We start from the raw sequence: 57,671 nt of genomic DNA, 5'->3' as shown, positions 1-57,671 counted from the left end.
CTCCAATACCTCCTGCTCGCGTGTGGAGAGTTCTATTTTTGTTTCTTCTTTAGTGAGAAGCTCCTGTTTTTCAGGGTAGCGAAGTAACTTAAGTGTTTTAACCGCAATAGAAGGGCTCATGGCTGCGCCTCCCGATAATGTCTCTATTATGGCATTGTATAATTTATCTTCTTCAATCTCTTTTAACAAATAACCATCTGCACCAGCCCTAATGGCATTAAAAATATTTTCGTCATTATCAAATACAGTAAGCATCAATACTTTGATATGAGGATACTTTTTTTTTATAATATTCACTGTTTCTATGCCATCAAGTACCGGCATTTCAATATCCATTAGCACCAAATCCAGATTGTGATCTTTTTCAAGGTTTGCCAGAAATTCACTGCCATTATGCACAGTATATTTTACATTGATTTTATCAAATGAGGCTAACTTTTCATTTATTGCTCTTGCCAGGAATACATTGTCATCCACTATTGCTATTTTTATTTTCATATTTGTTTTTGAAGTTCATTGTATTCAAAATCCAACATCAATTTTACTTCTGTGCCTACAGCTTCAGTACTTGTAACTGTTAAAGTTAATCCCGCTTTTTCAGCTCTGTTTCGCATAATATAAAGTCCATTACCGGTGGACTGCTTTTTTGTATCAAATCCTTTACCCAAATCTCTAATGATTACTGTCAGCTGCCCGGCAAGATCATTTATTTCAACCTCAACCTGAGCTGTATCTGCATGCTTTACAGCATTGTTTACAGCCTCCTGGATGATGCGGTAAAGATTCATCCCTACAAAAGCATTGAGTACTCCATTACTGCCTGTACCTGTTACACTTACTTTAATTTTATCATCAGTAGCGTCATGGATGGTAGCGGCAAGCTGGTGAACTCTTTCTTTTATATCCTGCACACTAATTTCATCCTTGTTCATTGCCCAAATTGTATCCCGTAGCTCCGAAATAGTTACTAAGGTAAATTGTTTCATTTGGGTAAGCTTTTCCACCAGAAAAACCTCTCCTTTTTCTATTCCCTTTCGGGTAGTATCAGTAATGGAAGTGATATAAGTAAGCTGCGAACCAATATTATCATGCAAATCACGAGCGATCCGAATCCTCTGTTCTTTGAGATTTTCCTGTGCTTTTGCCTCGGACAAAGCTATTTTTAAAACACTCTCCTTTTCCATTCTAGCTGTTTTTAACTTCTGAGTTCTGTAGAAAAATGCTCCACCGAGCAGTAGAATCATGGTAAAACTTGCCCCAATAGTTAAATAGTTATTCCGTTTTTTTAATTCCAGTTCACTATTAGCCAGGGCATTTTTCTGGCGAAGAATTTCGTTTTCCTTCTGCTCTGTTTCGTACTGTTCTTTCAGTTTCAAAACCTCTTTTGCCTTTTCAGTCATGAAGAGACTATCCTGGGCTAAAGTGCTCTTTTGCAGGTAGATTAAAGCCTCCTTAAAATTGTACTGATTTTCATAAATTCTGGAAAGTGTCAGAGCCGTTTTTTGTTGAAAAGTAAGCAGATCATCCTCAACCGCCCCTTGGTAGGCTTCTTGACCCAAATTAGCGGCCTCAGCATAACTTTTTTTTCTATTTAAGACATCCGCCAAGTGCATTTTCAGAAATATCACCTCGTACCTATCACCTCTTTTTTGTTGAAGTAATAAAGCATTCTTCAGTGATGCTTCTGCCTCATTTAACTGACCAAGACCTTTTTGTGCAATTCCTAAATTGGTATAACTGTAGGCAATGACAAGTTTTTGCCCAACAGACTGCCATAGTTTTAGGGATTCCTTTGCATGCAGCATGGCCTTCTCATATTCTTCCTGATCGTTGTTGAGCAAGGCCAGGTTGTTTTCGATTGCCGCCTGAAAGAATACATCTCCTAAAGAACGATACATTTCCAGCGCTTCCATATTCACTTTTTTTGAAAGCTCATATTCCTTAATGGCTCTGTACTGACTTGCTATATTTAAACGAACAGAAGCCATTCTTTGTGAATCATTTGCGATTTCGTAGCGTCTGAGTGCCTTTAATGAATAGTAAATAGCGGTATCGATAACACCCATACGCTCAAAGGCATTTGCCATGTTGTGGTACACAAAACTCAGCGTTGGTGAACCATTGGCAGAATCTACCAAATGCATAGCAAGCTTATAAGAGTCAATTGCATCTTCGTAATCACCCGCTTCTGTTTTAAGAATGCCCAGAGACATTGAAATCCTACCCTGGAGATCCTTATCCCCAGTAGCTACAGCTTCTTCATAGGCTGTTTGAACATAATACCACGCGCTATCAGTGTTAATTGTGCGGTACTTAAAGCCAATATCACCTAAAAACTCAACCCGTTCTTTGCCACTCTTAAGTGCCAGAGAATCTTTCAGAGCATCAATATCTGATTGGGTTGTATGCTGCGAAAACAGGCAGAAACTAGGAAAAAGCAGAATTATAACCGCTATTAAAAAGGGAATTTGTTTAGTTAAAGGCATCTTTAAAAGTAGGCAATTATTTGAATTTAACTAGTCATGGAATTTCAAACTATTCAAAATAATTGAGGCATAACCTTTTTTCCAATTTCCTCGATATGAGTTGATAGTTTGATTGTCATAAACATTATCAAATGAAATTGAATTACTGCAAGTTTTTATAGAGCTTGCTGCCCCTTACTTTTTGATGAGCCAAGAAGCAATGGACAGCAAAACTAGTAAGCACCAGTGCTCTACACCGGGTACTCCATACCGGGTACTCCATACCGGGTACTATTATTTCCGAGAAATAGTAATCTCTATATCAGTCTTTTATGGCAAAATAATACATGGTTAATTTTTTTTACTACCTAAAACCACAACACTCCTTAGTTTAAGTAGTTTTACTGAATACTAGTTTGCCTTTTTAACCATGGCCTCCATTGTGGCTTTTAAAAAAGCCTGAGCTCCTAATACAGCACCTTTAGCATAAACTTCTGGATTACACTTTACAATTGCACCATTTATTTCTTCCTGATCTTCAACGCGCCATACACGGAACACGCCCATTTCAGTTCCAAGTTTATCGACATCAGCACCTTGTGAAGCATCAAATTTTTGCTTCTCCAATACATCAGAAACTTCAATTCCACGGTTCACTACCATGCTACCAATATTGAAGCGATTTACACTTTCATGGCTAATCTTAAAATTGGTTTCGGCTTTTACCTGTGCATATCCGGCATGCCTGTTCAAAGCTCTTGAAGTTTCGCTCAATGCATTTTCGAATGACGATACCACAATTACTACTTTATTGAAAATAAAGTCATTTTTTTTCATACTAAGCTTTTGTTCTGTACTTCCCTCATAGTCAGCTAGTTGAGAGAAAGGATTGTTTTTGCTTTTATCCACCTGTTTCTTTGCCACGACAAATTTTTGAGTGGATGGCCTGGTTAGGATCATTCCGAATTCTTTGCCTTGTTCTGGTCCGGTCCCTGACTTCAGTTCCCATTGCTTCTCACGGTTTTTCTTATAAAGGTCATGGTTCCATAACTCTTCGATTGGGGCAATTTCAAAACCCTCTGCCTTTAAATCGGCTACATATTGGGAGTAAAGCTGATTGGTTAGGGCTTGCAGTTTATCTGGGTCGAGACCATCGAGTACTAATGTAAGGGCAGCTTTAGCATCACCTTTAATGCCGCCTCGCCACATTTTACCACCCTTTTTCTCGTCTTCCAGATTTAGTGCAGTTTGAAATTGTACTTGAAAGTCCGCAATAAGAACTCGTTTTGGACTTTTCTTAAAATTTAGATTAGCAGGCCCAAGCATTTTTACTTTAAATTCTTCTACCGTTTGGGAGAAGAGACTTAAGCTGGTAAACATTGAAACAAGCATAATTAAACATATTTTCCTTTTCCTCATATTGAATACAGTTTTACATTTTTTAAATTTAGATTTCAAAATTAGACTCGTGTTCTAAGCCAATCAATACGGCAATTGACGTAAACTGCTTCGAATAAGCTGGAAATTAGTGCATTATAGAATTAGAAAATCATGGATCTTCAATAGAAGGTACAGGCTAAAATTTTCAAGATTTAATCGATTTTTGATCAGATAGTTTTCCTTGAAACAGTTCAAAAGAATTGCGGTGACATATGATAAAATAAGTTTTACACCACCTTATTTCAGCATAATAAAATGTCCAGCATTAAGTATACATGGTAATTAAGATCTACGCAATCCAATAAACATTCCTGTATTCATTAACAAATCTATCTCAAACTCATCTTCTTGGTATAAAAAATCGGTATCTGGAAGTCCAAATACCGATTTTTTGTGTTTTGGTGAGATTAAATTTTGAATCACCAGTTTTTAACTACCTGGTTTATTTTATTATCAATTTTCCGGTTTTTCCTTCTATATCTATAAAATAAATACCAGGTTTAAAATCCTTGAGATCTATTTTGGTTTTACCATTTATTAAACTCCCTTGTTGGAGCAATTTCCCATGGATATCCTTGATTCCAAAATAGGAAGCATTTCCGGGAATATCAATTTGAATAAATGAGGATGCCGGATTTGGATAAATCACCCCTTCTGGAAGTATATTTTCATTTATTCCAGTAACGGACCCTGCTTCCATAAGTACTAACAATTCCTGAGATTTTGATGATAATCCCTTTTCTTCTTCCATGGCCTCTATTATGAGGGAAACAGTTTCAATATAGGCAGATAAATTTACTGAAATGGCTTCCATATTAGAGGAAATGGAGAAAAGAGTATCGTACTTGTTATTACTTGAAGATTCCCGAGCCAGGATATTATACCCTGTTTCATTTTTAGAATTATCTTTCCAGGTAACTGTAATTTCATTACCTGAATTTATTCTATAATCTAAATCCGTGGCTGGTAACAAGCGGTTTAAGTATTGAACCGAACTTTCATAAAAATCTACATTACCTCCAATATGTGCCTTTAGAACCACACCAAAGTTTTCTTCTAAATCAAAACCATGTTCGTCTACATTTACAATTACTTCACTGGTATTGGTAACTGTTTTTCTGATTGGTACTAAAGTGCTATCTCTGTAAATTTCCACACTGCAGGAATCAGAAAAATCGGAAAAATCTTCCCAGGTAACCTTTATTTGCTCGTGGTCAATAAAACTGACCTCGGTAATTACAGGAGTTTTAAATAAATACAAAGAAAGCGTATCGGAAATAAGAGCGGTTGAGCTATCAAAATAATTCACTAGCCTGACAGAAATATGTTCCAATGCGGAATCAATTGAAAAGTCGTAGCTGGTGAAATGTCCCGATAGTGTATCTATTTTTTGAAATTCACCCAGGTTTTCAGCAACTTCTACTACAAAATCATAATCCTCATTTATCATATAGAAACTTGCCCTTAATGTACTTTCAGAAACTTTCTTAAAATTGGTGAGAATAGGCGCTCCTGGCGTCAAAACTTCAACATTATTACTACCAGAAGATATGCGATGTTCATTAAATAGCACGACCCTATAAGTATGTTCTGAATTTTGTTCCAGACCATAAAAAGTATACCTATTGATTTGCGCATTAATGGTATCAATAGCGATAAATTCTGAATTTACTTTTTCCTGAATAATAATGCTTTCCGCGTCAGGATGAACATACGACCAGCTTATTGTCGCGCTATCCAAGCAAACAGTATCAACCTTCAGATCAGTAATATCAGTTAAGAAAAGTGGATCGTATTGATAAACACTATACGTTCTGTAACTATCTTTTTCCTGAGCAATAATGTACTTGACAGAGTCAGAATATAGGCCAAACATTTTTTCCTGATTGATATTAGGAATGCCTGGAAGTGTAGTCCATCTGTTTTCATCTGGTAAATATTTCCAAAAACCACCATTTGTATTGAAATAGGGCTTTATTCCCCCTCCATAGAAACCTATTTGCCCATTTGTTCCATGAGCGGAATAATAAAGTCTGTTTCCGGGATATGCAGCCTTTTCCACCCAGGTATCGGATGAAGGGTGATAAGCGTACCAGTCATGTGGATATTCAAAATAATGCCATATACTCCGGATGGTTTCTCCACTATAACGATTCCCAAGGCCAACATATACGGTATCTCCTAAAGGAAATGCCACTAAGTCGGCACGATTTCCACCTATGAAATCTGCTTTCTGAGTCCAGCTATCATTGATGGGATCATATTCCCAAACATCGCTTGTTTGTATATTACCAGTAGTATTAATTGTAGTATCACCACCAATTAGATATCCCTTACCATTAGATTCAAAACCAATTGCTTCATCTCTTGTTTTTCCGGGGAAATCATTTTTCTGACTCCAGGTGTCATTTGAGGCATCATACATATAAACAGTGCTAACATATTCGCCATCAAATCCTCCAGATACAAAGTAAATTTGATGACCGATTACAATTGTATTGGTATTTTCAATATCATAGGGTATTGGAGTGAGCTGAGTTTCCTCTAAAGTGGAAAGGTTATATTTTTTTACATACCGGCTGTCAGGATCACCATCCAAGATATTAAAGAAATAAAAATCCCCATCATAAAATAGTCTTGGTTCATAATTTGAAATATAATCCATACTTCCTAATTTCACCCAACCTCCCCAATTTGCTGGCGCTACTCCAGGAGTTTCCAAAGTATATAATGACTGTAAAGTATCCTGAATAAAACTTGACATCCTAAAATAATAAGTTTGGTCATTTTCCAGGCTTCCTACTTCAAATTCAGTTGTATTTGGCGAAAGCGTGTCTAATACTTCAAACAAAGTAGTGTCATTTAAAGCCATTTCAATAATAAACCCATCCTCTCTTGGAGAGTCATCCCTCCATTTAAGTTTTGCTCTTCCCCCTGGAAGTGTTTCCGCAACCAGATATTTAGGTTCTTCCAGAAATTTAGGCGTGGCAGGATAAAAGTACTTATAAGAAGAATTTCCTACCTGATTAAAAGCCCTAACATTTACCGTATATTTTGTCCCTGCTTCTATTTCATAATTGGTATAAGAGGTACTATCAGCCGGAATAGTATCCCTTATGGTTTCCCCTTCGCCACTGTCTTTCCAAAAATTAATGATATATCCATCTTCATTATCTGCATTGTCTTTCCAGTAAATAGTGAGGTAATTATAATCGGTTTCATAACTAGGACCCTCTTCCACAGTGCCAGGGGTTTCAGGAAGTTTTGGAGGATTTAAAAAATAAGCCCATACTTCCTTTTTTTTCTTATCGGAAAAGGAGTCGAAATCAAAATAATTTCCTCCAATAATACAAGCATATTGTTCAAAATTAAAAACAGACACACTTGTACGATTATCTTCATTTGTATTCAGGGATTCTCCTTGCGTCCAATTATTAGAAGAAGCATCATATTTCCATACATCAACTCCTGAGCTTCCTCCAAATACAAAAGCAGTGTCACCTAATATAAAAGTAGAAGAATTAATACTCATTAAATGATTTTCAGCAAAAGACTTTTCTTCCCAGGAGTCATTTAAAGGATCATACGCATAAAGATTATTAGTGCGAAAAGTTCCACCATCAACATACTGGCCTCCACCTAAATAGACTTTATCGGCTATTGAGAAAGCAATTGCTGATTGTCTTTTATCCGCGGTCAAATCAGTTTTTTGTAACCATGATTTATTAATGGGGTCAAACTCCCACCAGTCTTTTAATTGGCCATCGGCATCCCGGCCAGTTCCAATGTAGCCTTTGTCATTTGCCACAGCACTTACGGCAAGCCCTCTTTCTATTCCAGGAAAATCATCCAGTTGTACCCATGAATCATTCATCGGATTGTACTGGTAAACATCTTTAAAGTAAACCGGAGAACCAGTCGTATCCCCAATACCTGTGGTGACATAGATAGTATCGCTAATGGCAAATGCCAGTGCATTTTTTCGGGCATATCCCGGAAAATCGGCTTTCTGAGTCCAGGTCTGACTAACCGGATCAAATTCCCACCAGTCTGCTAACAAATCAGTATCCGATGTTCCTGTTCCATAGTAACCTTTCCCGTTAGCTACAACCGAAACAGCACCTGAGCGAGCGGTTCCAGGAAAGTCATCCTTCTTCAGCCAATTAGATTGGCTAAAAGCAGCATTATAAACTATAGAGAAAAATAGAAGTAATAGTAAGTTTTTTGACATTTAAAATTGGGTTTGCAGTTGTAATATTCCTTTATGTTTTTAACTTATTCGGTGATCTTCATATTTTGAATTTTTGAATAATTGGAAATTCCTTATTGATACTATTAAGTTAGATTTTCAGAATGTTTACAATGTTATATTTTGATTTAAATGGGAAAGGCCTAACATTGGTGGAAGGTGCAGGGAATAATGAAAGGAATACAAATTTTCTTAAAGTAACAATTCCCGTAAATTTTAAATTTTTGCCATATGAATTATTACAAAGAAGGAGCACAAGGTTTTGTCTAGACTGGACATGCTGAGCTTATTACAAATTTTGCTTAACTATTGATTCCCTCTAAGCCCTAAGAAGGAATTCCAATAATTTTATTTTACTCATAGATAAGATTAAAGGAAGTAAACTAGATACAACAATAGAACAAAATGAAAATATGATTGGGTTAAGTATTTTTTAAAATTGTTAACTCATCCAAAAATAATATTTCTTGCTAAATTTAAATAAATTCTATTTTCCCTTGTTGAATAGATATTAATATGATTAATTTGTGCAATTATGGCATCCTAAGGGATCACTATTCTTAAAATGGCAACAAAAAATAAAATTCTTTATTTTACAAAAAGGTATAGTTGGGCTTTTCTCCCATTATTGCTCTTTTTATATGTTGGCCAATCACAGTCATTTTCTAGTTTTTCCTCATTAGAACAATTTCAGGTAGTTGATCATGTTACTAAAATTGGTTCTTTTTCTGGTCATCATAAAAGTGATCCACACCAAGGGGATTTGCCTATAAATGAAAAAGAAAAGGAAGAAGATGAAGAATTAAAAGAAAGCAGCAAGGAGAAAAACAACCAAACTGCTTTTTTTTATGCCAAAGCTCAAAATAGGGGCTTAAGGGAGATTAAAGATGTTTCCAGGCGATATATTCTTCATGCCAATAATAAAAAGGCATTTATTCCTCTATTCATATTACACCATTCCTGGAAGTACGACCTGCTTACTTAACCACCATTTTTCTAACCCAATAAAGTTAATTTAAATGGTAATTTTAGTATTTGCCAATTTTTATAAGGGTTAGTGTATACCTCAAGATTTACCTTAGGTATTTTATAAAATTCATTATTTATTCCAAAAGATCATACACCTGGATGTTGGGATTTTTGGGTGGTTAAATTTTAACCATAAGAAATTTCCAGTGGTTTGGGGTCTGATAAATTAACAAAAACAGGTTAATTATGAAAAATGTTTTCGTTATGATAATAACGTGTACAATTGTTTTTCAAAACAGTTGTACACCTTCAAAAGGAAAAGAACACAAAGAGAACAAGACAAAGTTTTTAGTTAGCAGTACCGTAAAAATGGATACCACCATTACCGAAGAATATGTATGCCAGATTAATTCAATACGGCATATTGAGTTAAGAGCTCAGGAAAAAGGTTATCTTGAACATATTTATGTAGATGAAGGGAAATTTGTGAGAAAGGGACAATTATTATTTAAAATTATGCCAAGAATTTATGAAGCCGAATTACAAAAGGCCAGGGCTGAAGCAGATTTTGCTAATATAGAATATCAGAATACGAAGTCATTGGCAGACCGTAAAATTGTAGCTACAAATGAATTGGCTATGGCAAAGGCTCGATTGGATAAAGCAAATGCGGAAATGGCTCTGGCTCAGGTTCATTTAGATTTTACCGAAATTAGAGCCCCATTTGATGGTATAATTGATCGGTTTCATGTGCGGGAAGGTAGTCTGGTAGAGGAGGGTGAGTTGCTTACCCATCTTTCCGATAATAGTAAAATGTGGGTTTATTACAATGTACCTGAAGCTGAATATCTTGATTTTCAGAGCAATCTGGAAAAGGATAGTTTAATGGAAGTAAAACTACTGATGGCCAATAATAAAATGTTTGGCTATTCGGGGGTGGTGGAAACCATTGAAGCTGACTTTAATAATGAAACTGGAAATATTCCATTCAGAGCAACCTTTCCCAATCCTGAAGGATTGCTAAGGCATGGAGAAACCGGTAATATTCGAATGGCTGTACCGCTTCAGAATGCCCTGATAATTCCTCAGAAGGCTACTTTCGAAATCTTAGATAAAAAGTATGTTTTTGTAGTGGATAAGGACAATAGAATAAAGACCAGAGAAATTACCATAATTGCGGAAATGGAAGATTTGTATGCAATTGGTTATGGTTTGGAAGAAAAGGAAAAGATCCTTCTTGAAGGATTGCGAAAAGTAAAGGAGAACGAAGAAATTACTTTTGATTATAAAAAACCAGAGGCAGTAATTGCCAGTCTGAAGCTTTATGCAGAATAATCCTAATTTTTAAGAAAAATCTACAAGGCTTCTGTGGAGAAAAGTATGTGCTCATGAACCCCTAGTTGTTTCATTTGCGCCCTGGACTTTTTTTGCCTAATCTGTCCATAGTTGCCTAAAAAATTATAACCCTATGTTTAATAAATTTATTCACAGGCCAGTCCTGGCGATAGTGATATCACTTGTCATTATCTTTTTGGGTATATTGGCCATGACCAGCTTACCTATTTCTCAATTTCCCTCAATTGCTCCGCCAAGAGTCAATATATTTATAGCTTATCCTGGAGCAAGTGCTGACGTATTGGTAAAATCAGTATTAATTCCATTGGAAAAAGCAATTAATGGAACACCGGGCATGAAATACATCACTTCAGATGCAACAAGTGCGGGAGAAGCAACAATTCAGGTAGTATTTAATTTGGGGATTAAACCCAGCCAGGCAGTGGTTAATGTTAAAAATAGAATCGAGCAGGTTACCAACCGGCTTCCTCCTTTGGTACAGCGGGAAGGAATTATTGTCAGTCCTTCCCAACCTAATATGCTGATGTATGTTAACCTTTATAGTAAAGATAAAAATGCAGATCAGAAATTTCTTTACAATTATGCAAGTGTTAACATCCTGAATGAACTTAAAAGACTGGATGGTGTAGGAAGTGCCAAAATATTGGGAAGTAGGCAATATGCTATGCGAATTTGGCTCAAACCGGACAGAATGCGTGCCTACAATGTTTCTACTGAAGAAATAATGGAGGCTTTGGAAGAGCAAAGCATTATTGGTTCACCAGGGAGATTAGGACGAAGTTCAGGAAAGTCATCTCAATCCCTTGAATATGTGCTGACATATGAAGGAAGGTACAGTAAACCCAATCAATACGAAAATATAATTATCAGAGCTAATTCGGAAGGGGAAATTCTAAGGTTAAAAGATATGGCCGAAGTGGAACTGGGCAGCGAGTTTTATGATATTTATTCCAATATGGATAATTTGCCTTCAGCCGCCATTACCTTAAAACAGACTTACGGAAGTAATGCAAGTGAAGTGATTAAGGAGGTAAAAGCCAAGATGGAAGAGATTAAGGCTGAATCGTTCCCTCCGGGAATGGATTATGAAATTAGTTATGATGTTTCCAACTTTCTGGATGCATCCATTGATAAAGTTATCCATACACTTGTAGAAGCTTTCTTATTAGTGGCTCTGGTGGTATTTATTTTTCTTGGAGACTGGCGCTCTACTCTTATTCCTACTTTGGCTGTTCCTGTGTCGCTTATCGGAGCGTTTATTTTCATGCAATTTTTTGGGTTGACAATTAACTTGATTACCCTTTTTGCCCTTGTTTTAGCCATAGGGGTAGTGGTGGATGATGCTATTGTAGTAGTTGAAGCAGTGCATGCCAAAATGGAAGATGAACCTCATCTCTCCCCTTATAATGCGGTCCAGAAAGTTTTAGGAGAGATCAGTGGAGCAGTTATCGCAATTACTTTGTTAATGACAGCAGTATTTGTTCCTGTAGCCTTTATGACAGGGCCTGTAGGGATTTTCTACAAACAATTTTCCATTACCATGGCTTCTTCCATTATTTTATCTGGAATAGTGGCACTTACACTTACGCCAGTGCTATGTGCCATGATTTTAAGAAACACACATGGAAAACCAAAAAAATCCACCATACTAACCAGATTGATTGATCGATTCAATAAGGTCTTTGATAGCCTTACTGGCAAATATGCAGGTTTATTAAGACTGATTGTAAATCGAAGGGTAGTGACATTTGGAATGTTACTTGCCTTTTGTGCGGGAATTTGGTTCACAGGAAATGAATTGCCTTCCGGTTTTATACCTGCAGAAGACCAGGGAATGGTTTATGCGATTGTTCAAACCCCTCCGGGTTCCACGCTTGAACGCACAAATGACATTACAAGGGAATTGCAGGAAATTGCCGAGCATATTGAAGGTATACAATCAGTTTCAGCTTTAGCCGGTTACGAAGTTCTGACCGAAGGGCGAGGCTCAAATGCCGGTACTTGTTTAATTAACCTGAAAAACTGGTCGGAAAGGAAACACACTGTAGACGAGATTATTGAGGAACTGGAAGAAAAGGCCCATGAAATTCCCGGAGCAACCATCGAATTTTTTCAGCCTCCGGCCGTACCGGGTTACGGAGCCGCAGGTGGTTTTGCTTTGCGTTTGCTGGATAAAACAAATTCAGGAGATTATAAGGAATTTGAGAAAGTTAATGATGATTTCATGGAAGCTTTAAAAGAGCGAAAAGAACTGACAGGGCTCTTCACCTTTTTTGCCGCAAATTACCCACAATATGAGTTGGTGATTGATAATAAGGCGGCCATGCAAAAAGGAGTTTCTATTGGAAAAGCTATGGATAATTTATCCATATTGATAGGAAGCACTTATGAACAGGGGTTTATCAGGTTTGGAAGTTTTTATAAGGTGTTTGTGCAGGCCGCTCCGGAATACAGGAGGCTTCCAGCAGATCTGATGAAGTTATACGTGAAAAACGACCATGATGAAATGGTTCCTTATTCTTCATTTATGAAAATTAAAAAGGCACAGGGACTCAATGAAATTACCCGATACAATTTGTACACTTCTGCGGCAATAAACGGTTCTCCTGCTCCCGGATATAGTAGTGGGGAAGCGATAAAAGCCATCCAGAAAGTAGCAGAAGAAACACTGCCCAGAGGATATGATATCGACTGGGCAGGACTTGCCAAAGATGAGGTTGCCCGGGGAAATGAGGCACTTTACATTTTCCTTATTGTTTTGGGTTTTGTCTATTTTGTGCTTGCGGCTCAGTATGAAAGCTTTATTTTACCGCTTTCCGTAGTTTTTTCTCTACCAGCAGGAGTTTTTGGTGCTTTTCTATTACTCCAGTTTATGGGATTGGCCAATGATATTTATGCACAGGTAGGTTTGGTAATGCTGGTAGGTTTATTAGGAAAAAATGCCGTCCTTATCGTTGAATTTGCAGTACAAAGAAACCAGCAGGGAGCTACAATTCTAGAAGCGGCCATAGAAGGAGCGAAAGTACGTTTTCGTCCTATTCTTATGACTTCTTTTGCTTTTATTGCCGGACTAATTCCTCTGGTGATGGCTTCAGGACCAGGAGCTATTGGAAACCGTACCATTGGTGCTTCAGCTCTTGGAGGAATGCTTTTCGGGACTATTTTCGGAGTGATTATCGTCCCTGGATTGTATTACATTTTTGGAAAATTAGCTGAGGGCCACCACCTGATTAGAGATGAATATGAAAGTCCGTTAACCGAAAAATTTGAATAACATGAATAAAAATAAAATTTATAAATATGTAGGGTTGGTTTGTATAGCAGTTAGCTTTTGGGCTTGTACACCCAAATTAGCCCATAAAAGTGTAAACAACCCCATTCCTGTCAGTTACAATCATTCACAGGATACCACAAATTCAATGAGTATTAAGTGGAAAGAGTATTTCTCAGATCCTAACCTGATTGCTTTGATTGATACCGCTTTAATGAACAACCAGGAACTGAATATCACTTTAATGGAAATTGATATTGCCAGAAATGAAGTCAGAGAAAGGAAAGGAGAGTATTTACCCTTTGTAGACATGAGAGGAGGACTTGGCCTGGATAAGCCAGGAAGATATACCAGCAAAGGAGCAAATGATGCTACTACTGAAATAAAACCAGGAAAGGAAATGCCAGAACCATTGCCTGATTATATGATTGGGGCATATGCCACCTGGGAGGTGGACATCTGGCATAAATTGCGCAATGCGAAAAAAGCTGCTTATACTAGGTATTTATCTACAGTTGAAGGGAGAAATTTTATGATCACCCACCTGATTGCTGAAATAGCGAATGCTTATTATAAGTTGTTGGCGCTTGATAATCAATTGGAAATTGTAAACCAGAATATAGAGATTCAACGCAATGCATTGGAAATTGTAAAATTGCAAAAAGAAGCTACCAGAGTTACTGAACTTGCAGTTCGTAGGTTTGAGGCCCAAATGCTCAATACCCAAAGCCTGCTATATGATATTCAGCAGGAAATCATTGAAACTGAAAATGAGCTAAACTTTTTAGTAGGCAGGTTTCCACAGCCTATTCCAAGAGATGCTCAAATATTTATCAATTTGGTTCCCGATAGTATTCAGGCTGGTATTCCCAGTCAATTATTGGAAAATCGTCCGGATATCAAACAGGCTGAAATGGAAATGGCCGCTGCCAAACTGGATGTAGAAGTTGCAAAAGCCAGGTTTTATCCTTCAATGGGTATAGCTGCTGGTATTGGGTTTCAGGCTTTCAATCCTTCTTACCTGGTAAAAACACCAGAATCGTTGCTGTATTCCCTAGCAGGGGATATTGTGGCTCCTTTAATCAACAGAAATGCTATTAAAGCAGCTTATTTTAGCGCAAACAGCAAACAAATTCAGGCGGTTTTTCATTACCAGCAAACAGTATTAAAAGCATACCTTGAAGTAGCGAACCAACTTGCCAGAATTAGCAATCTGGAAGGAAGTTTCAATCTGAAAACAAGGCAGGTAGCTGCACTTACCGAATCTATAGAAATATCAACTGATTTGTTCAACTCAGCGAGAGCCGATTATATGGAAGTGCTGCTTACCCAGCGGGATGCTCTGGAATCCCGGTTTGAATTAATTGAAACAAAAATGGAACAAATGCAGGCCAGAGTCAATATCTACCAGGCTCTGGGTGGTGGTTGGAATTAGAGAAAATATGGATTAAATCAATGAACCTGAAATAGAATTATTGGACTATTGTTAATGGAAATGTTGAACTAATTCTGTCTGAGGTTTTAATTTTAATCCATGTTTTTTAGTTAATTTTCCTGACGGCATAATGATGATCAAAAACATGACTTGTTGTTGGGGAAATTAACCTTTACTACAACCCAAATAGTATGCTTCCTTCGAAAAGAATAGCTAATCGCTTTGAAAGCTGTCCCAGGTTTTCCAAAGGCAGAAATTCATAATTATAGTTTCCAATCCCTTAAAATAAGTTACATTTAGAAAATGGAAGTACCTATAATCTATATTGGATTTGCTCAGGCAATTTTTACTGTACTCATCATTTTCTTAAAAAAACCTCTAAAAATTGCAGATATAATTTTAGCCGTTTGGGTAATGGCTATTGTGTTAATGTTTTGCCTAAATATAATCCAGAAGGTTTATCAGATAAAGGAAGAAACATGGGTTTTTTCACTGAGTATATTTATGATTTTTCCCCCATCTCTTTATTTATATTCTAAATATGTAACCATTGAATTTAACCGGTTTAAACGGTTAGACTTTTTACATTTTGCACCTTTATTCATGACTATTATCCTTATTTTACTTTTCAGGAATCCTGAATCGACTGATTTTCTATCCGGTATTTATTACTATAATCAAATTTTTTGGCTTAGAGATTCCATTGGGATAGTGTTTAATATGATGTTGTGGGTATATGGGGTATTGGCTTTGAAAAATGTAATTCGTTTTAAAAAGCAAATCAAGAATAATTATTCCTTTGAATCTAGTCGGATCAGTCTAACATGGTTATTTGTAATCCTTATCTCTTTCATGGTCCTGATTAATCTGATTATAGTCGTAAGTACTTTAAAAAATACAGGAATCATCCACAATGATATTGATGCCATTAGGGATATCGCCTTACTGGTTTACGTTTATATTGTAAGTATATGGGGGTATCATCAAAGACCTTTAATTAGCAATTCTAAAGCACCTGATGATTCAGGTAAATATCAAAAGTCAGGTTTAAAAAGTGAACAGGCAAATGAGCATTTACAAAAGTTGATTCTATTTATGGAAAAAACTGAGGCTTGGAAAGACAATGAATTAACTGTTGCTAAATTATCGAAACAAACCCAAATCCCTAAACATCATATAACCCAGGTATTAAATGAAATCCTTCAAAAAAACTTTTTCACTTTTGTAAATGAATATAGAATTGAGTATGCTAAAACCCTGATCAAATCACCAAAACATCAATCATGGTCATTTGTGGCAATAGCTTATGAATGTGGATTTAATTCTAAAACAGCTTTCAATAATTTTTTTAAAAAATATACCGAAATGACCCCCAGCGAATTTAGAAAAAGGTAGAAATATTTTTCAAGAAAATACAAACTCTAACCAAAGGATGTTAAACCCATTCAGTTTTATAAATAAAAGAAAACTCAACTTTCCATTATATAACATTGTACATTTTATCATTCCCAGATAATAGCACGTACATTTTTTGTGGCCCAATAAATCGGAACACTTTGTATTTGTCAATCCACTACCTTTAAAGTTAAAGGAAATTACAATTCCCGGATTTAGAATTCAGGCATGTTAAAATTTTTTATTAAACCTTATTACTTTACAAAATACCATGATAAAAAAAATCATAAATGTCATCATACTGGTTGTGCTTACAGCTCATTTATACGCTCAGGATTTTAAATTGGCTGAAGCAAAAGATATTGCACTTTTTCCACAACAAAATGAAATTCGAAACCGGCTTAACCTTTCAGGAATCTGGAAGTTTAAAAAAGATTCAATGGGCGTTGGGGAACAGGAAGAATGGTTTAATGGATTAACAGATTACTGTTCCATCGCTGTTCCCGGTAGCTGGAACGATCAGTTTACAGATAGTCATAATTACCTTGATTTGGCATGGTATGAAACTGAAACGTATATCCCGAAGGGATGGAAAGGTGAGCGCATTTTCATCAGAGTAGGCTCTGCCAATTACTTTGCTAAGATTTGGATTAATGGAAAGCCTTTAGGGCAGCATGAAGGGGGGCATATTCCCTTTGCTTTTGAAATTACTCAGCTTTTAAAATGGGAAAGTACCAATCGAATTACCATTCAAGTCGAAAATATTTTAGAACCTGATCGTGTTGCTCCGGGCAATGTAGAAGGTAGTCCATTTAGTAGTTACCCCAAAGCCAGCTTCGATTTTTTTCCATTTGCAGGCTTGAACCGTGCTGTTTGGTTATATACTACACCATCAAGCACTTCGATTAGAGATATAACCATAAATACTGATTTTAATTCAACGACAGGAAGTATTGAAGTGCTTGTGGAAAAAATTGGGAAAATCAATAATGGAACTATTCTGATTTCAGGAGAAGGTAAAAAAATTGAAATTCCATTCTCTTTTTCTGGAAATGAAGGAACAGCAGTGATTGAGATTCCAGATGTAAGGTTGTGGTCACCAGATGATCCATTTTTATATGATGTATTGATCACACTGGGCTCTAAAAATAAGCCTATAGATTTTTATCAATTAAAAACCGGAGTCAGGACAATTGCAGTAAATGAAAAGGAAATATTGCTCAACGGAGCGCCTATTTACCTTAAAGGATTTGGTAAACATGAGGATTTCCCCATTTTTGGAAGAGGCACCACTCCACCGGTAATGATTAAAGATTTTGAATTAATGAAATGGACAGGTGCAAATTCGTTCCGGACCTCACATTATCCTTATGATGAAGAATTCTATAATATGGCAGACAGAGAAGGTTTTCTGATTATTGATGAGACCCCTGCAGTAGGTTTATTTTTTTATGACGATTCCACCAGTGTATCAAAAAGGAGGGCTATCTGTAAACAATATCTTGATGAATTGATATCAAGAGATAAAAATCATCCAAGCGTGATCATGTGGTGTGTGGCTAATGAACCATTTCCAGAAAGTTTGGGAAGAGGTGGTTTTACCGGAATGCCTAAAGCTTTTGAAAGTGATGCTGTGGGTAAAGCATTTTTAGGTAATTTAATCAAACAGGTGAAAGAAAAAGATCCTACAAGATTAGCGGTTTTTGTAGGAGTAATGGGTGGGCCAGCTGAATGGTTAAGTTTATCGGATGTTATTTGCATCAATCGGTACTGGGGTTGGTATACAAATGTTGGAGATTTGCCAACTGCTAAAGCTTACTTAGGTGGCGAAATGGATAAATTATACAACACCCTAAAGAAACCAGTAATGATCACCGAATTTGGTGCTGATGCCATTGCCGGTAAGCATGCTGTAGAAGATGAAATTTACTCAGAAGAATATCAGGTTAAACTTATCAAAATGTTTCTGGATATAGCCGATACTAAAGATTATGTAACAGGAATGCATGTGTGGAACTTTGCAGATTTCAGAACGGGACAGGGACTTATGAGAGTAGGGGGTATGAACCTGAAAGGTGTTTTCACACAAGACCGGAAACCTAAAATGGCTGCTCATTTCCTTCGGAAAAGGTGGTTTGAAACTATTCAGAAAATATCATCTGGGAAATAGCTAAATTTTTAAACTACTTACCAAACGTAAAAAATGAAAATGAATAGAAATATTTTTGAGTTATTGCTTTGTGCCATTGTTGTAAACTCATGTTTAGGCAGAACAGATAAAAATGAAGAAATACACGTATCTCAAAGTATAATTATTCAGGATTCTTTGTTTACAAATCCATACATTGATCTTGATGAGTGGCGGGAAGAACCCGTAAGGCATAGGTATGTCCATGGCGGCTTTGAAGGAACTGAAACACGTTTTTCTTTTTACTTTCCCCCAAAAGAACAATACGAAGGTCGCTTTTTCCAATATATTACTCCATTCCCGGATAATGAAAATCTATCCCAAGGGGCAACTGGGGAAGAAGATAAAATAGGCTTTTCAATTGCTAGTGGAGCCTATTTTATCGAAACAAATGGAGGTGGAAAAACTGATTTCACAAGATTGGGTGCTAGAAATGATCCAACTATTGGCGCCTATCGGGCCAATGCAGCCTCTGCGCAATATTCCAGGATTGTAGCCATGGAAATGTATGGAGGAGACCGACCTTATGGATATGCATTTGGCGGAAGTGGAGGGGCTTATCGGACGGTAGGAGGGCTTGAAAATACGGAAGGGGTTTGGGATGGCGTAGTACCTTATGTGCTTGGTTCACCCATGGCAATTCCAAATGTTTTTACTGTTCGAATGCATGCCATGCGGATCTTAAAAGATAAATTTCCTCTGATCATTGATGCCCTGGAACCTGGAGGGAGTGGAGATATGTATGCAGGGTTAAACCAGGAAGAGAAAGCGGCGCTAGAGGAGGTTACTCAAATGGGATTTCCACCAAAGTCCTGGTACGCTTATAAAACGATGGGAATACATGGTTTTCTGGTGTTATATCAAGGGGTAATTATGGCAGATAAAAGTTATTTCACAGATGATTTTTGGAATAAACCTGGTTACCTGGGAGCAAACCCTCCTGCATCTTTGTTAGAAGCCAGAGTACAAAAAGTAACGAAAATAAAAGCTGGAATCCCGATAGAAGAAGCAGTAAAATTGGGTCTGAAAGAACCTATTTCAGCGGATGAAAGAGGTTCAGCAGACCTAGCATGGAAAAGTTTAGGAGGTACCGAAGGGGAAATGCCAGTTGGCTTTCAATTAGAAGATATTATTCCAGATGTAGATTTTCTGGGCGGTGATCTCATTATTAAAAGTGGTGAGGCATCAGGCTCTATATTACAATTAACAAAAGTAGAAGGAGACAAAGTAGTATTGGGCCCCACAAACTCACCAGCAGTATTATCAAAAATTAAAACTGGTGATGAAGTTCAGGTTGATAATTCTAATTTTTTAGCTGTCCAAACTTATCATCGCCATCAGATACCTGGTAAGGAATATTATGTGTGGAATCAATTTCTGGATGAGAGTGGAACCCCACTTTATCCGCAGCGCCCAATGTTGTTAGGCCCAATGTTTACCATGGGAGCAGCAGGTTCGGTACCAACCGGAAAGTTTAAAGGAAAAATGATTCTGTTAGGTTCATTGTGGGATCGTGAGGCATATCCATGGCAGTGTGACTGGTATGGTGAGAGGATAAAGGAGCACCTTGGTGATCAAACAGATGATTATTTTCGTCTTTGGTTTACCGATCATGCTATTCATGGGGATCAGGCCTCTCAACTTGATGATCCCACACATGCAGTGAGTTATCTTGGGGTGTTACAACAAGCACTTCGTGATTTAAGTGACTGGGTAGAGAAAGGAATTCCCCCTTCTCCCAGTACTAACTATGATATTGTAGGGGGGCAGGTTAAAATTCCCCTTACTGCAAACGACAGAAAAGGGATTCAGCCAGTAGTTGAAGCTACAGCAAATGGTAACAAAAGAGTGGATATAAAAGCAGGTAATTCTGTTTCTTTTATAGCTACAATTGAAGTTCCTGAAAACGCTGGTACAATTATAAAAGTCGAATGGGATTTTGATGGTTCTGGGGAATTTGCTAAGGAAATTAAAATTGCAAGTGGTAAAGATAAACTTCAAGTAACAACCCAGCATACATTTTCAAACACGGGTACTTTTTTTCCTACTGTAAGGATAATCTCACAGAGAAATGGGAATACTGAAACGCCATATGCTCAAATTTACAATTTAGATAGAGTTAGAGTAGTTGTGAATTAAAAATTGAGAAAATACTCGTAATTAACTTAAATATTTTTTGCATGCCATATCTACTTTTAAACCAGGTATGGAGCCATCTTATAATATTTAGTTGATAATGACCTTATTGGTGACCTGTATGGATTATTTCATCTGGAAAATCAATTTTTTTCTCCTGCATTTTAAGAGGAACTTAAATTAAAATCAAAAAAATTGGAGCTCAACTGAGTTAAATTACAATTCTTATTCTTTTTCAGGATAAATGTTGGCCACATCAAGATTTTTTACAAAAACAAAACTGAAAAATAATATGAAAAGTAGATTAACAAAATTCAATATCTTAAGCGTTACCCTCGCATTTTCCATTTTCCTATTTTCTTGCGATTCAAATGATGAGCCTGTCATTGAAACCAACGCAGATTTCACCGTAGCTGCTAATGAATTAAAAGTCGACTTTACCAATACTTCCACTAATGGGGATTCCTTTATCTGGGATTTTGGTGACGGAAATACTTCGGAGGAAGAATCTCCTTCACATACCTATGCAGTTAGAGGAGAGTATGAAGTAATTCTATCAGTTTTTGGGAAGGACGGTGAAACTAAAGAAAAAGTTGAAGCTTTAAAACTGAACGTTTCCAATAATCTGGTAAAAGGTGGTGATATGGAATCTGGAGATGCTTCCTCCTGGAATGTTGTATATTCTGGACAAAAGGATGCCGACCAAAACATGGTTCATGTAAAATATGATTTTGGATTTACTAATTATAAACCGACAAATGCTGAGGGAGGAGTATTATATATTCACCCTGATAACGATGCTGTTTCTCCTTCAGAAGAAGGTACAATTTTTTACCAGTCAGTAGATTTAACTGCTGGGGATTACCAGTTAAGCGCATTGGTTAAGCTTGCTGGAGAAGATAAAGACAATCCAACTTCTGCTATGAACAGCTATTGGTTTGAATTTTATGTACATGATATAGAACCTACTAACGGTGATGGGTATGGCCATACAAGAGTAAGTGGATGGTTCTACGGTGGATGGACAGGCTGGGAATTAGTTGTCCCTCCATTAGATGGACCTCTTCCCCACGATCTTGTTGTAGGAAGTCTTGCGGATGAAGATGGGAAATTTACCCTTGATAAAGACGGTACTTACTATATCGTTTTCAAAATGGGTAAAGGGTGGGACACTGATGGTGGTTCATTTGGAGAAGGAATAGCCCTTGACAACCTGACTTTAGTAAAAATAAATTAACTCGTTTTCATCATAGGATAATAAAATGGAGGTTTTTTCCTCCATTTTATTTTGGAACTATTATATAAAATAACCTGCAAATATTGAAAGGATTCCTAATACATTGTGCCGTAAATGTTTGATAGAAATATTTAAAACTCAGGATGAAAAAATGTATTTCCATCTTTCTCTTTTTATATAAAATTTACTGCAAATAATTCAGCAGGTTGTTTATTAAGTCAGTCAAATTTAATATTTTGGAAACATTAAAAATTTGACTGAACAAGCGTGAACGAACTGGAAATATGGAAAGGTGTTCAGCAGGGTAACTATAAAGCCTTCGAACAATTGTATAACCTTTATTTCAAAAGGTTATATTCCTATGGATTAAAAATTTGTGGAGATGCGGGACAGGTGGAAGATGCTGTTCATGACATGTTTCTGGATATTTGGAAGTACCATTCCAATTTATCTGACACTACTTCCATTTCCTTTTATTTATTCAGAACTCTCCGAAGAAAAATTTTTAAAAACCAACAGGCTGAAAGTAAAGCTTCAGTATTTGAACATGAAATTAAAGTAAACCTTACTTTGGAAGAAAAAGGGCATGAGCAACAACTGGTGGATAAGGAAACCATTACTGAGAAAATACAAAAATTGAAAAACAACCTGGTACAATTACCTTCCAGACAGCACGAAGCTTTAATTTTAAAATTTTTCAATGGATTTTCTTACCCGGAAATTGCGGATTTATTGGAAGTGAATGAACAATCTGCCAGAAATCTGGTACAGAGAGGTTTAGAAAAATTGAGAAAGTTGCTTTTTATTATTTTGATAACTGGAATTATCCAATTATTAAATTTGTAATTTTTTTTTAAATCAAGTGAGTTATTTCCAACTTTCCATGCTTTATTCAGATAAGGATTTAGGGAGATGTCCTGGAGTAATTGTTATAATATTAATTGATGGATAAGTACCAAAACTATAAGGCAGATGATTTTTTGAATGATGATAAATTTGTATCATGGATAAAAAATCCTCACTCTGATGATCAAAATGCTGCATTCTGGAAAAACTGGGTGGAAGAAAATCCGACCCGACAAAAAGAAATAGAAAATGCCAGATTGATATATGAAGCGATTACAAGTGAGCCTGAAATCGAGGAAACTGCTCAACCCAGAGTTTGGAACAAACTGCAAAGTTCCATCATTAAAATTCAAAATGAAACCGAGGTAAAACCAGCGGAAAAAGTTAAAAAACTCAGATGGAATAACTTCAGTAGAATTGCCGCATCAATTGCCCTGATTATCTCTGCGATAGGCTTTTATTTTATAATTAGTCTATCAGATAATTCCGAAAATTTGGTGAAGCTGGAAAATAATCTTCAGCGGGCCAAAACAGTGCTTTTATCAGATGGGAGTTCCATCATCTTATCTCCCAACAGCTCTTTGGAATATGCTCAAACTTTTAACCAAACAAATAGAGAGGTACATTTAAAAGGAGAAGCATTTTTTGAAATTTCCAAAAATCCACAAAAACCATTTGTGGTGTATACGGCACATCTGGCTACCAGAGTAGTAGGAACAAGTTTTAGTATTTCAGCCGGTGAAAATAGTGACAAAACAAGTGTTTCTGTGGTAACTGGAAAAGTAGCCGTAGTTACAGGAAATGAATCATCAGCCATATTGGAAAATTTTCAATCTGGTGAATTACTTGGTGAAAATGAAGGGATTGTTTTCCATGAAAAAGGGAGTGCTCTGGAACGATTTACCTTTAGTAAACATCCAATGGGTTTATTAAATTTTGAAAATGCACCTATCCTTGAAGTATTCAACATTTTAGAAAAAAATTATGGAGTAGACATAAAGGTAGATGAAACCAAATTAGAATCTTGTTCTTTAAATGCTTCATTAATTGATATGCCTTTACAAAAGAAAATTGATCTGATTTGTATCGCCATCAATTATCAATATAAAATTGAAGGGAATATCATAACCCTTAAAGGAGAAGGATGCCCTGAATAAACTAACTGGACCAAATAAAAAAACTGCCGGTATTTATTGGACTAACCGACAGTTTTCCTAAAACATCCCTCAGCTTTTGGAGAAGCCTATGGGACAGTCATTTTTATAGTTAAACGACAATTAATCTAAAGTTATGAAAAAAAACTTTACGCTAGGCCTATGCCTAAAATATATTATGTTTAAAGCTATTCACCTTTTTCTGATTATCTGTCTTTTTATCAATCTGGCAAATGCAGTTGATTCTAAAGGGCAATCTGTATTGGAGAAAAAAATCAGTATTCAAATCAAAAATAAGTCACTGGAAGATGCCATAAAAGCCATTTCCATAGTGTCAGAAGTAGATTTTGTATATGTTACAAGTATCTTTTCATCTCAGGAAAAAATTAGTGTAACTTATAAAAATGAGCAGTTATCAGTTCTTTTAAGTGAATTATTAGAGAACAGAGGGATTAAGTTTGAAGAACAATATGATAAAATAATTCTCTCCCGAAAAAAGACAACTTCTGACAAAAAATTCAGGTCTGAAAACAATGTAAATCCTAAAAATATTATAAAACAGGAGAACATTATAAAGGGTAAAGTAATAGGTGAGGATGGAGTTCCTTTACCTGGTGTAACTGTCTTGGTAAAAGGTACATTTGTGGGAACCTCTACAGATTTTGATGGTAAATTTACATTGTCTCTTCCTGAAGACGGGGAAATATTAGTGTTTTCTTATATCGGTTATAATACACAGGAAGTAGATATAGCTAACCAGACTGAATTTGAAATAGTATTGGAGGAGAATCTGAGACAATTGGAGGAAATAGTAGTGGTAGGGTATGGTACACAAAAGAAAGGAGATATCATTGGTTCGGTATCATCTGTGGAGGGAAAAAACCTGAATTTTAAATCTGCTCCTAATTTCGAATCCAGCCTCCAGGGAATGGCAGCAGGAGTTTCTGTGCAAACTCAGGGAGGAAGTCCCGGGGCTCCAAGTATCATAAAAATTCGGGGTACTAACTCTATTAATTCCAGTACCGATCCCTTGTGGGTGATAGACGGTATGCCTGTGTTTAGTAATCCCTATGGTTTGGGTTCTTCCAACCAAAGTCCAATGTCTTTAATTAACCCTAGTGATATAGAAAGTATTCAGGTATTAAAAGATGCTGCGGCTACTTCCATTTATGGGTCTAGGGGATCGAATGGTGTTATCATAGTGACTACCAAGGGAGGAAAAGAAGGAAAAGGCCAAACCTCTTTAAGTTATACCACCGGAGTTTCCCAATTGACCAAAACGCCTGAAGATGTTGGATATGCCAATTCTTCCGATTGGTTTGAAATCATGGATCAAACGTATCAGAATTCTTTCAGTAGGGATTTTACTATGAATGATCATTACATTTATTCTCCTCAGGCCCAAACTTTTTTAACCCGAGAACAAGCCGAACAAATCAACACCGACTGGTTTGATGAATTATTCCGTACAGGGTCATTTTCAGAATATAACCTGTCCAGTTCCAAGGGATTTGAGAAAGGGTCATTTTATATTTCAGGAAATTATAGAAAGGATAATGGAGTGCAAAAGCATAATGATTTCCAAAGAGCATCAGTCAGGTCAAATTTGGATTTTCAGCCTAGCAAAAATTTGCGATTTGGTTTAAAATTAAATTTTGCCTACACCGATAATGAAAAACGGAATAGTGGAACAACAAGTATTGTGACCTTTGCACTGCCATGGTTTCCAATAAGAGAACCTGATAATCCAAACAGGTATTACAATGCTTATACAGGTGGAAACCCCACCGCTACCAATGATCCAAAAAATACATTAAACAATGTGAAGCAATACAGGGGTTTAGGAGGACTTTCCATTGATTATACTGCTCCATTTTTGGAAGGATTATCCTTTAGATCTGAATTTTCCACAGATTTCCTTCAAAGTAATATGGTGGCCTGGACGAGCAAAGATATCTGGTTGGATGGTTCACAAAAACCCACCGCCAGAGCTCGAGAGGAAGCTGTTACTTATGGCAGTTCCAATTTTAATATTTATCCTACCTATAAAAAATCCTTCGGGGATAATGATATAAATGTGGTTGCTGGTTTTGAAGCCCAAAGAATCAGTCAATACAGCAGAATTTTGGAGGGTCAGGGACTAACTGGTATTTATCAGGAATTGGGAAATCCAAACATCCTTACTGATATGTATGGTGGATTGAATAATGAAAGGTATTTACTTGGATTTTTTGGAAGAGTGAATTACAAATTCAAAGAAAAATATTTAATCGGAATAAGTGCCAGAAGAGATGGTACTTCTGCCTTTACTGAAAACCACCGATGGGGTAATTTTGTAGCTTTTTCAGCAGGATGGTATATTACGGATGAACCCTTTATGGATTTTATGGGGGATGGTATCTCGCTAAAGTTGAGAGGAAGCTATGGAGAAACGGGTAACCAAAATGTTCGGTCTGGTTTGAATGAAATTAACTATTATGGAAATGTTCCTTATGGCAGTCAGTCTATTCAGGGTGTAAATGGAACATTACCTATTAATCTTCCAGTTGAAGGACTAACCTGGGAAACCACTCGAAGTACCGATGTAGGTATTGATTATGGTTTTGCTAACAATAGAATAAATGGTTCTTTAGCCTATTACAGCCGGTATGTCGATGGCATGTTATTGCCGGTCCCGGTTCCCTGGTCCGCAGGCGTGTCTTCTGACAATTTGTATTTTGGAAATGGAACTTACGATTACGATAAAAACTCCATCTATAGCAATGTTGGTGATTTAATAAACTCGGGTTTTGAATTGGATTTACACTCTGTTAATGTATCCACCGGAAATTTTGAATGGGTCACTGATTTTAACATTTCCTTCAATAAAAACATGATCAAAAGCCTGACCCCAGAATTAGATGAGTCGGGTAAAGGATTAATTCATAGTAATACCCCTACGGTTTCCCGAAGTGGCTATAAAAGAAAAGTCTGGTACATTGCAGATTATGCCGGGGTAGACAGGGTTACAGGGGTGCCTATGATTTATATGGTTGACAAGGATCACTATGAACAGACCGGAGAAACCAGAAGATTAAAGTCCAGTGAAGGGGAAGATATGAAAACTTATGCCACTACTACCAATATTGATGAAAACCGTTTTTATCAGGAGGGAAAATCTGCAGACCCTACTTATTATGGTGGATTGAGTAATACACTCAAATACAGAGGGTTTGACTTTAGTTTTATGTTTTCTTTTTCGGGAGGTAATTATATCATGGATTATGACAGGCAAATCGCTACTTTACCTAACGAAACCAGGATGATGCTGAAAGAAGTTTTAACTGAATCGTGGAGTAAAAGAGGGCAAATAGCCAAATATCCGCAGCTTAGAGCGAGAGGAACCTACATTATTGATGGAGTAGCAGTGGCTGGGTTTGATAATGCTGATGTTTACCACAATAGAGAACTTTTTAAAGGCGATTTTGTGAGATTGAGAAATGTACAATTAGGCTATAGTTTTTCACCTGATAAACTAAAGGCCATCCATATACAAGCTTTAAGACTTTACTTCCAAGGGACCAACTTATGGACTCTTACAGACTATCCAGGTTTTGACCCCGAAGGGATGAGTTTTGTGAAATATGCGTCTACTATTCCACAGGTTCAATCCCTAATCTTTGGAGTTGAAGCGAAATTTTAAACTTATAAATTCTTTAAAACGGGCTTTTAAAAGCAGGTAAGAACAATTTTAAAAATAAATGGAAATGAAGAATTTTAATTCGTTATTGCTATTAATAATACTATCTCTTTTTGGTTGTCAGGACTATTTTGACCTTGAACGACCTCCCCAAAATCAATGGACAACCGTTGAAGAATTCGAAAGGGTACCTATTGCCTTATATGCCAGCGTTTATGGAGGAGATAATTGGAATATTCCTTATGTGAATTATTCCCTTTTTAAAACCAGTGCCGGAGATGATGTGGCTTGGGTGAAGGATGCTAGTTGGGGATATTGGAGAAATACTTCAGAACATAATCAATGGTCGAAAAGGAATTTCAATTTGCTTTATCGTACAATTGGCGCAGCTAATGATGCCCTTTCTTTTGTAGAGGATCATGATGGAAATCCCTACCCAGATGCTAGTCCTGAAGATATTGCAAATGATTTTAACAGGATTTTAGGTGAAATTTATTTTATGCGAGGTATGGCTTATTATTATCTGCAAACCACTTTTGGTCATGCCTATCAGCCAGGAGGAGGGAATAATAATCCTGATATCCCATTGCGGACGGAATATCCAAGTTCTCTGGAAGAAGCACGTAATCCAAAAATTGGTACCACTGAGGAAATATTCACTTTTATTCTTGAAGATTTTAAAAAAGCCGCAGAATTACTTCCTGAACAGTATATTGATGGATTGCACCACCCAAGTTATATAGTAAGAGCCAATAAATTTGCGGCTATCTCAATGATAATGAAAACCCAATTTTTAAGAGGAGAATACACAGAAGCTCTTCAGGCAGCCAATATCATAATCGATGAAAATAAGGGTGTTTATGATTTATCCGAAGATCCGATTGAAGCTTTTAATAAAAGTGGTTTGGATAGGGGAAGAGAAGTGATTTTTTACCTTCCTTTTTATGATAATACGCTTTCTACACCACATCACCTAAGTGTGCTGAACCATACTTATGAAAATAACACAATGTGTAACTGGAGTGAAACCAGAATGTCGATTACTGCTATAAGAGCATTGAACTGGATGGATAATCCTAAAAATGACACAACTATCAATCAGACGGCTTGGAGAGATAAAAGATTTACCCAGTTGATGGCGGTAAGGTATCCAAAAAGTTTGGCCAAACCCGGACAACAGTTTGACTCTAGAGGAGAAATTCAGAATGAGACAACGATCTGGCCGTTTAAATTTTACAGAGGACCAGGCCTATTTAATACCAATGTGCCATTAATCAGGCTGGCTGAAATTTACCTTACCCGTTCTATTCTCCGATTTAATAAAGGAGATTTAGCCGGAGCTGCACAGGATTTTAATATGGTAAGAAAAAGGGCTTGGGATGAATCTGTTGCCGGACCATATGAGGAAATTTCTGCTGGAAACCTAACCGCAGAAATGATTCATAATGAAAGGTTAATTGAAATGTTCAATGAGGCTGATCGGGTGGAATATCTGAGAGCACTAAAAATGGATATTCCCAATGGGGACAGAGGGGCAGGAAGTGAGCCATATACCAGTGATGCCTTCATCTGGGCTATTCCGGTAGATGAAAAAATCTACAATGAAAATCTAAACTGATGATTGAAATACGGATAGGGAGGAAACCTTTTCTCCCTGTCAATTTTCCTTACCCATTCCGACCAACCAACTGATTTACATGAGAGTTTTCATTTTTTTACTATTTATAATGGTAAGCACCAGTTGCGATCAAGAGGATAGAGTTTTGCCAAAAATAGGAAGTTTTGTCCTGGTTTACCCGGCACTTAATAGTGTCGATATTGAATACCAACCGATCTTTAAATGGGCTCCAGCCGAAAATGCTACGTACTATGATTTAGTAGTCTCCAAACATGAAAATCTGATTGAGCCAATTATTGATATTCAGGAAATAACTGGTATAACATACGAAACTCAGGCCTTGCTTGAAAATGGTACAAATTATTATTGGCAAGTAAGAGCAATAGCAAAAAATGAAAACGAAGAAAAGATGGAACTCAGTCCTGTATTTTCATTTCGGACTGAAATAGCTCCTCCATCTCCTTCGCCACAAATTTCAAAATATTTTGTATCTCCTCAGGGTATTGATAACCCTGATGGAGGTACTATGAATCAACCTTTTAAAACATTGGGGTATGCGGCCAAAATGATTCCCCAAAATGAGGGAGATACCATTTTTTTAAAAGCCGGTGAATACATTGAAACCGAACCAGCTGAAATTCCGGAAGGAGTAAGCGTAATTGGTGAGGGGCAGGATTTGGTCATTTTAAAATCTTCCGGAGTGAGCATGAACCCGGATATTGATGTCAATCATCCAGACTTTAAACTTTGGTATGATGGCGCATTAATTCAACTGGTTTCCCCCAACCGCGAATTCTTCAGAAAGAAAAATAGTGATGTTTTACCTCCAAGGGAAGGAAATCAGGTGCTGGCCAACTTTACTATTGATGGCGATCAAAAACAGCTCAAAGCCGGATTATGGGTGGAAAACAGGCATAATGTTACCCTGCACCATGTAAGCTTTAAGGATATTGCCATGCGTGGAGCGGTGGTTGCAGCAGGAGATAAACACTGGTTTAAAGAACCGGAATATTACCTGAAAGGTATAAAAATCCATGACTGTGTTTTTGAAAATGCCGGGAAAGACCTTGAAAATGAGTCGGTAGGTAATTTGAACATTGCCCAACTTGATGGCGCAGAAATTTACAATATTGATATTAAAGACAATGAGGGGTATGGACTGAAGTTTATTTATGATGGTTATTTTAAAAACTGTATCTTTCACAATATCTCTACCGAACTTAGTGAATCCGACCAGTTATGGGGGGAGGATATTGGAATTGAACTTTGGAACCTCGGCCCTGGAAATGAATTGTATAATATTGAGGCTAATACCTGGCTTTCTCTGGTAAATCATGCAGAAATTTTCGCTGAAAAAGAGGAACAATTAAATTTTAAATTACACGAGGTAAAAATAATTGACTTGGATGGGGAAAGTGGAAAAGAAGGTATAGAAGTGGGAACGCCCCATGTGGAAATAAGTAATTGTTTTATTGAAGACAAGGGTTTTGGAATTGCAGTCTGGAATATGGGAAGAGAAGATATCCTCATTAGAAATAACATTATCCGAAATAATACACAAAAGCAAAATTGGGCAGGTGGTCCGGCCATTTATATTGATAATAGTCAAAAATGGGATTTCAATGATATCAAAATCTACAATAATGTATTTTATAATCACCATATTGGCGTAAACATACAAGGGGAGAGAATCAAGGATATCTTTATAAAAAATAATTTGTTTATTCTTTCAGAAACAGCAGAAGTTTCAGCCAGTACGGGGAGTATCTATTTCCACCACAATTACAAATACCAAATTGAAGATTTAAATTGGTATTTTTCCGGAGAAATAGATACCCTTAATAATTATTCTGGTGATCCACTGCTTCGACTAATTGGTGAAAAATGGGATACCTACTACCAACCAGTTTCAAGGAAAAGCCCTCTAATTGATGCGGGTGAGGATGTAGGAATTAAATATTTGGGAAATGCACCTGACATTGGTTTTTTTGAAAAGCATTGAACCTTATAATAAAATCGCATACAATTCAAATTGTATTTAATCTGGAAAAATCAAAATCCTGATAGGTTCCTCCTGCTATCCAGCTCAGAAGAAAAAAAATTTGGATTGGTTTATAAGCAGGTCTAACCATATAACATGGTATTTTAATTTTTTTTTGTACATTTGGATTATACACCCCAACTTAATTAACAATTGAAGATTAGATTTTTTCCACTGATCTTTTACCCTTGATGTTATGAAGGTAAATTCCAAATATGAAAATGAACGAATAAAAAAATTCGAAGATTTGTTCCGTGAGTTTTTTAAACCACTTGTTCTTTTCTCTAAAAAATATGTGAAATCGGAGGAGATTGCCAAAGATGTGGTGTCGGATGTATTTTTCAATTTATGGAATTATAAAACAGATTTTGAGGAAGTAAAGGATATCAAAACATATCTTTATAAGGCATCCAAAAATCAGTGCCTCAGGTACATAGAAAAAAATGTTGAGCTATTTCACATTGAAGGAAAGGAGTTTTCCAAAGATTTTGCCATCGAAAATTTTAACCCGGAAAATGAATTACGGTATAACGAACTCCGGAAAAAATTGGATGAAGTGGTAGAAAACCTTCCACCTAAATGTAAAATTATTTTTAAACATTTGAAGGAAGATGGCTTGAAATACCATGAGGTGGCAGAAATACTTGACATCTCTAAAAGTGCAGTAAAAAAACAGCTTGTAAAGGCCATGGAACGTATTAGAGCTTGTATTACCGATCATTTTAATGAAGATCAGCATAAGGCAAAAGAACCTTCTAAAATAATATCCATCAAATCTCTTTTCATATTTTTTTCATTTTTTTTCGGATAGAGGGTACCCTCTTTTCTCAATTTTTACTCTTCCTATTATAAACTAATGAAAAATGGAGAGTATAGACGAAATCATTTTTGCCGACCTTAATGGCATACCAATTTCCCCGGAGGAAAGAGAGAAATTGGACAAATGGTTATCAGTGGAGGATAATCGAAGAGAATATTCCTTTCTTACGCAGTATTGGAGAGAGGATAATTCTAATTTACAGCAACTGGAGGATAGCTCCTGGGATAAATTAAAGAAAAGAGTTACTGAAAAACAGAATTTCAAGTCTTCCAAAACCTCTGGTAATAAGGTGAATTTATTGACCAGAAATGTCGCTTTCTATTTTTATCGAATTGCCGCGGTATTGGTTTTACTGGCCGGAGCTTACCTGTTTCACCTCGACTTTAGTAAAGTACAGCCGGAGCAAATTAACCAGGAATTATTCACACTAAAAGAAAATAAAAAGGGAATTCGCTCTACTTTAAAACTGCCTGACGGTACCATGGTGAAGTTGAATGTGAATAGTAAACTTAAAGTTCCCAATCAATTTAAACCGGATGAGCGGAGAGTTTACCTGGAAGGTGAAGCTTATTTTGATGTGGTGAAGGATTCTACCAGACCATTTATTATTGAATCTGGAGATTTGCAGACAACGGTAAAAGGTACCTCGTTTAATGTGAATGCCTACCCGAAAAATAACAAAGTACAAGTTGCTGTAGCCGAAGGCCTGGTAGAAGTGAAAAGTAAGGGTAAAAAACTTTTACTTGCTGAAAACGAAGCTGCAGAACTGGACCTGGAGAAGGAGCTTTTAGAAAGGGTGAGTTTTAATAAAAATGCCATTGCCTGGAAAGATGGAATTTTGATTTTTAATAATACAAATCTAAAAGAACTATTCTCAGATATCGAAAATTGGTATGGGGTAAAAATTGTTTTGGGAAAAGATATAAAAATGCTGGAGAAAATTACAGCCAGCTATGATAATGCCTCACTCAAAACTGTACTCGAATCAATTAGTTATTCAGCGAATTTTAAATATGAAATTAATGGAGATGTTGTTACAATTTACTAAATGCCTATGATTAAAATCACTTCAATAAAATAAAAAAACCTGATTGCTTTCAATTTTGGCGAATGGATAAGCAACCAGGCTATTAAAATCAATGATGAAATATTTTTCACCACAAACTTATGTAAATATATGAAATTGAAAATTTTACGACAAATAATAAAAATGTCGAAGTGGACTTTTATTGGTATCTGCATGCAAACTATATTTTGCAGCATGTTACTGGCAAGCGAAATTAAAGCACAAAGGAGTATTAGGGATATCTACCTGACTATTGCCTTTGAGGATAGCTCTATTGAAGAAGTGTTTCAGGAGATTGAGTCCAAAACTCAATTCTTGTTTACTTATAATCAAAGCATAAAAAAATCAAAAGAAAAGTATAACGTAAGTTTCCGGAATAAGTCATTGGATGAGGTCCTTCAATATTTTTCCAATAATTCTGATTTGAATTTTAAAAGGGTAAACAATCAGATTAGTGTGAAGAAAGCAACACTCATTCATGCACCTGAAATCATTGAAGAAATAATTAATCAGGTTAAAATTACAGGTACAGTTACTGGAGCAGAGGATGGAGAACCTTTGCCTGGTGTAAGTATTTTAATTAAAGGAACTTCTGTTGGAACAACAACCGACATTGATGGGAATTATACCATCCAGGCTACGGAAGGAGCCACTTTACAATATAGTTATATTGGATATGTGACACAGGAAGTTCAGTTGGGATCACAATCCGTATTAAATGTTGCGCTTGAGGCTGATTTAGCCCAATTGGAAGAAGTGGTGGTAATTGGTTATGGTACCAGAGAAAAGAAAGACTTAACAGGAGCAGTTGGTAGTATGGGTTCTAAGGATATTGAGAAAAGTAACTCCATGACACCCGAACTGGCAATGCAGGGAAGAATGGCTGGTGTATTAGTAACTACCCCTAGTGGTAACCCACAAGACAGACCTGATATTCAGATAAGGGGAATTGGTACATTCAATAATAGAGAGCCTTTATACGTAATTGACGGAGTACCTGTTTGGGAGTTTGGTAGTGGTTTTGAAGGACAGGGAGATGAAGGAGCAAGAGCCAGAGATTTGAGAGGCCCGGTAAATATTTTAACCCTGATTAACCCTTCTGATATTGAATCTATTTCCGTATTAAAAGATGCTTCTGCAGCGGCAATTTATGGCGTAAGAGCAGCAAATGGTGTAATTTTAATTACAACCAAAAAAGGAAGAGAAGGGAGTGCCAAGATTGATTTTAATTATAAAACTGGGATAAAAAATATTCCAAAAACCTATGATTTATTAGGTGTACCTGAATACACCGCATTATACCAGGAAGCATATAGAAATAATCCTAATTTGCTTTCTACCATGCCGGCTGTATTTAATCCATCTGATACACTAACAAGAGGACTTTATGATGCTTATCTGGGCGATAAACCTAGTATTGACTGGCAGGACCCTATGTTGAATAAAAATGCGGCTTTAAGAGATTATAGTGTAAAAATATATGGTGGTACAGAAAACGTGGATTACTATATTGGCGGAGGTTATTCTTATCAGGAAGGACCCCTCATCAATAATTTTATGGAAAGATATTCCTTCTCAACCAATGTAAATGCAAAGGCAGGAAAACATTTTGAAGCAGGAACTACCCTGAAAATTTCTTATCTGGAATCAAAAAATCAATCTCCTGATTTATCCAATGCTGTAGGCGCACCAGCCTGGCAGCCAATCAGAGCGGAAGATGATTATTATGCAGGAAATATTCCTGATGGTGTAAATGCTTATGGTTATGCTACATCTATTGATACAACTATTTCACCCAATCCCAATCATCCAAATTTTGGGGGAGAAGGTCAGCTTGATAAAACACCTATTTATAATCAGGATGTAACGCTAAAATATGGTCCTGAAACTGAAGGAAATGTTTTTGCCATGAGTGACTCCCGGTTGAGAGATGATAAATTCGAATATTTAAGGGGGATAGGTTCTGTTTATGCAGCCGTTAAATTTTTAGATGGATTCAAATTAAAAGGGAGCTACTCGGTAGACTGGTATTACCAAAAAAGGAATCAGTGGATCAGCATTGACAGAGACTGGTATAGAATTACCTCTTCCAATTTCTGGGATGCCGGGGACAGATCAGGAACTACAAAAGGAAGTTATGGGGAAAGACATTCTCGAAATTTTAATCTCTTGGGAGAAATTACCCTTAATTATAACAAATTCTTTGGGAATCATAACATAGATGTGGTATTGTCTTTCATGGACCAGCGATATGGAATGGATGTGGCGGCTGTTGGTTCAGACCAGATCATTATTGATAATCCAGATAGAAGATTTGTTCCTGAACAAACAGCTTATGCCAATGGGGGTTCAACTATTTTTTCTAATGGGGCATTACAAGGCTACATGGGTAGGGCAAGTTACAACTATAATAGTAAATACTATCTTGATGTAACTGTCAGAAGAGATGGAAGTTATAAATTTGCTCCCGATTACAGATGGGGTACCTTTCCATCGGTGGCAGCCGCATGGAGGATTACTTCTGAAGAATTCATGAGTCAAGCTTCATTTTTGAATGATTTGAAAATGAGAGCTGGCTGGGGTCAGTTAGGAAATCAGGAAACCAGGGCATTTGCTTATTTATCATCCGTAAATACTTATCCTCAATATTCATTTGGTTCAATTGCCGGAAATGCTGAAGGAACAACCAGAAATGGTTCGTTTTTACCAGATTTTCCTACCACCGAATTAAGTTGGGAAACAACGACCACTACCAATGTTGGTTTTGATGGAATTGCGCTTAACAACAAGCTTACTTTTACGGTAGAATGGTTTGAGCGACAAACTTCTGATATTTTACAAGAAGTTGAACTTTCACCTTCTGTAGGCGTAAAAACAGCCCCAATTCTTAACCTTGCTAAGGTTAGAAATCGGGGATGGGAATTCCAGGTAGGTTGGTCAGATAATATTGGTGATTTCAGTTATTCTATTGGAGGTAATTTTACCACAGTAAATAATGAAGTATTGGAGGTGTGGAGAGATCAGCCATTTTTTGGAAATGGAGGCAGAGTAGCAGTTGGTCAGCCAATGTATCATTTATGGGGATACAAAACAGGAGGAATTTTCCAGACGGAAGATGAAGTGAAAGCTTATCAGGAAGTCTATGAAGATCAAAATGCAGATAAAACATCAGTAAGTCCAGGAGATGTCTGGTTTCAGGATGTACACGGTGCACCTACAGAAGATGAGCCTTTCTTTAGTTCAACACCAGATAGTATTGTTAATTCCAATGACAGAACTTATATCGGAAACACCATCCCAACTCATTATTATGGAGCAAATATTGGTGCTAGTTGGAAAGGGTTTGATTTATCAATTTTCTTTCAGGGAATTGGTGGATTGGATAAATACAATGACGCTTTAAGACAGGGTGTAGATATGGGCAACAGAGGTATTAATCAGTGGGTAAACATAAGAAACAGATGGACCCCTGAAAATCCTCATGCTTATGATCCTAATGATAAAGCGAATTCTCTTCCAAGAGCGGTGGCTGGAGATCCTTCAGGTAATAACCGATATTCAGACAGATTTGTGGAGCAAGCTGGATTTATGAGATTAAGGGATGTAACACTGGGTTATTCAGTTCCTCCAACTCTTTTATCAAAAACGGGTTGGATTGAAAGATTGAGGGTTTATGTATCTGGGCAAAACTTATGGACTGTAACCAATTGGTCTGGTCTTGATCCTGAGAATGATAAAGTACCTATCCCAAGAATATTATCATTAGGGGTGAATGCTACATTTTAAATTAGAAGCTTGTTTTTCCCTTAACTCCATCGACCTTATGGAGGTTAAGGGAAACCACCTGGATTCAAGATATTTTATTTAATAAAAAACATTTAAAGCAATGAAAATGAAATTCATTAAATCAATGATAGCTACAAGTGCATTAATTTTTCTATATGCATCATGTAGTCAGAACAGATTGGATGTAACACCTTTGAGTGAAACTGAACAGGATTATTATAAGGAAGAACTCCACTTTGTTGCGGCCATTGGAGCTACTTATGCAAAACTTGGTGATTTTTACTGGTATAATGCTAATAATCCTCAACATCAATTTTATCTATTACCTGGAGATGACGTGACTACAGATGGAGGTTATCCATTTGAAGTTTTCTCCACAGTTGAAGCTGGAGCAGGAGAGTTGGGATACCATTACCGATCTTCATATCTTTTAATTTCAAGAGCAAATACATTATTGCAAAAGCTTGATGATGAGGAGTTGACTAAAGTAATCACTACTCCAAATTTAAAAGAACAACTTAGAGGAGAAGCCCTGTTTTTAAGAGGGCATACTTATATGTATTTGTGGAATTATTTTGGTACAGCCCCTTTAATAGATGAAAGAATTTCTTCACAAGAAGGTATTACTCCTCCAAGTAGTGAAGGTACCCAGTTATTGGATCAGGCTATTGCAGATTTTGAAGAAGCTGCTGGTTTATTACCTGAATCCTGGCCAGTGTCTGATAATGGAAGAGTAACTAAAAATGCAGCAAACGGTATGCTTGGAAAGTCTTTGGTGATTAGAGGAAGCTGGAATAATTCACAAGAAGATTATAGCAAAGCTATTACTGCCTTTTCTAAAATAAATGGACCAGAACTTGTTGCTAATTTTGCTGATAACTTTAATGCTGCTACTGAGAACAATAAAGAATCTTTATTTGAATATCAATCTGGAAATGCAGGGGATGATAATGTCTGGTTAGATAATGATGACTTCGAATCGGTAGGTTCGTTTTCAGCCTATTGGGGATTTTTTAACAGCCATTGGAGCTTTTGGGCAGGAACTCCATTTTTGGCAACAGAAAAATTAGCGAACACATTTGAAGATGGAGATCCAAGAACTGTACTTACAGTGAATAAGGAAGATATGAAGTTTCAAAAATACTGGACTCTCGATCAGATGGCGAATACGGGAGTAGGCTCTTTAAATAACCCAAGAATATTGAGATATGCCGATGTATTATTGCTTTGGGCTGAAGCTTTAAATGAAACAGGAAATCAGGCTGGAGCGGTTGAAAAGATAAACGAAGTAAGAACCAGAGCTAGAAATATGGATACTACAGGAGTTCCGGCAAATCGACCAACTGGTTCACAAGGTGAAGTAAGATCATGGATTCAGGAAGAAAGATTTTTGGAACTGGCAGGGGAAGAAGGACACCGATGGGTAGACTTAAGAAGATGGCACAAAGCTGGTCATATTGACTTAAGTACTTTCGATTTTAGCTCAAGGAAAGAAAATTTCAGTATCAACTTACCTAAAAATCTATACTATCCCATTCCGATTTCGGAAACGGATAAAAATCCAAATGTGAAACAAAATCCTGGATATTAAAATCTGGATTTGTCATTATCAAGCGCCAAAAATGAAAGCAATATTTTTATTGCTTTCATTTTTTTTATACAGAGTTTGGGAAGGGAAAAGGGTTGTGATCTCCCAACTTACCAGAAGCCCTGAAATATCTTTGGGTATCTCACTGGATTTTTGTTCCTTTAGATTCATGGAAATGTTAATTTAGAGGTACAAACCTGGTATGAAAACCTATACTTGGTAGTGGCTATCGATCAATTATGCACTCAGTTAATTTGGGGTAATATAAAAATGCGCTTACTAACTTTATTCCTTATTGCCTCATTCTCTTCCACTTTTTGTTTTGCACAAGAAGTGGATCACAGGTTTGAGAATTTTACCATTGAAGAGGGTTTACCTCATAACTTGGTGCTTGATATCATGCAGGATGACCTGGGTGTGATATGGTTTTGGACGGAAGGTGGGCTGGCCAGATATGATGGCTATGGCTTTGAAAGTTATCATCTAAAGGACAATAAGTTTCCCTCTGTTATCCCGAAAGGAAATGAACATAGCAGTACTTTTTTAAACAACCAGATTTTCTTTCACAATAATAAAGAAGCCCTCCTTTTTGATCCGGTACAGGAAAGCACAAAACCCTTAACCATCGATTTGGGAAAAAACTGGACAAGTTACACAGCCAAAGATTCCTGTATCTGGCTTGGCACTCAGCACAGGGGATTACTCCATTATTCCAAAGATTTCGAACTCAGAGAAATTATTGATGAGACTAACTGCAGGGGTTTTCCATCCGGGAAACAAATAAAAAGTGTATATGAAGATTTTTCAGGAAATATCTGGATAAATATTTCGGCTGATACGGTTACGCTTTATAAAATTAATCCGATCGAGAAAACCATAAAGGGGTATCCCTGCTTAAAAGAAGAACATGGGGAAATTCTGGGACTTTCTGATACCATCAATTCAGCTGGAGTAAGGTCATTCTTGCAGTTAACACCGGAAGAACTTTGGATTGCCACCAACAATGGCCTGGTGCTTTTCAACTATCAAACAGAAAAGTTTTTACATTATCGGTATACCAAATTCAATGTTAACCATACCTATGCCGGAGCGATTGATTGCATGTTTTTTTACAAAAATCAGCTCTGGTGTGGCACCAGTGAAATTGGGGTCATGATTTTTGATCTTTCTACAAAAAAGTTTATCAAAAACTATCGGCATGATCCTTTGGATAAAAACAGCCTGATGGAAGGGCATATTCACGAATTTTATTATTCCAAAAAATTTGAAGATGGCGTATTATGGATAGCTACTTCAAATGGACTTTCAAAAGTAGATTTAGAACAAAAAGCCTTTAAAACTTATAGAGGAAAACCAAATAATCAGCAAGCGGTGAGTATTACCAATGTACGGTCTGTTTATGCAGATAAAAATACAATCTGGATTGGGAATGGTGGAAATGGAAATAATGTTTTGGATATTGTGAATAAACACACCGGAGTTGTATCCACTTTTAATTTTGATCCGGATAATCCTCAAACCCTCGGCAAAGGGGCTGTAGGTAGTATTGTAAAAAGACCTGATGGTAAATTCTGGATTTCCTCATGGTCGGGTTGGCTCAATTTATACGATCCTGCTACACAAAATATAAAAAGATGGAAAGCTTTTCATAACGACATTGGGCTAAATTCCTGGGCACTTGCAGAGGCAGAGGTAGATCAAAAAGGGAATTACTGGATTTCCAGTATTGGAGGAGGATTGCTAAAAATAATCAGAGGTAGCCAGAAAATAGATACAACTTATTATTTACCAAATGAAAAGAATTCAGAGGGATTTCCAAACCATACCATTCGGGATATTTATTTAGATCTAAAGTCCATTGATGAATTGCTATGGCTGGGAATAGATAATGGTTTTGCTAGTTTTAATCCTAAGAATGAGAACTTTAAGTATTATCCACAAAATAGGAAATTACCCTGTGATGTAGTTTCAGCTATTTACCGGGATAAAGATGGCATTTTCTGGCTGGGCATGGATGGTTGCGGCCTGGTAAGGCTTGATATTAATACCAATGATGTACAACATTGGACGGTGGAAGACGGTCTGCCATCCAACATTATTCTTTCAGTTTATGAAGATGAAAACGGTAGGCTATGGATGAGTACAAGCAATGGTATTTCAGTTTTCGATAGGGAACACCAAAGTTTTAAGAATTATTCCAAAGAAAATGGCCTGCCGGGCAATCAGTTTAACTGGGGAGCACATTTTCAGGATGAAAGTGGAAATATTTATTTTGGAGGGCTCAATGGTCTTACCGTATTCCAACCATCAGCCATAAAGGATAATCCATATGCACCGGAAGTTATTTTAACCGATCTTTATTTAAAAGGGGAAAAGATTGCCATTGGGGATACGATAAACGGGGAGGTAATCCTGACGGAAAATATTAGCACCACCAAAAATATTCAGATCAGTCATTTGAACAATGATTTCTCAATAGCCTTTGCAGCCATACATTTTGCCACGCCTTCTCAGAATAAATTCCAATACAAACTGGAAGGCTATGATGAGCATTGGCGTACAACGGGAGCCTCCAACCGTGAAGCTACTTATGCGAATTTGCCTGCCGGGACCTATCAGTTTATAGTAAGGGCAGGTAATCCGGATGGAAAATGGGGAAATCCCAAACAAAACCTGACCATTGAAATTTTACCACCCTGGTGGAGAACATGGTGGTTTAGAGGGTTGTTAATTATTAGCATTTTCACCATCGTTTATGCTTTTATAAAATGGAGAACTTTTAGCCTGCTTCAGCAGCGAAAGGAATTGGAAAATCAGGTAGCCCTTAAAACTTCCGAATTAAAAAAATCGAATGATATCTTAAAAAAACAACGAGAGGAGATTTTAGTGAGGAATGATTTTTTGAAGGAAAAGAATGAAAAAATAGAAGGAATTTCCCAAAAATTGCAGGAAGCCATACAGATCAGGACTAATTTTTTCACCAATATTTCCCATGAGTTCCGTACGCCACTTACCCTAATTATTGGCCCGCTGTCCAATGTTTTCAACAATGAAAAAATGCCACTCAGTAAGGTAAAAGCCCAAACCACTATCGCCTATAGAAATGCAAAAAGACTTTTGCGTTTGATTAACCAGTTGCTGGACATTTCCGAGCTGGATGCCGGTGTGATGAAATTGAGAATTACCGAAGGGGAATTGGTAGAATTCTGCCAGTCTATTGTCAATGCTTTTGAATACCGGGCAAAAAAGACCAGTATTTCCCTTGATTTTAAATCAACTGCACCCGTAATAAATGGCTATTTCGATGAAGACAAGATTGAAAAAGCTTTATACAATCTGATTTCCAATGCCTTTAAATTTACAGAAGCACATGGTAAAGTTAGAATGGAATTGCATATGGCGGATGAAAAAGGTTTAAAGGATTTTGGTTTTGCAAATATTTGCCCTGGCCGGAATGCGGTACTTATTGTAAAAGATACCGGAATCGGAATTCCGCAGGAGCAGCAGCAAAAGATTTTTGATCGCTTTCACAAAGTGGAAGATAAGGAAAGAAGGAAAATGGGAACCGGAATTGGGCTGGCTCTTTCCAAACAATTGATTGAAGTGCATAAAGGGGAAATTATCGTAAAAAGTGAGGAAGGATTTGGTACACAGTTTTCATTTTTTATACCCATCGATAAAACCCAATATCATAGTGATGAAGTAGAAGTACTTCCCTCCAAAATTGAACAAAGAATTAAGGATATTGAAGTGTTAGACAGGGAAATCACAACTGATGAAGAAAGCTTTCATCATGATTCCGGGAAGGAAAAACCAACTTTATTAATTGCTGAAGACAGTAGTGATATGCGTTTGTTTCTAAAATCTAACCTGGAGCAACATTTTAAGATAATACTGGCAGAAGATGGACAGAAAGCCTACGAAAAAGCCATTGATACCATTCCCGATTTTATCATTTCCGATTTAATGATGCCTCAGTTGAATGGCTATGGATTGTGCGAAAAACTGAGGGAACACGAAAATACCAGTCATATTCCTTTTATATTACTTACAGCCAAAAATGACGAAGAAGCTGAGATAAAAGGGTTTCATGCCGGAGCCGATGATTATATCACCAAGCCTTTTTCAGTGGAAATTCTGCACCTGAAAGTCAGTAAATTATTATCTCTAAAGCAGGCTTCCAAAGATAAATTTCAAAACGAAACAGAAATTAATTCAGATGAATTTACCCGTTCACCAATAGATAAAGCATTTTTGGAAAAGGCCTTAAAAATAGTGGAGGAAAATTACCAAAATTCTGGTTTTGGAGCAGACCAGTTTTGTGAATTAATGGCCATGAGCAAGCCCGTTATTTACCGAAAGTTAAAAAGCATCACCGGACAAACCCTAAACGAATTTCTAAGAGTAGAAAGACTGAAAAAAGCCAAAGTGTTACTCAAAACATCATCCTACAATATTTCCGAAATAGCCATAAATTGCGGCTTCAATTCCCTGGAATATTTCGTAAAAAGCTTTAAGAAAAAATACGGCAAAACCCCAAAGCAGTTTAGAGAGGTGAGTTGAGATATTAGGTGGAAGTTATTAATGAAATTAGAGGAAAATATTGAGGTAATCCCATAGGGATTAAACATGAATAGCCCCGCATGCAATGTGGGGTCAAGTTAAAACGAAGGAAACAACCCCAGAGATGGGGTTGAATGGTAACTAATACCACCACCCAAATTACCTCCTTACCCATTTTCTCTAATTCCTGTCTTATTTTATCGGGCTAAACCTGTTCAGAACCGAGAGAAAATAGTAGAGTTACTCCTGTCTCGATTTCTCAATATTTGCCGGATAATAATTGAAAATGAAGAAATCAACCAGAATGTCACTTATTGAAGTATGTTTTGCCATCGGTATTGCGATGCTAATAGTACTAGGCCTTTTTATTTGGTGACTTAATCGATTTACCTTACCAATTTTGGATAGGTAATTTTTCAAAAAAAGTTATCCTTTATAAATGGGGATTATGGATTCATTTTGAGGGAGAAACTTTACTGACTAACACTATTATAAATAACGTAAATATGAATGAAAATGGTTAAAGAACTACTAATGGAATTATCCATAAACAGACTATTCCAAAAATGGATAGTCATGTTACACCTGCTTTTTATGATCATGATACCAGCAGTTTCTTTTGCTGCTGACCTTGTGGGAGTTACCCCTATTACCAACAAAATTTTAATGCTTCATTTCGATGAAGGTTATGCTAACTACGGTCCAAATCTTTCTACTACTCAACTTTTTAAATACGAACTCGATGTAGTTAATGCCCAAATGGCTGCAAACTACACCATTATAAGCGCCAACGATCCCAACTATTCCACCCCGTTAAACCCAATTGGCTCGGTGGGAAGGAAGTCCAAGGGAACTGATTTTGGGGATGTTTGGAAAAGCACCCAGTATGTCTCTGAACATTGGATTTATATTGAATTGCCAACAGCCATGCAGGCAGGCAAGCAATATACCCTTTCCATCAGTAACTTCAATTTAGGGAACAGCCCAACGGTCACTTTTACCTTCGATCCGAACCAGCTTCGGTCAAGTTCCATCCATGTAACGCAAATCGGATTTCAGCCCACTGCCCCCAAATATGCTTACATATCGCACTGGATGGGTGATAAAGGTCCTGTTGATTTTAGCAGTTACAATGGCGCAACTTTCCGTGTGGTCAATACCTCAAATGGAGTAACTGACCATACAGGAACTGTGGCCTTAAGAAAAGCCTTATCCGATGGAAGCCCACAAACCTCCTCTTCTTTAGATGGCAGCATGACTTGGTTTGGCAATGGTGCTTTAGATAAAAACTATACAGAAGCCGATGTTTGGGAATGTGATTTTAGTTCTTTTACCAGCACTGGCGAATATGTGATAGTTGTGGAAGGAATGGGTAGCTCGTTGCCATTTAAAATTGGGAATGATGTTTACCGTGAAGCTTACCGCACTGCCAGCAAAGGTTTGTTCTGGCAAAGGGCAGGTATTGAAAAGGAAATTGAACCTGGGAAAACGTACCCGAGAGGCCATTACCCCAACAATGATGTAAAAATGTATTACCAGCCTTGGCGTTGGCAAGATGAACCCAGCCACAGTAACCCTGTAAATATGGATAACGAAATAGATGGTTTATGGGGTTGGTATTATGATGCTGGGGACTGGGATGGCTATCAACGGCATGCAAAAGTACCTTTCACGCTGCTATTATTGTACGATTTACAACCCAATAACTTTAAGGATGGTGATGTAGGGAATAAATATGTGAAAAATGAAACGGGGCAATGGTACAATGAAGGCACTAATGGCATCCCTGATTTGCTGGATGAAGCCTTATGGTTAATCAATTATTACAAAAGGGGTAAAGATGTTTCCCTTGCTGCAGGTTTGGGAACAGGTGGTGTACCCGGTGCTTATGCAGGTGAAGACGCAGGAGTAGGAGGTTTGCCATCTTGGGAAGATACCCGTCCTTTGAAAATATCCGCAGAAGACCCTATCACAACTTTTAATTATGCTGCATTATCGGCTTGGTTGGCAACTTGTTTAGATAAATCGGCTGGGGGAACACATCCTGAAAGTACGGGCTGGGTTGCCGAAGCAGAAGCGGCATATACCTGGGCAGTCAATAATACTTTGGCTGGTGATGAAGCAAGTTCCGATTATAAAGAAGCCCGTATGTTGGCCTCATTAGCGCTGTATCGTTACACCCAACAACAAAGCTATCACAATGATTTTGTAGCAGTTATGAACGATATTCCTACCAATGAAAACGGTTGGTTTGGTTATTCTTCGTGGGAATTGGCTGCAGGCGTTTATGGTTTGTTGCCTACAAACTTTCCTCATTTAGATGCCAGCTTGCAAGCTGATTTGCAAAATGCCATCACTTCTATTGCTGATGGAGATTATGTTCAGACGGCAAACGACCGTGGGTACAGGTTGGGTTTTGACTGGATAAAAGCAAGTTCAAACGGAACTACTACCACACCAATGTTTTATCCACTGGCAATTGCTTACGAAATAACAGGTGATAGCAAGTATTTAGATGCCATGAACACCACCGCCAACTATTATTTAGGGGGCAACCCTATGGACTTGGTCATGATGACTGGGTTGGGGCATAACCACATCACAAGCCCATTCCATCCCGATTCCTGGAAACTTTCTGATACGGATAATAAGGTGATTAATTACGTGAACCTGCCTGGTTACACCACTTACAATTCTGTTTTCTATGATGTCACGGGAGACCATCCAACAGACTTTGGCTGGTCGGGCAATGAGGCTTTTAGTCACTTTACTGCTTATCCTGTTAGCCCAAAAGATACATGGCCAGTAAGTGAAACCCGATTTGAAAACCGCGAGAGTATTTATGGAGGGGAGTTTACGGTAAACGAGAACAACGCCCCAATGATTTTTGCCTATGGCTATCTGGCTGGGGCAAATGGCAACACACCTAAAAATACTGCTCCAACCGTTTCTATTACTGCTCCTACTGCCAATACAGTTTTGGTTGATGGAACAGCTACCACTTTTTCAGTCAATGCTTCTGATAATGAAAGTATCCACCATGTGGAATATTATATGGGTTGGCACAAGTTAGGGGAATCGGCTACTGCGCCTTATAGCCTTACGATTAGTGAATTTCCCAAGGCCTATGGCTCTGTTGAAATTATTGCACTTGCGGTAGATAACATGGGGGCAAAAACGCTTTCTGCTCCAATTTCGGTGGAACACAATAACAGTTCGGGAAAAATTCCTTTTGGTGGTGAACCTGCTGCTGTTCCTGGAACTATTCAGGCAGAAAATTTTGATGAAGGGGCGAACGGAATTGCTTATTTTGACCTGACAATTGGTAATAATACAGATACCATTGGACAAGAGCCTGTAGATTACCGACCAGGTACTGATGCAGACATCTCTTCGCTTTGGGATGACGAGCTCTCTTCGGAACATCTCATGATTATGAATACTGCCAATGGCGAGTGGCTGGAATACACTGTTGACATTGCAGAAGCCACTCTTTATGATATTTCCATGCGAATACTAAACGGAGCAGGAAATTTTGAAATGAGCCTGATTCTGGATGGAACAGATACACTAATCAATAAAGGTAAAATGCCGCAATCAGGTTGGTGGCCTTTAAGAGAAAGAGATTTTGTGAATTGCCTGGCACTTCCTTCAGGCTTACATACTTTGCGCTTTGTATTTGACAAAACAAGTGATTATGTAAAACTGAATGACATTCGAATTACAAAATCTGCAAGAGTTGCAGGCGTAACCATTGATAATAAGCTTGAAGCAGCCAATGCCCAGGAGGGAAAAAGCAATACATTAACTGCAACCATTAACCCTTCCGATGCATCATGCCCTGCAGTAACTTGGCAATCTTTGGATGAAACAATTGCTACCATTGACCCAATTACAGGTGAATTAACAGGAGTAAGTATTGGTGATGTAGAAATAGTTGTTACTTCGGATGACAATGGTTTTCAAGATACACTTGTGGTTACAGTGAGTCCACCAATGGCCATTAGTCAACCAGCACATGGGTTAACTTTAACACCGGGTGGTAATTTTACCATAGAAGTAATGGCTGATGAATTACCAGGAATCACCATTTCAAAAGTAGATTTTTACTTAGGCGGAAACCTGATAGGTTCAGATAATACCAGCCCTTATACTTTTGATGTAACCAGTCTTCCTGCTGGCACGCATACGGTAAAAGCTACGGTGGTTTACAATGAAGGTTATACTTCCAGTGATGATATTTTGGTATATGGAACTGCGCCTTTTACCCACGATTTCTCACCTAATGCTATCCCAGGGAAAATTGAAGGAGAAAATTATGATCATGGGGGCAACGGTTTTGCCTATTACGATAAAACAGCAGGCAACTCAAAAGGTGCTTACCGCCAAGATGATGTGGACATAGAATCGGGAAGTGGTGTAAGGGTAACTGGCATTGACAATGGGGAATGGTTAGAGTATTCAGTAGATGTGTTGGAAACCACCAACTACAATGTTTCATTTACTTACACTGGCTCAGGTTCAAGTATTGAAATACGTTTAGATGGTGCTTTGGTAGATACCCTTCAATTACCGGGTGTAGGTTTTTGGCCGCCTAAAACAAGTACGCTAAACAGTATTCCACTAAGTGCTGGTACGCATAAATTGAGGCTAACCAAAGTAAGTGGTTCGTTCATTTTTGATTATGTAGAATTTAAAAGGGAAGGCAATTTTTCCATCACTGACTTTAATGCAGAAATAGCTGGTTTTGAAAGCGATACGGTTTATGGTGACCCCGGAGATTACCACACCATAAATCATCTTCCACTACCATTCGATGCAGCTTTCGATACGGTAATTAGTACCCCTGGTCCTAATTCTTGGAACATTGTGGTAGAGCCACAACTTGGTTCTTCTATTGCCTTTTCTGCAGAAGAGTATTTAACAGATCAGCATGGATATATCATCTATACGGCTTATGCCAATGGCGTTGCCTATCCTGATACTATCCACTTTATTAAAAGAGGAACGTATGATTTTGAAGGGGTTGAACTGGTGGAAACTTTGCCTTTAACCGATAAAATTACCATGCTCCATTTCGATGAAGGGGAAGTATTGCTTCATGGTAAAGGGGAAGAAAAAATTGATGTGGTGAATGCAACAAGTTTCGATGTTTACACCGATTCTCTACCCGATAAAGCAACTTCCTATTTGGTCTCAAGCCCTGACGACCCTAACTATGCAACGGCTGTGCATCCATTGGATGTTTACAGAAAATCGAAACCAACTGAGCAAGGCGGAGACCCAAGTCAGGCGGTAATGGAACACTGGATTTACCTTTCATTGCCTCATGCGATGCAAAGTGGGAAAACCTACAATATAGAAATGACCACGGGAATTGCCAACAATGGGAATACAACTTCACTTACCTTCTACCCATACAATTTACGTTCGGAAGCTGTGCATGTAAATCAGGTAGGTTATGTACCAAACGCAGGTTTAAAAGTGGGCTACATTGCCGAATGGATGGGTGATGGTGGAGGACTTCTATTGTCCGATTACGCAGGAAGCCAGTTCGAAATTGTAGATTCTGTAAGTGGAAATGTGGTTTATACGGGTTCTTTAGCTATTCGAAAATTGTTGACGGATGCTCAGGTGGATAATGGCAATATGGATTTATTTGGTCCATCCAACAACTATTATGGTTCTGATGTTCTGGAAGCCGACTTCTCAGCAGTTACTGGAACGGGCACTTATTATTTAGTGGCAGAAAAATTTGGGCGTTCTTTTCCTTTCGAAATTAGCGAAGAAGTGTATCGCAAGCCATTCCAAATGACGACTAAATTTCTCTACATTAACCGAGCGGGAATTGCCAAAGAATCAGCTTACACACCATTTACCGTAGCCAGAGGGCATCACCCTGATGATGGTGTGCCAATTGTTAGAACTTCGGTACGTTCGATTGACCCACATGATGCCGCATCAATTCAGGCTGGGGAAATGGGGGCTTACCACACCTACGGCTGGTACCACGATGCTGGTGACTGGGACGGATATATGTCTCACATGTTTGTGCCTACCGCACTTTTAGCAACTTACGAAGCGAATCCAAATAGCTTTACTGATAACGAATTGAACATTCCTGAAAGTGGAAATGGTTTGCCCGATATTTTGGATGAAGCTGGTTGGTTAATCAGTTATTTCAGAAGAAACATTGATGCCGATGGTTCTGTATTTGGTGGACGAGTAACGGCAGATTATTCTGGTGGAAGCAAAGGCTCTGCGAGCAATTCTTCACAAGACCAACGGGTATGGCACGTATTTGCAGCAGACCCGCATACCAACTATGCTTTTGCTGCTTTGGCAGCCAATTATGCTTACAATTTGGAAATTGCAGGGGTAACCGATTCAACAGCCACATTACTTGCCGAAGCATTGGCAGCGTATAATTGGGCAAATAATCCAGCCAATGTATTAGCGGGTGATGAGGACAAGGGAATTAGCCATTTGGGTAATAAACTGAATGACCTGAAACTTTATGCAGCGGCTGCTCTCTATAAATTAACAGGAGAAGCCCAATACCAAACCGACTTTGAAAATGCCCTGGCAATTACTTCGGCTACTGATGACTTAAGTAATGGTTACAATCAACAATGGGGTGTTTGGACGTATGTTACCACCCCTGATTTCTCCAATACCAATACTGCCTTGAAAAATATGTTGAAAGAAGCAACGGTGAATTGGGGGCACAAGCAGGTGATTGACAATGCCAAACTTCGTTCAGGTCGTCAGGGAAGTGTGTACGATATGCCTCCAATTACTGGTTCAGAAACTACCCCAAGAATTTTCGAAGGGATTTTCGCTCACCGAGTAGCTACTGACCCGATAGAAAAACAGGAAATCTTAGATTACCTCTACACCACTGCCGATTATTATTTGGGCAATAACCCATTGAATATGACTTGGGTATCAGGCTTGGGAGAACGTCATCCTGAGCAGGCACTTCATTTGGATAGTTGGTATAATGATGCGGGAATTAAAGGTGAAATTGTGGAAGGAATTGTTCCTTATGGTCCTGTGTGGCACGGTGTATTTGACCCGCAAAACTGCCATTGCGAAGCCGATGCTGATATTATTCAGGCAGGTTGGACGCACGATTCGGATTTGGGTAAAATTTTATCTTACCCCGACCGTTTCTCATGGCCAATTTCCGAAGCCTGGTTCGATACCCGATATGCAGTACTCGATGGAGAGTTTACCGTCCACCAAAATAATGCGTATGCTTTAGGTGCTTACGGTTACTTAATTGGTGGAGATGGAACGGTTTCCCCTCCAACTACCTACACTTTAGACGTAACAGCAGTGAATGGTGTAGTAACTAAAAGTCCAGATAAAGCAAGTTATAGCGAAGGTGATGTAGTAGAACTTACCGCTACTCCAAATACAGGTTTTGATTTTGAAAACTGGACGGGAGATGCAAATGGAACGAATAACCCTGTTTCAGTTACCATGAACAGTCATAAAAATGTAACCGCAAACTTCATTGCAATAGTTAGTGGACAAACTCCTTATGGTGGTTCAGCTCAACTTATCCCTGGAATTATCCAGGCAGAACATTACGATGAAGGTGGAGAAGGAATAGCTTTCCACGATACAGATGCCGGCAATCGGAATTGTGGTGGACGTTCAGATGAAGTGGATTTGCAACAAAGTGCCAATGATGACGGCACTTGTAACATTGGCTGGATTAGCAATGGTGAATGGCTGGAATATACCGTGAATGTTGCTCAAACAGGCACTTATTCACTAGACTTAAGAGTAGCCTCCCAAAGTGCAGGAGGGACAGTTGAAATCAGCTTCCCAGATGGAACAACCACAGGGGATATCAGCTTTGCTGCAACGGGTAATTGGCAATCATGGACTTCTATTAATATCCCTGCAGTCAGTTTAAGTGCTGGGGAACAGGTTATGAGAATTGATATAAAGTCAGGCGGTTTTAATTTTAACTATGTAGAATTTACCCTTGAAAGTACTCCTCCAACTACGCCACAACCAATCGGCCAGTGGAACTTTGAAGGAGATTACAATGACCAAATTGGCAGCTTAGACGGAACTGCCTCTGGAACAGTAACTTTTACCACTGATGCCAAAGAAGGCTCACAAGCAGCTTACTTCGATTTCAATGGAGAAATTGATTTGGGTAATCCTGTTGGATATCCTGAAGGTAATTCACCAAGATCGGTAGCATTATGGGTAAAACCTTTCCAGGATAACTGGGGAAGTGATGCCAAGCTGGTGCATTTATTCGCCTATGGCAATCATCATTACAATGACTTTATCATCATACAGCAAGGGCCATCTTTTAAAGTAGGTGAAAACTGGGGCGATAAAGTAGATTTAAGCAGCCCGTGGGAAAAGGATGTGTGGATGCACTTGGTGGTCACTTATGATGGTTTAAACCTAAGTGCTTATAAGAACGGTCAGCTCCACGATAGCGACACCATCACTTTCGATACACAAATTGGAAGCTCCAGCATGTTCATCGGTGGAAACCTAAAAGATTTCTGGGGTGTGTTAGATGATGTGAAATTTTATGATGTGAGTTTGTCAGCTTCTGAGGTGGAAAGTCTTTATAATCAAAATTCAGGCAATGCCAGAGTCGCTAAAAATGGATTAATGAATACTACTGAAATCACTGATCTGAAACTAAGTATATATCCTAATCCAACTTTTAACGGTGAAATGACGGTGGAAACCAACACTCCAGCCACCATAAAGGTGATTGATATTCTTGGAGCAGAAGTGAAGAATATAAAAAGCGATGGAAAAATTTTGCTTAATGAATTGCCTCAAGGAGCTTATTTTATTCAGGCGATTACCCAGGAGGGTGTAGCGGTTAAAAAAGTAATTTTCAAATAACTGTAAAAGTGTTTTACAAAACATCCCTGGCGAGGTGAATAATCACCTTGTCAGGGACAATTATCTTAAAAAAAGAAATCATATTAATTTCAGCCAGACTAAGTAATGGTGAAAAAAATTAAATCTGAATTTATACGCAGTTATTTTTACACAAGACGATTTGTTTTTGAGTCGCATAGCAGCGTTTCGCAACGAAAAAAAAGGCGGACGGCTAGTCAAGTATTGGGCAAAAAGAACAAGTAGAAAGTGGATATTATTTTTTTATCATTACTAAATTTAGTTTTTCGAAAAAAACATATACTATCGTGAGAATTCCTCTTTTTTTAACTTTACTATTTATATCTTTTACCACAAAGGCACAGGAAAAACCAAACATCATATTTATTCTGGTAGATGATCAGCGGTATGATTTTTTGAGTTTTTTAGATCATCCCTGGATTGAAACCCCACACATTGATGCATTGGCTAAAAACAGCTTGTATTTTAATAATGCATTTGTTACATCATCATTATGCTCACCAAGCAGGGCCTCCATTCTTACCGGTCAATATCCGCATACCCATGGCGTGGTGGATAATGATACCCCTATTCCAACAGGCACACCAACTTTCCCTCAAGAATTACAAAAATCGGGTTACAAAACTGCCTTTTTAGGCAAATGGCACATGGGTGGTGATAATGATAAGCCCCGGCCTGGTTTTGATTTATGGGCTTCATTCAGAGGTCAGGGCGCTTATTTCGATCCTATGATGAATATTGATGGGGAGCGCATCCAAAAAGAAGGATACACGCCTGATATTCTTACCGACATGGCAGTAGCCTATATTAAAGAAAATGAGGATTCGGAACAACCTTATTTTCTCTACCTTTCCCACAAGTCCGTACATGAAGATTTTTCCCCTGCTCCCCGGCATGAAGGTCGTTATCAGGATTTGGAAATTCCTTTACCAGACTCTTATGCAAATACTCCTGAAAATTATAAAGGCAAACCTGAATGGTTAAAAAATCAACGGAAAAGCTGGCATGGCGCAGAGCGGGATTACAGTATTCAGAATTATGGTGATTTTAACCGTTTTTTCCAGCGGTATAGTGAATGCATGTTGGGTGTAGATGAAAGTGTAGGCAACATTGCCAAAACCCTGGAAGAATTAGGCGAACTCGACAATACGGTGATCATATACTTTAGCGATAATGGCTATTTGGTTGGTGAACACGGGCTGATTGACAAGCGGGTGATGTATGAGGAAAGTATCAGGGTACCGGCATTTGTACACTGGCCTGCTCAGATTAAAAATGCCAGCCAGAATGATGAATTTATCCTGAACATAGATTTAGGACCAACCATTTTAGATTTAGCTCATGCAGAAAAACCAGCGTCTATGCATGGAGAATCCTTTCTTCCAATGGTAAAAGGAGAGCAAACGGACTGGAGGAAAGAATTTTTATATGAGTATTTTATTGATCCAAATGCAGTACAAACCCCTACTATTTTTGGTTTGAGGACAAAAGATTATAGTTATATGACCTACCATGGTGTTTGGGATTTGTATGAATTATATGATATGAAAAAGGACAAAGCGCAAATGAATAATTTACTTGGTGGGGTAGATTATGGTTGGGGATATGGCTCTTTTTTAAAATTTGCCAAACAACAATTTCCTGAAATTTATCCCATTGCTCAAGACCTGGATGAAAGACTTGAACAATTGCTTAATCAATTTGGGGGAAACAGAAATCCGACTTGGAGAAAATGAAAAAGGCAGGGTTGTTATTGATAGGATTGGGCTTGTTTTTAAGTTTAAAGAGTTTTTGCCAAAAAGCATCAAAACCCAATATCATCCTCATATTAGCGGATGATATGGGCTATTCTGATATTGGTTGTTTTGGGTCTGAAGTCCAAACCCCAAACCTGGACAAGCTTGCAGCATCAGGAGTGAAATTCAGTCAGTTTTATAATAATGCTCGTTGCTGTCCTTCCAGAGCTGCTTTGCTTACCGGATTATATCCACATCAGGCAGGAATTGGTGGCATGACAGATACCCATATTCCGATTCCCGAATACCAGGGCTTCTTTAAAGATAATACCATTACACTTGCTAATGCGCTCCAAAGTGCAGGCTATTCTACTTTTATGTCTGGGAAATGGCATGTGGGGGAGGAAAATGGGCATTGGCCAAAAGACTATGGTTTTGAAGAAAGCTTTGCCTTTATCAATGGGGCATCGAGCTATTTCGATTTTAAACCTTATAGAAATGAAAACTGGCCTCCAGGGAATAAATTGAAAGTAGTGCATAATGCAACGGAAATTGATTTTGGAGACAGCACGATCTACACTACGGATTTATACACCGATAATGCCCTTCAACAAATTAAAAATCACAAAAAGGATAAACCATTTTTCCTATACCTGGCTTATACCGCCCCTCACTGGCCCATGCATGCTTTGCCTGAAGACATTGCCAAATACAAGGGGAAATACAATGAGGGCTGGGAAGCAATTCGGGAAAGAAGGTTTGAAAAATTGAAGAAGTTGGGATTAATAAAACCAACTAACCAACTATCAGAAAAATTTCCAGTGAATAGGGATTGGGAAAGTTTAAGTGAAACTGGAAGAAATTATGAAGCCAAATTGATGGAAGTTTATGCCGCCATGGTGGACAGGCTCGATCAAAACATAGGAAGGTTACTGCAAACACTTGAAACTTCCAGTCAATTAGACAATACCCTCATCCTGTTTTTATCGGATAATGGAGGATGCTCCGCAGGGAATTTAGCAATTGGGAAATATGCTCATCCCAGATTTGAGGCGGATGCTGAACCGGGAAGTCCAAAATCATTTACAGGTTATGGAAAAAACTGGGCAAATGTGAGTAATACGCCTTTTCGGCAATTCAAATCAAATATTCATGAAGGTGGTATTGCTGCACCTTTTATAGCCTTTTATCCTAAAAAGTTTCAGGAAGGAGAAATTATTCATGAACCCACTCATATTGTGGATATCATGCCGACATTATTGGAGATTGGCAATGCCAAATATCCTAAAAATTATAAAGGGAAAACTCTTCAACCTTACGAGGGAAGCAGTCTTGTCGATTTAATGAAAGGGGAGAAAAAAGATTTAAACAGAACCTTGTTTTTTGAGCACCTGGGAAATGCCGGATTAATTGAAGGAAAGTGGAAATTGGTGAAAAATCATAACCAACCATGGGAATTATATAATCTGGAAGATGACCGAAGTGAAACAAATGATTTGGCAGAAGAATCAGCTGTTATGCTTCAAAAACTAATTAATAAATACGAAAAATGGGCAGCTAAAAACAATGTCCTGTCCAAAGAAGAAGTCAATAAAGCTATTCCCTTTAAATTTTAAGGAGGAAGCTGTAGGCTAAAAGCTATTTTTATGAAAAGTATAATTAAAGATTATATAAAAGGATATTTTCCGAAAACTAAAGCGAGACGCTTTAACGATTTACAAGGCACAACAATTCCATTGCGGGCAAGACCCTTGCGCCAGTTTTCTTCTTGTATATGGCGCAAGCATCTCCCTTGTGCCTTCAAATCTAGTAAGCGTCTCGCTTACTTTAACGAGCCAAAACTTTTCAGCAAAACCCTCCTTTTTCTCCTTCCAGTTCTAGCCCTTTCCTGCGCTGAAAAAACAGCCGAAAAAGCGCCTCCACCGAATGTAATCTACATTTGCATGGAAGATATGATGCCTTCTTTTGGCTGTTATGGAGATACGATTGCCTATACTCCCGAAATCGACAAATTCTCAAAAGAGGCTATTCTTTTTAAAGACGTACATTGTCAGGTGGCCCTTTGTACGCCATCACGGACAAGTGTATTAACGGGAATCAGACCTTCTACCAGTGGTATTGTGAAGATTGATGATGATTGGCAAAAGATTTTGCCCAATGCAGTTTCTTTACCAAGACATTTTAAGGATAATGGTTATCACACAGTAATTGCCGGAAAAATTCACGATTACCGTTGCGGAGGAATGGACTCAGCTTACACAAAGGAATTTGACATTCATGGTATTGAAGGAAACGAGCTGCCTTTTAAAGCCATTGAAGAAGTAAAAAATCAGGATAAGCCATTTTTTCTGGCTATTGGTTACAGTCAGGCGCATGACCCGTGGAAACCCAACCCATCGGCAGAAAGTCATTATAGTAATGATCAATTTTCTGCGGAAAACAAACATCCGGTTTATAAAAAACAAACTTATGATGTGGAAGGTATTAAAAATCTTCAAAAAAAATATTACGGGGAAATTACGGAAGTAGACAGCCTAGTCGGTGGTGTGTTAAGTAAAATCAAAGCACTTGGGCTGGATAAAAATAGTATCATCATCGTGGGCGCAATGGACCATGGTTATAGTTTTGGTAATCACGGACATTGGGGTAAAGGAAATAATTATGATGATGAAACCCAAGTGCCACTATTAGTCAGCTTGCCCAACCATTCGGTAAAAGATGTAGAAGTTAATGGACTGGTAGAATTAGTGGATATTTACCCAACACTGATAGATTTGTGTGGTCTGCCAAATCCCACACAAAGTCTTGAAGGGTTGAGTTTTAAACAGCTACTTTTTGAGCCCAAAAAAGCATGGAAAAAAGCGGCATTCGTTCATCGAGCTTATGCAAAAGATATAGTAGGGATAAAAACCAAAGCTTATACTTTCATTGATTTTGCCGGGGACAGTGTAGAACTATTCGATAGAGTAAAAGACCCGCTGAACCTAAATAACATAGCCGAAGCAAATCCCGAAATTGTTCAACAATTGCAAATAATTAAAAATAAGGGTTGGGAAAAAGCCCTGCCTGAATGATTTTATTATTCAATATAAAATGGCCCATCAAAAGGAGGAAATTATTTCCCTCCCTATTGGTGAGCAAGCAATTATATATTTAAATCATGATTAAGACCAGTTTATAGAATTTTCAAAAAATTGCACAATTCATTAATCATTACTTTTTCTCTCCTACTGCCATTTCTTACAAATTGCACAAAGCCTATAAAGGATAAGGAAACGAAGAAACCAAACGTTATCATCATTTTCACAGATGACCAAGGCTATGCCGATGTGGGTTGTTTTGGGGCTGAAAAGTTTGAAACTCCGAATTTAGATAAGATGGCCAATGAGGGGGCAAAACTTACCAATTTCTATGTAGCTTCTTCAGTCTGTACGCCTTCACGAGCAGCACTTTTAACCGGCTGTTATCCTACTCGAATTGGGGTGACAACCGTGTTTTTTCCCGAGGGTCCTGAAAAAGCGAAGAATAAATCCAACCTTGGATTGAACCCACAGGAGGAAACCATTGCCGAATTATTGAAAGCACAAAATTATGCCACAGCTTGTATTGGCAAATGGCATTTGGGGCATAAAGACCCGTTTATGCCCTGGAACCAGGGGTTTGATTATTATTTTGGTTTGCCCTATTCCAATGATATGCGGCCTCAGAACAAACCTG

Annotated in this window: 28 protein-coding genes (2 of these 28 cut by a window edge); 23 read left to right on the top strand and 5 right to left on the bottom strand. The window is 37.8% G+C overall.

Annotated features, from left to right (window positions below; all coding sequences use genetic code 11):
• The 4 genes from A3EM_RS0115285 to A3EM_RS0115270 all read right to left on the bottom strand — a co-directional run.
• Positions 1 to 498, bottom strand: partial view of a response regulator gene (locus tag A3EM_RS0115285; protein WP_020529099.1) — the 5' portion only. 156 nt of this gene lie to the left of the window's left edge; only the first 498 of its 654 coding nucleotides appear in the window; its start codon is at positions 496 to 498; the stop codon falls past the left edge of the window.
• Positions 495 to 2,486: a tetratricopeptide repeat-containing sensor histidine kinase gene (locus A3EM_RS0115280; protein ID WP_020529098.1), complete on the bottom strand. Its 1,992-nt coding sequence runs from the start codon at positions 2,484 to 2,486 to the stop codon at positions 495 to 497. Before A3EM_RS0115280 ends, A3EM_RS0115285 begins: the two co-directional genes overlap by 4 nt.
• Positions 2,487 to 2,876: 390 nt before the next feature.
• Positions 2,877 to 3,845, bottom strand: coding sequence for a hypothetical protein (locus A3EM_RS0115275; protein WP_157637908.1), 969 nt, complete (start codon positions 3,843 to 3,845; stop codon positions 2,877 to 2,879).
• A 502-nt stretch (positions 3,846 to 4,347) separates the two neighbouring features.
• The gene (locus A3EM_RS0115270; RefSeq protein ID WP_020529096.1) at positions 4,348 to 8,136 is read right to left on the bottom strand and encodes a Kelch repeat-containing protein; all 3,789 of its coding nucleotides are present in this window, start codon (positions 8,134 to 8,136) and stop codon (positions 4,348 to 4,350) included.
• Positions 8,137 to 8,719: 583 nt separating this feature from the next.
• On the opposite strand from A3EM_RS0115270, the gene A3EM_RS0115260 reads away from it, so the two are divergent.
• The 17 genes from A3EM_RS0115260 to A3EM_RS0115170 all read left to right on the top strand — a co-directional run bounded on the left by A3EM_RS0115260 (position 8,720) and on the right by A3EM_RS0115170 (position 38,742).
• Positions 8,720 to 9,139, top strand: coding sequence for a hypothetical protein (locus A3EM_RS0115260; protein WP_020529094.1), 420 nt, complete (start codon positions 8,720 to 8,722; stop codon positions 9,137 to 9,139).
• 248 nt (positions 9,140 to 9,387) lie between these two features.
• Complete coding sequence (locus A3EM_RS0115255; protein WP_245576513.1) at positions 9,388 to 10,458, top strand: efflux RND transporter periplasmic adaptor subunit; 1,071 nt, start codon at positions 9,388 to 9,390, stop codon at positions 10,456 to 10,458.
• Positions 10,459 to 10,591: 133 nt separating this feature from the next.
• Positions 10,592 to 13,753 (top strand): efflux RND transporter permease subunit, encoded by a 3,162-nt coding sequence (locus tag A3EM_RS0115250; protein ID WP_026210316.1) that lies wholly within the window; start codon positions 10,592 to 10,594, stop codon positions 13,751 to 13,753.
• Between the two features lies 1 nt (position 13,754).
• A complete protein-coding gene (locus tag A3EM_RS0115245; protein ID WP_020529091.1) occupies positions 13,755 to 15,185 on the top strand; it encodes a TolC family protein in 1,431 nt (476 codons plus the stop codon).
• 303 nt (positions 15,186 to 15,488) lie between these two features.
• On the top strand, positions 15,489 to 16,580 hold the full coding sequence (locus A3EM_RS0115240) for a helix-turn-helix domain-containing protein (protein ID WP_020529090.1): 1,092 nt from the start codon (positions 15,489 to 15,491) through the stop codon (positions 16,578 to 16,580).
• 271 nt (positions 16,581 to 16,851) lie between these two features.
• Positions 16,852 to 18,750 (top strand): beta-glucuronidase, encoded by a 1,899-nt coding sequence (gene uidA, locus A3EM_RS42525; RefSeq protein WP_020529089.1) that lies wholly within the window; start codon positions 16,852 to 16,854, stop codon positions 18,748 to 18,750.
• Positions 18,751 to 18,789: 39 nt separating this feature from the next.
• Positions 18,790 to 20,907 (top strand): hypothetical protein, encoded by a 2,118-nt coding sequence (locus tag A3EM_RS0115230; RefSeq protein WP_245576512.1) that lies wholly within the window; start codon positions 18,790 to 18,792, stop codon positions 20,905 to 20,907.
• A gap of 289 nt (positions 20,908 to 21,196) precedes the next feature.
• Positions 21,197 to 22,141, top strand: coding sequence for a PKD domain-containing protein (locus tag A3EM_RS0115225; protein ID WP_211211976.1), 945 nt, complete (start codon positions 21,197 to 21,199; stop codon positions 22,139 to 22,141).
• A gap of 267 nt (positions 22,142 to 22,408) precedes the next feature.
• Positions 22,409 to 22,987 carry an RNA polymerase sigma factor gene (locus A3EM_RS0115220; protein ID WP_020529086.1) on the top strand — a complete coding sequence of 193 codons (579 nt, stop codon included), beginning with the start codon at positions 22,409 to 22,411 and terminating at the stop codon, positions 22,985 to 22,987.
• Between the two features lie 98 nt (positions 22,988 to 23,085).
• Positions 23,086 to 24,144, top strand: coding sequence for a FecR family protein (locus A3EM_RS0115215; protein ID WP_020529085.1), 1,059 nt, complete (start codon positions 23,086 to 23,088; stop codon positions 24,142 to 24,144).
• Between the two features lie 133 nt (positions 24,145 to 24,277).
• On the top strand, positions 24,278 to 27,823 hold the full coding sequence (locus A3EM_RS0115210; RefSeq protein WP_083925243.1) for a SusC/RagA family TonB-linked outer membrane protein: 3,546 nt from the start codon (positions 24,278 to 24,280) through the stop codon (positions 27,821 to 27,823).
• A 64-nt stretch (positions 27,824 to 27,887) separates the two neighbouring features.
• Complete coding sequence (locus tag A3EM_RS0115205) at positions 27,888 to 29,438, top strand: RagB/SusD family nutrient uptake outer membrane protein (RefSeq protein ID WP_169513368.1); 1,551 nt, start codon at positions 27,888 to 27,890, stop codon at positions 29,436 to 29,438.
• Positions 29,439 to 29,547: 109 nt separating this feature from the next.
• Complete coding sequence (locus tag A3EM_RS0115200) at positions 29,548 to 31,440, top strand: right-handed parallel beta-helix repeat-containing protein (protein ID WP_026210315.1); 1,893 nt, start codon at positions 29,548 to 29,550, stop codon at positions 31,438 to 31,440.
• Positions 31,441 to 31,675: 235 nt separating this feature from the next.
• Positions 31,676 to 32,290: an RNA polymerase sigma factor gene (locus A3EM_RS45865; protein WP_020529080.1), complete on the top strand. Its 615-nt coding sequence runs from the start codon at positions 31,676 to 31,678 to the stop codon at positions 32,288 to 32,290.
• A gap of 52 nt (positions 32,291 to 32,342) precedes the next feature.
• On the top strand, positions 32,343 to 33,347 hold the full coding sequence (locus tag A3EM_RS0115185; RefSeq protein ID WP_020529079.1) for a FecR family protein: 1,005 nt from the start codon (positions 32,343 to 32,345) through the stop codon (positions 33,345 to 33,347).
• Positions 33,348 to 33,539: 192 nt separating this feature from the next.
• The gene (locus tag A3EM_RS0115175; RefSeq protein ID WP_211211975.1) at positions 33,540 to 37,151 is read left to right on the top strand and encodes a SusC/RagA family TonB-linked outer membrane protein; all 3,612 of its coding nucleotides are present in this window, start codon (positions 33,540 to 33,542) and stop codon (positions 37,149 to 37,151) included.
• Between the two features lie 106 nt (positions 37,152 to 37,257).
• Entirely contained in the window at positions 37,258 to 38,742 is a 1,485-nt protein-coding gene (locus A3EM_RS0115170; protein WP_169513367.1) for a RagB/SusD family nutrient uptake outer membrane protein, read from the top strand.
• A gap of 18 nt (positions 38,743 to 38,760) precedes the next feature.
• Here the strand turns inward: A3EM_RS0115170 and A3EM_RS48050 are convergent, their stop codons facing one another.
• A complete protein-coding gene (locus A3EM_RS48050; RefSeq protein WP_020529075.1) occupies positions 38,761 to 38,910 on the bottom strand; it encodes a hypothetical protein in 150 nt (49 codons plus the stop codon).
• Positions 38,911 to 39,009: 99 nt separating this feature from the next.
• On the opposite strand from A3EM_RS48050, the gene A3EM_RS0115160 reads away from it, so the two are divergent.
• The 6 genes from A3EM_RS0115160 to A3EM_RS0115135 all read left to right on the top strand — a co-directional run.
• Positions 39,010 to 43,302, top strand: coding sequence for a hybrid sensor histidine kinase/response regulator transcription factor (locus A3EM_RS0115160; RefSeq protein ID WP_020529074.1), 4,293 nt, complete (start codon positions 39,010 to 39,012; stop codon positions 43,300 to 43,302).
• Between the two features lie 516 nt (positions 43,303 to 43,818).
• A complete protein-coding gene (locus A3EM_RS0115155) occupies positions 43,819 to 52,200 on the top strand; it encodes a carbohydrate-binding protein (RefSeq protein WP_169513365.1) in 8,382 nt (2,793 codons plus the stop codon).
• A gap of 305 nt (positions 52,201 to 52,505) precedes the next feature.
• The gene (locus tag A3EM_RS0115150) at positions 52,506 to 53,954 is read left to right on the top strand and encodes a sulfatase family protein (protein WP_020529072.1); all 1,449 of its coding nucleotides are present in this window, start codon (positions 52,506 to 52,508) and stop codon (positions 53,952 to 53,954) included.
• Positions 53,951 to 55,570, top strand: coding sequence for an arylsulfatase (locus tag A3EM_RS0115145; RefSeq protein WP_020529071.1), 1,620 nt, complete (start codon positions 53,951 to 53,953; stop codon positions 55,568 to 55,570). Before A3EM_RS0115150 ends, A3EM_RS0115145 begins: the two co-directional genes overlap by 4 nt.
• Before the next feature lie 30 nt (positions 55,571 to 55,600).
• Positions 55,601 to 57,028: a sulfatase-like hydrolase/transferase gene (locus tag A3EM_RS0115140; protein WP_083925241.1), complete on the top strand. Its 1,428-nt coding sequence runs from the start codon at positions 55,601 to 55,603 to the stop codon at positions 57,026 to 57,028.
• A gap of 120 nt (positions 57,029 to 57,148) precedes the next feature.
• On the top strand, positions 57,149 to 57,671 hold the beginning of the coding sequence (locus A3EM_RS0115135; protein WP_020529069.1) for a sulfatase family protein. Its footprint extends 890 nt past the window's final position; only the first 523 of its 1,413 coding nucleotides appear in the window; its start codon is at positions 57,149 to 57,151; its stop codon lies off the right edge, out of view.

Source organism: Flexithrix dorotheae DSM 6795 (genome assembly GCF_000379765.1).
Lineage (GTDB): Bacteria > Bacteroidota > Bacteroidia > Cytophagales > Flammeovirgaceae > Flexithrix > Flexithrix dorotheae.
The sequence above is the reverse complement of the archived record's forward strand: the minus strand, read 5'-3'. Positions and strand labels throughout refer to the sequence as shown.

Coding starts and splice junctions, on each gene's coding strand:
- A3EM_RS0115280 (WP_020529098.1), bottom strand. CDS start 2,486: ATGCCTTTAACTAAACAAATTCCCTTTTTAATAGCGGTTATAATTCTG.
- A3EM_RS0115275 (WP_157637908.1), bottom strand. CDS start 3,845: ATGTTTACCAGCTTAAGTCTCTTCTCCCAAACGGTAGAAGAATTTAAA.
- A3EM_RS0115270 (WP_020529096.1), bottom strand. CDS start 8,136: ATGTCAAAAAACTTACTATTACTTCTATTTTTCTCTATAGTTTATAAT.
- A3EM_RS0115260 (WP_020529094.1), top strand. CDS start 8,720: ATGGCAACAAAAAATAAAATTCTTTATTTTACAAAAAGGTATAGTTGG.
- A3EM_RS0115255 (WP_245576513.1), top strand. CDS start 9,388: ATGATAATAACGTGTACAATTGTTTTTCAAAACAGTTGTACACCTTCA.
- A3EM_RS0115250 (WP_026210316.1), top strand. CDS start 10,592: ATGTTTAATAAATTTATTCACAGGCCAGTCCTGGCGATAGTGATATCA.
- A3EM_RS0115245 (WP_020529091.1), top strand. CDS start 13,755: ATGAATAAAAATAAAATTTATAAATATGTAGGGTTGGTTTGTATAGCA.
- A3EM_RS0115240 (WP_020529090.1), top strand. CDS start 15,489: ATGGAAGTACCTATAATCTATATTGGATTTGCTCAGGCAATTTTTACT.
- uidA (WP_020529089.1), top strand. CDS start 16,852: ATGATAAAAAAAATCATAAATGTCATCATACTGGTTGTGCTTACAGCT.
- A3EM_RS0115230 (WP_245576512.1), top strand. CDS start 18,790: ATGAATAGAAATATTTTTGAGTTATTGCTTTGTGCCATTGTTGTAAAC.
- A3EM_RS0115225 (WP_211211976.1), top strand. CDS start 21,197: ATGAAAAGTAGATTAACAAAATTCAATATCTTAAGCGTTACCCTCGCA.
- A3EM_RS0115215 (WP_020529085.1), top strand. CDS start 23,086: ATGGATAAGTACCAAAACTATAAGGCAGATGATTTTTTGAATGATGAT.
- A3EM_RS0115210 (WP_083925243.1), top strand. CDS start 24,278: ATGAAAAAAAACTTTACGCTAGGCCTATGCCTAAAATATATTATGTTT.
- A3EM_RS0115205 (WP_169513368.1), top strand. CDS start 27,888: ATGAAGAATTTTAATTCGTTATTGCTATTAATAATACTATCTCTTTTT.
- A3EM_RS0115200 (WP_026210315.1), top strand. CDS start 29,548: ATGGTAAGCACCAGTTGCGATCAAGAGGATAGAGTTTTGCCAAAAATA.
- A3EM_RS45865 (WP_020529080.1), top strand. CDS start 31,676: ATGAAGGTAAATTCCAAATATGAAAATGAACGAATAAAAAAATTCGAA.
- A3EM_RS0115185 (WP_020529079.1), top strand. CDS start 32,343: ATGGAGAGTATAGACGAAATCATTTTTGCCGACCTTAATGGCATACCA.
- A3EM_RS0115175 (WP_211211975.1), top strand. CDS start 33,540: ATGCAAACTATATTTTGCAGCATGTTACTGGCAAGCGAAATTAAAGCA.
- A3EM_RS0115170 (WP_169513367.1), top strand. CDS start 37,258: ATGAAATTCATTAAATCAATGATAGCTACAAGTGCATTAATTTTTCTA.
- A3EM_RS48050 (WP_020529075.1), bottom strand. CDS start 38,910: ATGAATCTAAAGGAACAAAAATCCAGTGAGATACCCAAAGATATTTCA.
- A3EM_RS0115160 (WP_020529074.1), top strand. CDS start 39,010: ATGCGCTTACTAACTTTATTCCTTATTGCCTCATTCTCTTCCACTTTT.
- A3EM_RS0115155 (WP_169513365.1), top strand. CDS start 43,819: ATGGTTAAAGAACTACTAATGGAATTATCCATAAACAGACTATTCCAA.
- A3EM_RS0115145 (WP_020529071.1), top strand. CDS start 53,951: ATGAAAAAGGCAGGGTTGTTATTGATAGGATTGGGCTTGTTTTTAAGT.
- A3EM_RS0115140 (WP_083925241.1), top strand. CDS start 55,601: ATGAAAAGTATAATTAAAGATTATATAAAAGGATATTTTCCGAAAACT.